Here is a 57,429-nt window from a genome sequence, read left to right on the forward strand (position 1 = left end):
GCCGATCCACGTTGTGCGACAACGCGAAAAGCTGCCGCCCCATTGCGCCGCCCACCATGGAACCGAGCATCGGCTCGCTCAACTCGGCGACATCGGCGACGGTCTCGATGCCGTGGACCCGCAGCTTGTCAGCCGTCTTGGCGCCGACACCCCAGAGCCGACGTACCGGCAGGGGATGCAGAAACGCCAACTCGCGATCGGGAGGCACCAGCAGCAGCCCGTCGGGCTTGGCTTCCTGGCTGGCGACCTTGGCGAGGAACTTCGTCCGCGCGATCCCGACCGTGATGGGCAGCCCGACCTCGTCCCGAACCCGGTCCCGCAGCCGCGCACCGATCTGCACCGGCGTCCCCGACACCCGCCGCAGGCCCGACACGTCGAGGAAGGCCTCGTCGACCGAGAGTGGCTCGACTATCGGTGTGGTGTCGCGGAACACCTCGAAAACCGCCTCGCTGGCCTGCGAATACGCCGACATGCGTGGCGGGACGACGATCGCGTGCGGGCAGAGCGCGCGGGCCTGGCGACCGCCCATCGCCGTGCGCACGCCGTAGGCCTTGGCCTCATAGCTCGCCGCCAGGACGACCCCGCCGCCGACGAGCACGGGCCTGCCCCGCAGGGACGGATCATCGCGCTGCTCGACGGATGCGTAGAACGAGTCGAGGTCAGCGTGCAGAATCGTCGCGCCGGACACGAACATATGTTCGCATCGGGCACCGACAGATCAGTGGGTTTCGCCGTAGATGCTGGTCACCCACACGTGCACGAGGTTGTCGAGGACCCGGTCGTCGGGCAGGGCCGGCTGGTGGCCGATGAACGACGACACCATGACCGCCTCGTTCATCAGGTTCAATGTCGTGGCCAGCTCACGCGCGGGGATCGTCGTCGGGGCCGCCCCGCGGGCACGCTCGGTCTCGATGACGTCGGTGATGTGGTCGATCCACCGCTGCATCGATGTCGCCCACAATTCGCGCGACTCGGTGTCGGTGGTCTTGGCCGCCGTCGCGGCCGCGCACACGGCGCGATGAGCGCCGAACGTCTCGACGAACACATTGATGCCACGCCGCCAGATCATGCGTCGGTCCTCGGGCGGGTGCGCGATCAGGTGCAACAGCGCGGCGTCGGCATCGGCGATGACCCTGCCGAGCAGGCTGTGCAGGACGGCGTCCTTCGAGGAAAAGTAGAAGTAGAAGGTCGGCCGCGAGATCCCGGCGCCCTTGGCAAGGTCGTCGACGGAGATCTCGGCCAGTGGACGCGTTTCGAGCAGCCGCTCGGCGGTCTCCAGGATGGCCAGCTCGCGGTCGTCCCCGGACGGCCGGGCCGACCGGCGTCCGCGGGTCGGTCGGGCTTGGCTCACTGAGGTCACGCCGCTGACTTTACACGGTGTTGAAACTTTCGACAGGGTGTTGACTGGTTCGACACGCTGTTGATAGCTTGACGCCATGACCGAATTTGTCGACGTTGTCATCGTCGGAGCCGGCATCTCCGGCATCAGCGCAGCCTGGCACCTCCAGCAGCAGCGCCCCGGCACGAAGTACGCGATTCTTGAGCGTCGGGACAAGCTTGGCGGTACCTGGGACCTCTTCAAGTACCCCGGTATCCGCTCGGACTCCGACATGTACACCCTCGGGTTCCACTTCAAGCCGTGGGCCACCGATCAGATGATCGCCGACGGTCCTTCGATCTGGAACTACCTGAACGAGGCCGCCAGCGAGAACGGCATCGCGCAGCACGTCCGTTACGGGCACAAGGTCGTCGCCGCGAACTGGTCCGACGAGGACCGCCGGTGGGAGCTCACGATCGAGCGCGACGGCGAAGAGATCCAGCTGAACGCCGGCTTCCTGTGGGCCTGCAGCGGTTACTACAACTACGACCAGGGATTCTCGCCCGAGTTCCCCGGCGCCGACGACTTCGCCGGCACGATCATCCACCCGCAGCACTGGCCCGAAGACCTGGACTACCAGGGCAAGAAGATCGTCGTGATCGGCAGCGGCGCCACCGCGATCACGCTCATTCCCGCGCTGATCGACAACGGCGCCGGCCATGTGACGATGCTGCAGCGCACCCCGACCTACATCGGCTCGCTGCCGGACAAGGACCCGTTCGCCGCGCGCGCCTACCGCCTGCTGCCGGAGAAGACGGCCTACACCGCGGTGCGTTGGAAGGCGATCCTGGCGGCCACCGGGCAGTATCAGCTCGCGCGGGCGCTGCCGAACGTCTTCCGAAAAGCTCTGCGCACCATGGCCGAACGGCGACTGCCCGAGGGCTTCGACTACGACAAGCACTTCGCGCCGGACTACAAGCCCTGGGATCAGCGAGTGTGCCTGGCCCCCAACGGCGACATCTTCAAGGCGATCCGCAAGGGTAAGGCCGACGTCGTCACCGACACCATCGAGCGCTTCACCACCGACGGCATCCTCCTCAGCTCGGGCGAGAAGCTCGACGCCGACATCATCGTCACGGCAACGGGTTTGAACGTCCAGTTCTTCGGCGGGGCGAAAGTGCTGCGCAACGGCGAGCCTCAGGATCTCGCCGATTCCGTGGCCTACCGGGGCATGATGCTGTCCAACGTGCCGAACATGGCGTTCACCTTCGGCTACACCAACGCGTCGTGGACCCTGAAGGCGGACTTGACATCTGAGTATGTCAGCCGGCTGCTCAACTACATGGCCGAAAACGGTTACGACACCGTTGTGCCCCGCGAACCCGGCAGCGACGTCGAGCGGCTTCCGTTCGTCGACCTCACATCGGGATACATCAAGCGAGCGCTCGACCGGCTGCCGAAGTCCGGCTCGAAGGCGCCGTGGCGGCTCAAGCAGAACTACCTCGTCGATCTCCGGGTGATCCGCAACGGAAAGATCGACGGCGACGAGCTCGCATTCACGAAGGCGCGCACGCCGGTAGCGGTGTAGCCCCGCGATTTCAGCCCGCAGCGACGACGACGATTCCGTCGTCGTCGCTGTAGGCGATGTCGCCCGGGGTGAAGACGACGCCGCCGAACTCGACGGCTTCGTCCCGAACTCCCGCACCGGTCTTGGTGCTCTTGCGCGGATTCGTGCCGAGCGCCTTGATTCCGATGTCGAGCGTCCGCAGAGTCGACGCATCACGGACCGCCCCGTTGACGATCAGGCCGGTCCATCCGTTCGAGCGGCCCAGTTCGGCGATCAGGTCGCCGACGAGGGCGGTGTGCACCGAACCGTCGCCGTCGATGACTAGGACCCCGCCGTTGCCCGGTTCGGAGAGCACCGACTTGAGCAGCGCGTTGTCCTGGAAGCACCGCACGGTGGTGATGGGTCCGGCGAACTGGGAGCGTGCGCCGTACTGTCGAAGCTGCAGATCGCAGCTCCGGACATCCGGGCCGATCTCGTCGACCAGGTCTGCGGTGGCGCGAGGCGTGACAGTCATGTGCGTCAAGGACTTTCGATCAGTTGTCGCTGTTGCGCCGAGCGGCGAGCAGGACGACCACCACCGCAAGGACGCCGGTCACGAGTGCTGCGACGAGCGGCAGACGGGACGCCTCGGGCGCGGTGATCGCCACCGGTGCCGGGGACGAGACAGCGTTGCTTGCAGTCGCCACGGTCGTCTTCGCCTGTGCCGCAGCCTCTTTCGCAGCTGACGCAAGATCGGCGTCTGCGGCAGGCGTCGGGGCCTTCTTGGCCGGGGCAGCCTTCTTGGCGGGCGCTGCCTTCTTGGCGGCAGCCTTCTTCGCAGGTGCTTTCTTGGCGGGGGTCTTCTTGGCCGGCGCCGCTTTCTTGGCGGGCGCTGCCTTCTTGGCGGCGGCCTTCTTGGCCGGCGGGGCCGGTGGCGGCACCGGTGGGGTTGCGCTGTCGGGACTTTCGTCAGGCCGATCCGGCTCGTCTGCCATGGCCACCATCATGCCAGGTCGGTGCGAGCCGACCCGGCGGTGTCAGCCGGTGACCGAAAGGGTCGCCGCGGCGGCCAGAGCGGCCGCCATGAGGGACAGTTCGGCGTAGGCACGGGTCCGCGACACGGTGGCGGTGCTGCGGTGTGCGCGTGCCGAGGGCAGCCAGATCTCCCGGTTGCGCCAGGCCAGCACGAGCAGCACCGCCGTGAGCAGGATCTTCGCCGTCAGCACCCGGCCGTAACCCGTCGTGGCGAGCTCGGCGGGCGAAGCCAGCAGCGCCACACCGCCCACGGCGCCACCGGCGAGCAATGCGGCGACCGAGGCGAGCGACAGTTGCGAGAACCTCGGCAGCACCCGCGCCCACTGCCCCCGGTGATCGACGGTGAGAACGAGCGCCGCCAGCACACCGCACCACAGTGCGGCGGCCAGGGCGTGGACGGCGATGGCGACGCCTCCGAACGGGCTGTCGGCCAGGTGTCCGGTCAGCGGATGTCCCATGACGCCGATGCCCGCGCTGCCCGCAACGATCACGGTCACCGGGCCGGACCGACCGGCCAGCGTCGCCGCCGCGCACACGACGGCGGCGGCGATGATCGTCAGAAGACCGGCCCGTCCCACCGCGGTCTGCGTGGCGAAGGCCCACGCGGTTCCCACCCCGAGGTCGGTGGCCGCGGTGCCTGCGGCCTCCGCACCGGCAAGCACCAGGCGCATGAGCTCGGCCACCAGCCACACCGCCGAGGCCGACACCAGTGGCGCCGTGGCGCGTCGGGTGAGCTCGGCCCGGTATCGCGGCCCGTCCAGCATCGGCACCACCGCCAGCCCCACCGTCACCACGGCGGCCGCGTCGGCCACGGCCCGCACCAGTGCCGGGCCCAACATGCTCGCCGGATAGGCCAGGGCCCAGGCCACTACGCACGAGGCCGCGGTGACGAGTGCACCACCCGCCACCGCCCGGCCGTGCGTCACGACCGGCGCCGAACCGCCCAGATGGCGCCCGCCGCCACGATCACCGTGACCCCGGCGACGAACGGCCACACGGGCAGCCCGTCCGCGGGGGCGTTATCGGTCGGCGCGCCAGCAGAGGTGGCCGTGGTCGTCGCCGTGGGTGCCCCTGGCGTCGCCGCCGGCTGGGGGCCCGCCGCGAGCACCTCGTAGGTCCACGCGCCGGTTACCACGTGGCCGTCGGCCGACGTGGCGCGGTAGTTCACGGTGTAGGAGCCTGCCGGTGAGCCGGGCTTCACGGCCACGCTGATGTCGGTGCCGTCGACGGCGGGTTCGCCGTCGCCCCACTGCGCGCCGTCGGGTCCGACGACGGTCATGGCCGCGAACTGCGGCTGCATCGGTTCGTTGAAGGTCGCGCTCACACGTGCCGGCTGTGTCTGCAGGGTCGCGGCATCGGCGGGATCACTGGCGACCAGGGCGGCATGGGCCCAGGCCGTGCCTGCCGCGCCGAGCGCGCCGGAGGCGAGGACGGCAGTCGCGGCCGTGAGGGAGAAAGCGCGCAGCGCGCGCTGAATCGTTGTCATTCGATGGTTGCTTTCTGGGTCGATCGGAGTGTTGGGTCAGCGGCTCTCCGCGACCGGAGGACCCCGATGCGAGATCGACGACGCCAGCACCAGTGCAGCCCGCATGGGCTGGTCCGCAGTCCGTAGCGCGGCAGTCCCGGCCGCGGACACCGGCGGGGGCGCACTCGGCGCCGACGCCCGTATCGCCTGCGACAGTGCCCGGCACAGACGGTCGCCCACACCGATCAGCGACGCGGCCGCAACCGTGGCCCCGACGTGCGCCGCGACCATCGCCCACGGGGGCGCGCCGGTGCCGTGGTGATCTCCGTGCACCGCCAGGACCGCGTGCCCCGCAACCTGTCCTGCTGCGAGAAGCGCTCCCAGGACGCGGGCGTCCCCGGCACGCGCCGACGATGACGCCAGACCCCCGACGGCGCCGGCGATGACGAGCAGTTGGATCGCGGTGACGCCCAGCGGCAGTTCGCCGCCGCCGACGCTGTGCGCCGCCAGCGTGAGCGCTGCCGTCAGCAGGCCCGCCGCCGAACCGCGCAGTCGCGCGGGGGCTTTCGACAAGGGGTCAGACCACGCCGAGACGGGCCATCAGGTCGGCGTCGATGCCGTCGAGCTGCTCGCTGATGGCTGCGTGCGCGGGCCGGCGACGGGGGGAAGGCATGTTCTCCGCCGCGGCGACGGCGGCGGCAAGATCGCTGAGCCGGTCATTCATCGCGCTGACGAACTGCTTGGTCTCGGCGTCCTTGGGCCGCTTGTCGGTCAGCAGGCGCAGCGACTGCTCGGCGCCCGAGATGCGTGCCGACAGCTCGGCGCCGTGCCCCGAGAACTGGCCCAGCTGGGTCAGCGGCACCCCGAGCCGGTCGGCGCGACGCTCGTCGATCAACCCCCGCGCCGCGATGGACGCCCGGTAGACGATCGGCACGGCGACGGGAGCCAGCAAACGGGTGATCGTGAGCACCCTGCGAACTTTCGTGGGGGAGAACAGCTTGCCCTCCCGAACGGCTTTCAGCTGCGTCTCAGCAACTCTGAGAGCGGCGCGGTCACTTTCCCGCTGGGCGCGCAGCTGGGACTTGAGCGCGCGCGTCTGGGCTTTCTGCTCGGCCTTGAACCGTCGGACCTCGTTCTTGGCCGACAGTTTGGCTTCGAGCTTGGCCTTGGCCTTGATGGCGCGAGCTTCGGCCCTGCGGGTCGCGCGGGATTTGCGTCGTTTGAACAGACCCATCCCTGCGGCCTCCCGGTTCGTCTCATCGGCACAGTCCGCCGGGTAACCGGCGGTGACGGTGTCCAACCCTATCGTTACCCGCTCACCAGGGTGGTCCCGCTCCCCGCCGGGCTGCCTGTTTGAGCTTGGCAGCAAACCGCGAACGCGGATTGTGCGAGAATCGACCGGACATCGGGGTGAGACGGCGTCAGTGCGTCGAAGGGTGGGTGACGACGTGGGTTCGCGTGCGCGCATCGCGACAGCGTCCTGCTTTGTGGCCACCGGACTGCTGGTCGGCGGCCTCGGCACCGCAACCGCCTTCGCAGATCCCGGGCCGGCCACCGGCGAAGAAAGCGCGCCGAGCGAGGGCAGGCACACCAGCAAGCGTCACCGTCCCCCACGGGCGGAGGACGCCGGCGGCGACCCCGCCCCGGCGCCGAAAGGCGACGACGATCCCCCCGGCAAGGTCGACGACCCCGTCGACGAGGCGGACGAGCCGCCGCGCCCGCCCTGCTGCGAGGAGGGCGAGGAAGACTGTGGGCCCCCGTGGCCCTGGCCGTGGCCGGAGACGCCCGAGGTGCCGCCGCCACCGGAGGACAACGACAGCGACCGACCGCCCGTAGGCGTGCCCCCGAGCATTCCGGGAGCACCGGCGGCCGGCGGGGCGGGGCGCCCGGACGTGATCGACATCGTGCCGGGGATCGAGATCGCGTCGACGGACGTGCGCGCCGCGCCGGTCAGCGTGCCCGTCTTCGTCCCCGCACCGATCGGTGCGCCACCCGTCGCGGTGCCGGCCGTCGGGCCGGGTGCCGGTCCCGCAGGCGCCGGGCCTGCGTCGGGGCTCCCCGGGGCCGCGGCCCCCGCAGCGCCGCGTCCGATCGGCGCGGCGCCCCAGCAGGCACGTGAACCGTTTCCGGCGTCGGTGGGTGGTGGCGCCACGATGCCGGCGTCGGGCAGTCGCGTCGGCTACGGCGAATACCTGCGCTCGGCGGGTATCTCTCAGATCGCTGCGCTGGCCCTGCCCGGGCTGGCGGGGATCCTGGTCCTCACCGGTGCGGGCGGACTGCTGGGATACCGCCAGGCCAAAGCCGGACATGGTGTGCGCAGCAGTGGAATTGCGCGATTCATGAACTGAGGAGAACGCTCACCCGTGACGGAAGAGCAGCGCATAGTTGTCGATATCGAGAGGGGGAAACATGCCAGCGAGCCGCAGTGTCACACGCGCGGTCAGCGAGGTGCTCGATCTGGCTCCACGACGGGGTGAGGTGTCGCTGCCCCGGCTGGTCGAAGCCGTCAGCGAAAGCCGCGGCCGGGCCATCGAGCTCGCGACTGCCGAACTACCGCCCGGGGTGTGCGGTCAGTGGCGGCAGTACGCGGACCGGGACGTCTTCCTGATCCAGCAGGGTCTGCCGGCCTGGGACCGCACGCTCGCCCACGAACTGGGCCACCTCGTCCTCGGGCACGAGGGGATCCCCGTCGTCCAGGCGGCCAGGGACAGCACCGAGCTCGCCAGCTCCGAGCTGATCGGGTACATGCTCAACCAGCGCACCGGATGCATGGGCCCCAGCGGCGAGGACGCCGAGCAGGAAGCCGAGGACTTCGCGGCGCTGCTGATCTATCGGCTGGGACGCCTGCCGTCGGACCGCTCGTCGATCGTGCAGGTTCGCCTCGGAGAGGCATTTGGTTGATCATCTGGGTGATCGCCGGTCTTCTCGGATTGGCCACCGGCCTCCGCATCGGTTGGGCCCTGGTCAACAAGCAGTCGCTGGTGAGCACCGCCATGATCCTCGCGTTGGGCAGCCTCGGCGTTGTCGCGGCCCTCAACTGGGAGCCTCTGACCCTGCTCATCGACACTCTGCTGCGCTGGCCGAACATCTCGATGGGCCTGAGTCAGGTCGCGCTGATCGCTTGTGCGGCAGGCAGTTGCGTGATGATCACGACCGTCTCCTCCATCCGCACCCCGGCTGCTGCGAGGAAGATCGCCCTCGCCCAGTACGGTGTCGCCGCGGTGATCGCCGGCATCAGCATGACGATCTTCCTGATGGCGGGTCAGCAGCCCGAGATGTCACCCGAGGAGTACCTGAGGCGCAACCTCAACTCCGGCGGTAACACGCTGCCGTGGCTGATTCCGCTTCTGTACGTGCTGATGGCGTTGAGCCTCGTCGCCTGGGCCGGCCTGCGGCACTCCAACCGGACTCGGCGCGGCCGCGCGCTGTTCGTGTTCACGGTCGGCATCGTGCTGATCGTGCTGGCGCTGGCCTTCATCCTGCTGCGGGTGGCGGGCACCAAGGGCCTCGTCGGCGTCGGGGCGGCCGCCACGCTGCTGGGGTGCGCGATGCTCGTGGTGGCGGCCGGGTCACTGTTGCCGAGCCTGGAGGACTGGTTCGGTGCGCGCAAGGAACTGCGCACCATAGCGCCGCTGCTCGAGGAGCTGGGGCGCCGGCACCCCGACGTGGGGATCGGTGTGCGCCCTCGGGGCCCGCTGGTGTTCCGCGTCGCCGAGCGGATGTCACTGATCTCCGACGCGCTGTTCCTGGAGGCCACCGCCGCCGACGGCGCCCTGCGTCCGGTCGATACCGCGGGCGCCGACGTCAGCGATCTGGACGAACTCCTCGAACGGTCCGAACTCGAAGCGCCGGACGTGTCACCGATCGAGCAGGCCGCCGCGGTGGCCGCGTGGATCCACGAGGGCCACGACGGGGTCGCCGGAGACGGACGGGACAAGTTTCCCGGCCTGGCGTGGCTGCGCCAGCCATCGACCTACTCGGACCGGGAATGGATTCTCGAGATCTCCCGCCAATACCGACAGCTCAGCGGGGTTTGACACCCGTCACCGAGCGTGCCGGCGCGGATGCGTTGCCGACCGATTCGCCGGCACCCGCACCGGGCTAATCGTCGAGGTTTTCGCGGCGACGCAGTTCATCGACCTTCTGAACGATGTCCTGCTTGGCTTCCGCCGACAACCCGACCGTGCGTGCCGCAATTCGGCGAACGCCTTCATCGCGCATTCCGGCGAGCAGCGTCAGCTCCTTGTCGAGCTTCTCGTAGTACTCGTCGTCGGTGAAGTAGGCGGGTTTGATGCGGAAGAAGTTGGCAAGCGCCGCCATCGTTGCCACGGACGGATTGGTACGGTTGCCGGAACGCAGCTGGGACAGGTACGGCGCCGACATGGTGACACCCTCCGCCTTGAGTGCTGCGATCACCTCCGCAGAGGTGTGCGGCCCACGTCCGGGCGGGTAAACGGTGTCGAACAGCCGATTGAGGCGAGCGGCAAACGTGTTGCTCATCGTTGTGACCTCCACATACAGGCGAGCGGGTTCATAGGGCGGCGTATTTGCTGATCATCGTAGCGACAGTTGTGGCCACAACCAAGTGCAAACCGCGTAAAAGTCAACCAGGATCACGTTGCAGTGCTCCGCCGTCGACTCCGGTGCAACGCATAACCGCACCTGGCACCGCCATCGTACGGTGCGGCTAAGCAAATAATAACGGCACCGTAGTAACGGTAATCACGCCTCTTTTGCAGCCGCAGTCACACAAGCCCCTCTACTTTTCTCGGGCAACTCTCAGGTCTTTGACTCCGCAAGGCTTCATGGGTTTGCTGGCAGCGCATTGTTAGCCAATGCTCAGATGATCGGCAGGGGCATTCCGTGCCACGTGAGACTGCAAACTCGAGCAAGCACGCCGAGGAGGGCAGGTGATGAAACTGTCAGTAGCCAGTGGCAGGACAGAGAGTGTCGGGCTCAGGCGGCGAGGAGCATGGCGAGTATTGCGGTGTCGGGGTGACTGATCGGGTCGACGCCGACGCGACTCACCATGGACGTCACGGTGCCGTCCGACTCGGCCTCCACCCAGGCCGCCCGGTGTTCGAGCCCCAGGTGCGGCAGCCCGGGTAGCAGAACGCATCCGGAGGCCGCCCCACTGCACTCGGGAAGCGACGGCATGGTCTCCGACGGCGGGTGCAGCATCATCAGCGCCGGAGGCTGGTGGTCGGCGAAGTGACCCGGCGGCACCGCCGTGTCGCCGACCACGGTTCCCTCGGCGAGCACCAGGCCGACCGTTCCGGGTGCCGGCTGCTCCGGCAGTTCTTCCCGGGCGCCGAAGATGGTGGTGGTCGACAACAGACCCGGCAGGGATGCGACCCGGACGGCCACCATGAGCAGCTGCGCCCACTCCTTTGTGGAGTCCGGCCACCTGCCCGACACCACGAACCCCTTGAGGGACCCCTGCGAATGAAACGGGGCGATCTCGATCGCCCGCCCGGACCCGAAATCCATGTCTCAGAATGCGACAGGGACGCGTTGGGGCGCAACAGGACACCGTTGCCGGCAGGTAACAATAGGGCCACCGTTGCCGGCAGGTAACAAATAAGCCACCGTTGCCGGCAGGTAACAATAAAGCCACCGTTGCCGGCAGGTGACAAACGAAACCCGGCTCGGTCGCGGGGACCGAGCCGGGAATGGGTTCGTACAGACGACGCGGTGCGTCAGGCGGGCGGGTAGACGCCCATCTGCTTGCCCTTGTCGGTCTGCCAGAAGATGTCGGAGATCTCGTCGATCGTCTTGAGCAGCTTCTCGGCGACGGCCGCGTCGAGCGACTTCTTCACATCGCCCGCGCCGTGGACGCCGTCCCAGAACAGCTGGTGCAGGTTCGGGAACTGCTCGAAGTGGTCTTTGGTGAAGAAATCGGCCCACAGGACCATCAGGTGGTGCTTGACCTCTTCGGCCTGACGCTCCTTGATGATGATCGCGCGGGTCTTGAAGTGCTCGTCGTCGGAATCGTGGTACTTCTGAATCGTCTTGAGGCAGGACAGCGCCTCGATCTTGGCCTGCGCGGGATCGTAGACGCCGCAGTACAGATCGCAGTGTGCGTGAGCGGGTGTGGCTTCGGAGAACACGGAGTCGAAGAGTCGATGCAGCATGTGCCCTAACTTACCCTTAGGCCATGCGGCGTAACCATGGGCCGTCCCGGTGGTTCGGCAGCGGATTGGTGCGCCGCTTCGTCGTCGTCGAGGACTCGATGCGTCCGGCCCTGCTGCCCGGTGACGGGCTGCTCGCGGTGCGGGGCGGGACCCCGAAACAAGGTCAGCTGCGGGTGTTTCCCGACCCGCTGCTCTCGACGCGCTACCTGATCAAACGTGTCGGGGGAGTGCGCGAAACCCCTTCGGGCACAACCTTCGAGGCGCTGTCCGACAACGCCGGCGCGCCGGGGGTGACGGATTCGCGGGAGTTCGGCTGGGTACCTGCGGCGGGTTCCTACCGGGTCCTCTGGACCGCGCGGAAGACGTAAGCCCGGGGTCAGTACAGGACGATGAGGGCGAGGATGCCGAGCAGGACCAGCGCGATGAGTCCGGCACGCAGGCATGCCATGAGCTGGCTGCGGGTGTAGGCGCGCGCAGAGGACTGCCATTCCGAAGGCGGAAACGCGGATCCCGACCCCATCGACGACGACGCCATCAGATGCTCCTCACCTGCACGCTCTGATACCTCCCCCGAACGGCATACGGTTCCCGCCAGTTCAGTGACATCAGTCACAGAACACTCATGTGACGGCGATCATAACGCCTCATGTTCGCTGCCGAGAAATCGGACGCGATCGCGGTGCTAAGGCACCGAAATGCTTAGACCGGCGAGCGATTTCGCTCTGAGCAGATCCGGGCTTGTTGATCGCGGCCAGGGTGTCGACGCGGTTATCCACAATGTTGACAGGTGTTCACTGCGACTGACTGCACCGCAGCGATCGTCCGCCCGGGGGCGACCTGTGGATGAATCTGTGGAAACTGTGGATAGCGGCGGGAAGTCGTCGGTATTGCTGCTGGTGCGTCGTCGCCGGGCCGTGTCAGCATGTGGTCATGGATGACACCGACGTGCCACAGGTGGCGATCGGCGACGTTCCGACGAACTTCGACGCCGGCGACGGAACCACGGTCCTTCTCGATGTCCGTGAAGACGACGAGTGGCAGCGGGGTCATGCGCCGGGCGCCCAGCACATCCCGATGGGGGATGTGCCGGCGCGGCTGGCGGAGATCGACACCGAGGCTCAGCTGTTCGTCGTCTGCCACGCGGGCGGGCGGTCGCAGCGGGTCGCGCAGTACCTGGCCCGCAACGGCTACGAGCCGGTGAACGTGACCGGCGGGATGCTCGCCTGGGCCGGAGCGGGACGTCCCGTCGTGACCGACGACGGAGGCCCCGGGACGGTCTGACCTACCCTGTTCTCGTGAGGCTGGTCCGATGATCCAAGTGTGTTCCCAGTGCGGGACGCGGTGGAACGTGCGCGACCGTCAGCGGGTGTGGTGCCCTCGCTGTCGCGGCACCCTGCTCGCGCCGTCGGGGCACGCGCCGGGGCAGGGCTGGGATCAGAGGCAGCCGCCGCCGCAACAGCAGGGTGGCGGACGTCAGGGTCCGCCGTTGCCGTCGGGATATCGATGGGTCGCCGTTCGTCCGGGTGCGCCTCCGCATCCGCGGAGAGGCCGGCGCGACCTGGGCCCGACCCCGCGCTACCAGAGCATCCCGCGATGGGGCCTGGTCGAGCATTTCGAGGGCCCGGCAGAGCAGGCGGTTGAGCGTAAGGGGCCGTCACCGAAGGGCGTTCAGACCACGGTGATGCTGACCGTGGCGGTGTTGGGCGCCGCAGCGTTCGTCCACGTGGTGCGCTACATCCTGCTGATCATCAACCGCAGTGTCCTGCTCAACCCGTGGGTGGCCGCCATCGCAACCTGGGGCGGTGTAGCGATCAGCGTCGTTGCGGTGTTCATGGTGGTGGCCAGCGCCCTCGTGCTGACCAACTGGCTGATCGCACGTCGCGCGGCGGCGTTCGCGCATCAGGGCAGACCGGACCCGAGATCGGTCTGGGAGCTGCGCGCCGGGGCGCTGACCCCGTTCGCCAACCTGCTGTTCGCCCCGGTCTACGTCATCGAGCTCGCCGACACCGAGGGCAGGGAGCGCTGGCTGCACCGGCCGATCATGGTGTGGTGGGTGGTCTGGGTGGCCAGCACCGCCGTCTCGGTGTTCTCGATCGCCACGAGCTTCACCTCCGACCCGCAAGGCATCGCCAACAACACCGTCGTGACGATCGTCGCCTACCTCTTCGCGGCCGCGGCGCTGCTTCTCGTCGCGCAGGTGTTCCTGGGCTTCGAACGTCAGCCCGTCGAACGGCCGTCGCGGCGCTGGGTGATGGTCGGAGCGGTCGACGAGAAATCCGACGAACCCGCGCGTGCAGTTGAGCCGGACGGGGAGAACCCGGCAGCATAGCCCTATGAGCTCCGGCGAGACGTTCGGCGGTCATCCCTTCGTGGTCGCCCACCGAGGTGCCTCAGCCGACCTGCCCGAGCACACGCTGGCGGCCTACGAACGGGCCCTCGAAGAGGGCGCTGACGCCGTCGAGTGCGATGTCCGGCTGACCCGCGACGGCCATCTCGTCTGCGTGCACGACCGCAGGCTGGATCGCACGTCGTCTGGAACGGGCCTGGTCAGCGAGATGACGCTGGCGCAGCTGAAGGAGCTCGATTACGGCTCCTGGCATCCGAGCTGGCGCGAGGACGGCAGCCAGGGCGACACCGGACTGCTTACGCTCGACGACCTGGTCTCGCTGGTTCTGGACTGGAACAAGCCGGTGAAGATGTTCATCGAGACCAAGCACCCGGTCCGCTATGGCGCTTTGGTGGAGAGCAAGGTGCTCGCGCTGCTGCACCGATACGGCATCGCCTCGCCGGCGTCGGCGGACCTGTCACGGGCGGTGGTGATGTCGTTCTCGGCGGCTGCCGTCTGGCGGATCCGCAGGGCCGCTCCGTTGCTGCCGACCGTGCTGCTCGGTGAGACGTCGCGGTATCTGGGCGGCAGCGCCGCGACAACGGTCGGCGCGACTGCTGTCGGGCCGTCGATCGCGACGCTGCGGGAACATCCCGAGCTGGTGGATCGTGCGGCCGCGCAGGGCCGCGCCCTGTACTGCTGGACGGTCGATCACTACGAGGACGTGCAGTACTGCAGGGACCTCGGGGTGGCCTGGATAGCGACGAATCATCCGGGCCGCACCAAGGCCTGGCTGCAGAACGGTCTGACCGGCGCGGGGCGCGACTAGTCGGTGCGCACCGTCTCCAGCCGTCTCTAGAGGGCGCCGCCTGCCGCCGTGGGGGCCGACGGGTCAGCTGAAGGCGCCGAGATCTCGCGGGCCACAAAGTCTTCGAGATGGAACAGGTCGGCGCCCGCACGCTCGGCGATCCGCACCAGCGTGGTCATCTGGGCGACCTCTTCGACCTGCTCTTTGAGGAACCACTGGATGAACTGCTCGCCCAGGTAGTCGCCCTCGTCGCGGGCGGTGGCCGCCAGGCGGCTGATCTGTTCGGTCACCGACCGCTCCAGCTCCAGCGCGAGGGCGATCGCGTCGCGGGGCGTCTCGAAGCTGTTGCGCACCGGATCCACGGCGGGGATCTCGGCGGGGACGTCGCGATCGATGAGGTAGCGCACCAGCATCATCGCGTGATTGCGCTCTTCGACCGACTGGCGATAGAAGAACGAGGCCAGCTGGGGGAGGTCCGCGCCGTCGAAGTACACCGCGATCGCGAGATACTGCTGCGATGCTCCGAGTTCGCTGCGCACCTGGTCGTTGAGCAGGCCGTGAAACTTGGTATCGGTGGAGTCGAGCGGCGATGAGATGGTCATGTACCCAGAATATGGCAGCTCAGAGGGCATTGTCATCGAAGGTGAACCTTAGCGAGGGGAGCGTACCCTTAGTAGGGAACCCAGTGTGACCCGCGCTACATCGTTTGCTGAGGCTACGGGTTGGCGGCGTCGAGGACGTCCTGGGGGATCGGTGCGTCGGAGTTCAGTGCGGTGAACAGCCGGCCCGCCGCGTCGCTGTCCCATTCGACGATCGATCCGGAGCCGTTCTCGGCGAAGTCGCCGATCGGGACCGTGATCGTGGTGAGGTCGCCCCGCAGGGCCCAGCCGAGGCGGGCCAGGTCCCAGATGTGGTCGCCTTCGTTGACCGTCAGGGTGTCCGAGGCGGCACGGGCCATCGGGTACCACCTCAGCGGGTTGAGCAGGACCGAGGGGCTGGAGGCGCGCTCCACCAGTGCCGACATGAACAGACGCTGGTTCACCATGCGGTCGAGGTCGGCGCGGGGGGTGGCGCGGGAGCGGACGAAGCCCAGGGCGTTGCGGCCGTCGAGTTCCTGGCAGCCGGCGGGCAGGTCGATACCGGCGAGCGGATCGTTGATCGGCTCGGCGGGACACATCCATACACCACCGACCGCGTCGACGAGACCGGCGAATCCGCCGAAGCCGATCTCGGCGTAGTGATCGACGCGCAGCCCGGTGGCCAGTTCCACGGTCCTGGCCAGCAGCTGCGGGCCACCGACCGAGAATGCCGCGTTGATTTTGTCGTTTCCGTACTCCGGGATCGGCACGTAGGAATCGCGCGGGATCGACACCATGGTCGCAGCGGTGCCGGATCCCAGGCCGGGTAGATGCACCAGAAGGATCGTGTCGGTGCGACTGGCGCCCAGGTCGCCGCCGGTGGTCAGTTCCGCCTGCTGCTCCGGGGTCAGGTCCTGCCGTCCGTCGGAGCCGACCAGCAGCCACGTCGTGCCGCGCCCCTGCGCGGGGCGGTCGGAGTAGTCGGTCAGCGCCGGAATGCGGGTGAGTGACGAATCGACCCAGACGCCCAGGGCCACGCCCGCGACGAACAGCATCAGCAGGCAGACCAGCGCGATGCGGAACCAGCGGCGCGCGCGCCGGGGTTTTTTCCTCGCGACAGGCGGCGGAGGTGGGGCGGGCCTACCCGGAGCCGGCCGCGGTGGGGCGGGTCGTGGTGGGGCGGGTCGCGGTGGGGCGGACCGGCGCGGCGGCGGCGCGGGTGGTGGCTGTGCGGACCGGCGCGGCGGCGGCGGTGGTGGCGCGGGCCTGCGCTGCGGCGTCGGCGGATTGGGCGGCCACTGATTCGGCGGCGGCGGCCGGTAGTTCGGGTCGCGTCGGATCACCTGCGACGGCTCGCGACGGCCCGGGTTTCCGCGCGGAGGCGGTGGCGGAACCGGCCCCGGGACAGGCGGCCGCTTGTCGGTCACCATAAGAATGTACGTGCGTCAGTGCAGCCAGCCGAGTCGCCCCGCCAGCAGCGAGTAGCCGACGAACGCCACCACGTCGATCAGTGTGTGCGCGATGATCAGCGGCCACAGCCTGCCGGTGCGCTGCCAGACGTACCCGAAGACGAGCCCCATCGCGATGTTGCCCAGCCCCGCGCCGAACCCCTGGTAGAGGTGATAGGCGCCGCGCAGCAGGCTCGAGATCACCAGTGCCGGCCATGGATTGACCTTCAGCTGGCGCAGTCGCGTCAGCAGGAAGCCGACGACGATGACCTCTTCGGCCCAGCCGTTGCCGAATGCGAGCAGCAGCAGCACCGGGATGCGCCACCAGGTGTCGTTGAGTTCGGCTGGCTCGACGGACGCGTTGACTCCGATGATCCTGGCTATCTGGTAGAGCGCGAGCCCCGGGATGCCGATCAGCATCGCCAGCCCGACACCGCCGAGAACGTCCTGGCGCCAACGGATCCGGGCGAGGCCGATGCGTTGGGGGCCGTCTCCGCCGCGCCATAGCAGGTAGACGGCGAGCAGACCCCACGCCAGCAGCTGGAACAGGCTGGCCAGGTTGAGGCCGAGGTCGATCGCGTCGAACGGCGACCGCTTCGGGTTGAGGGCGACGGTCTGTCCGGACAGGCCGAGCAGCACACCCTCGATGAGACGCAGCAGTGCGGTGTAGGCGCTCAGCCCGAACGTGAGGGCCAGGACGACGGCGATCTCGATGCGTAGGGCGCGACGCTGCGCGTCGGTCAGGTCTCCGCTCGGCAGATCTCCGTCGGTCGCGCTCACCGCAGCCACGGTAGCGGCACGCCGGTGACGCGGGTGTTCAGACGCCCCGCGCGCGCAACCCGTTGAGGAAGGGGCACCCCATCAGCACGCGGATGGCCTGGCTCAGGCCGGTCACGTCGTCGACCGGCTTTGCGAACGGAAGCCGCACGTCGTGGTCGCCGTCCTCTCCCTCGACCCGCAGTTGGACGCCGTAGCGGTCCAGGCCCAGCGGCCGTACCCGGCCGCGGCGCAGCGCCGTGGGCAGCCGTGTGGCGAGGCGCTCCACGACGTCGCGGTGCGCGGACTCCATGTGCTGCAACCAGCAGGACTCCATGGCGCAGAACGGATCCGGGCGGGCGCCCAGCAGCGCGCCGAGCGGCACGGACTCGGCGCCTGTCGAGTCGGCGACCACGACCGATTCGATCTCAAGCCGCATAAGGGCATAGCGGGTGTCCCCTTCGCCCTGGGCGGGCCCGGAGTTCACCTGCAGCAGTGCGGGATTGGGGTCGGCGACGGCGATCAGGTCGAGCAGATCGCAAACCTCGCCCGCCGGGACGTCTCGCAGCCTGCCCTGGATCCAGACCAGGGAGCGCACTGGTTCACGGAGAGGCAGCGGTGCGTAGTCGGTCATCTCCAGCACGGCCTGGATGCCGGCGTTGCCCGACGAGACCACCGCCGCAGCCAGCGCGCCGCCTTCCGGAACGGTGATGGCGAACGAACCGTCGTCGAGCAGGTGATGGACCGGAGTGGTTGCCGGATCGAGGCCCTCGACGGCCAGCATCGCGCCGCCGGCACGCGCGCACGCACTCCGGATCCGCTCCGCGGTCGTGGGTGCTGCAGTCAGTGCCGGAGATGCCATCGCGCTACCTTTCGAGTTGGTAAGGTGAGGCTAACTTAACTAGTGATCGATGGGTAGTGCAAGGCTTCCCCGCAGCGGAATGCGATTACCAGGTCAACCGATAGGGTGGTGCGGTGCCCGGCATCGCCTACCTCGGCCCCGAGGGAACGTTCACCGAGGCAGCCCTGCGCGCGCTCGATGCCAACGGCCTCATCCCCTCCGGGGGCGAGTCGATCACCCCCATTCCGACCGAGAGCACGGTCGCGGCGCTCGCCGCGGTCCGTGCGGGCGAGGCGGACTTCGCCTGCGTGCCGATCGAGAACTCCATCGACGGCTCCGTGATCCCGACGCTGGACAGCTTGGCCGACGGGGCGCCGCTGCAGGTGTACGCGGAGCTGACGCTCGACGTGGCCTTCACCATCGCCGTCCGCCCCGGGACCCGCGGCACGGACGTGACGACGATCGCGGCATTCCCGGTGGCGGCCGCCCAGGTCAAGCGGTGGCTCGCCGAGAATCTGCCCAATGCTCAACTGGTTCCTGCCAATTCGAACGCAGCCGCGGCGCAGGACGTCGCGGCCGGCCGCGCCGACGCGGCGGTCAGCACCGCACTGGCCACCGAGCGCTACGGCCTGGACACCCTTGCCGCCGACGTCGTCGACGAAGCCAACGCCCGCACGCGGTTCGTCCTGGTCGGATGCCCCGGTCCGCCGCCGAAATGCACCGGCGCCGACCGGACGTCGGTCGTCCTGCAGCTCGACAATGTCCCCGGGGCGCTCGTCGCCGCGATGACCGAACTGGCCGTCCGCGACATCGACCTGACGCGCATCGAGTCCAGGCCCACCCGGACCGGACTGGGCACGTACATGTTCTTCCTCGACTTCGTCGGGCACATCGACGACGATTCCGTGGCCGAGGCCATGCGGGCGCTGCACCGACGATGCGCCGACGTGCGGTACCTGGGGTCGTGGCCCACCGGCGACGTGGTGGGCGCCGCGCCCCCGCCCTTCGACGAGGCAGCCGCCTGGCTGGACCGCCTCCGGGAGGGGCAACCGTGAGCGGCCGACTGGTACTCGTGCGGCACGGTCAGACGCACGGCAACGTCGATCGCCGTCTCGATACCCGGCCCCCCGGCGCCGAGCTCACCGACCTCGGCCGCGAGCAGTCCACCGCGTTCGCCCGCGGTTTGTCGCGACCCCCGGGGATGATCGCCCACTCGATCGCCACCCGCGCCGTCCAGACGGCGAGCCAGATCGCGGCCGAATTCGGCCCGCCGCATGCCACGCAGGAATTCGAAGGAATCCACGAGGTCCAGGTCGGTGACCTGGAGAACCGCTCCGACGAGGCGGCCCACGACGAGTTCAACGCCGTCTACCGGCGCTGGCACGCGGGCGAACTCGACCTCGCCCTTCCCGGCGGGGAGACCGCCCAGCAGGTTCTCGATCGCTACGTCCCGGTGCTCGATCGGCTCCGGATGCGCTACCTCGACGACGCTGCGTGGCACGACGACATCGTCGTGGTGAGTCACGGCGCGGCGATCAGGCTGGTCTCGGCCGTTCTCGCCGGCGTCGATCACCACTTCGCGATCGACCACCACCTGGCCAACACCGAGTCCGTCGTCCTGGCTCCGATCACCGACGGGCGGTGGAGCTGTGTGCAGTGGGGCAAGCGACTGCCGCCGTTCGGGCCGGAGACTCCGGTGACGACCGGCGCCGACGCGACCGGGTCAGCCGACCCGATGGGTTGAGCCGACCGCCGCCTCGTCGCAGCAGCATCCCACCGCCTGGCAGTCGAGGTGCAACTCATGGTCGTTGTCGGCCACGAAGCAGTCGACCTCGGTGCATTCGACCGCAATGGCGTGAGAGAAGGAATGGTGGATCAGCGCGCCGTGGCAGTGCTCCAAGCCCAGACGGCAGGCGCGGCACTGATTGCTCATGTGCCGTTCATAGCACTGTGTGCCGACAGGTTCGGGTTGCCGCGCGGTGCAGGATCGCCTCAGCCCCAGCCGAGTTCGTGCAGCCGCTCGTCGTCGATGCCGAAGTGGTGGGCGATCTCGTGGATCACGGTGATGGCCACCTCGTCGACCACCTGATCCTCGCTGTCACACATCTCGAGGAGCGCCTCGCGGTAGATCGTGATGGTGTCCGGCAGCGCCCCGGCATACCAGGAATCGCGCTCGGTCAGAGCGACGCCCTCGTACAGCCCGAGAATGTCGGGCTCGTCGGCGTTGCGGTCCGCTACCAGGATCACGACGTTGTCGATCGCCGAAGCCAGCTGCGGCGGAATGAGATCGAGTGCGTCGCCGACCAACTCGTCGAACCGGTGCGGGCTCATCCGCACGGTCACGCGTTACGGCCCCGGCGGTAGCGGCGCGGCAGGCGGAGGCGCGACCGGCGGGGGCGCCGGAGCCGGGGGCGGCGGTGGCAGGAAAGGCGCCGGAGCCGGGGCCGGCGGTGGCGGCGGCAGCTGTTCGGCAGGCGGGGCGCCCGGCGGGGGCGGCGGGCCGTTCATGAACGTGTTGCCCTGTCCCGGAGGTACCTCCGCGGGCGGCGCCTGCTCGGACTGCGTGGGCGCCGTCGTCGGCTGCGGCCCGTGGACGGTCTGCTGCGCGCTGTCATCCGACGACGAAGACGAAGACGAAGACGACGAACTGTCCGACGAGGACGAACTCGACGACGAGCTGCTCGAGGAGCTCTCGGACGACGAATCGGGCACCGGGATCGGCGGGAGGGACAGCCGCTCCTCCGGGATGTCCGGCGGCGGAACCGGCGGCTGTCCGTTGATCATCAGCGGACCCTTGGCCGTGTTCAACAGGGTCGACCAGCCGCCGTTGCCCAGCGTGGCGCCGATGCTGCACGAGACCTGACGGCTGCCCGCCGACCAACTCGGCAGCGACACCGTGCTGTAGATCAGCGTCAAGGTGGTGTCGCGCAGCTTGATCGGCGCCAGGTACGCGTCGGTCATCTTCGTGCACTCGTCCTTGATGAACGTGTCCTGCTCCGTCTCGGGAGGAAGGACGTCAGGGAACTTCAGCGCCAGGTTGACCGCACCCGTGACCTCCATGGCGTGCGGGGCCGCGCAGTCGACGGGGATATCGGTGGGCTGGTTGGTCGCGGGATCGATGCCCAGGCAGGTACCGACGGGCCACACCTTGGACTGGTCGATCTCGGCGACCTTGCCCTCGAACGCGAGCTGCTGGTTGTTCGGACCGGGCAGCTGCAGGCCGCACAGCATGCGCCGCTCGCCCGACTGCCGCCAGGCCTTGTCGCCGGACCACAGCATGCTGACCGTGAAGCGGCTGTTGGGGTCGTAACGCTGACCGAGGTAGCGCTTGACCGCGGCCGAGCACTGTTCCTGGCTGATCTGCTGGATGCGCGCCGGCGACGGCGGTGCGGCGTCCGGGCCGTACTCGCTGCCGGGGAAGGTGCGCATGTCGACGGACTCGGCGACCTCGAACCGGTGCTCGCCCGCGCAGTCCACGATCTCGGCGGCGTCCGGTGTGCGGTCCGGCCAGCTCAGGCAGTCGCCACTCTTGGCGTGGTCGAACGTGTCGTTGCCACGGGGTCCCAGCGATATCGAGTTGGCGGTCAGGCCGCCCGCCGGGTCGGTCTTCGGCAGTGCCGTGATCACACCGGCGATGAGGAGTCCGCCCAGCGCCGTCAGCAACAGCGCACGACGGGTCGCCGAGGATTGCAGGCTCCTCCACCACGGTCCTGGGGCTTGACCCTGGGACGGTCCGGTTGTTTCAGGCATCCGGTCCATTGTGACAGGCGTGTCGGGTGCTGTGACAAGTGATGCAGTTGTAACGTTATGCAGCTGAGCCGCGCCCGGGGCGGACCCCGTAGGGTTGGCGCGTGATCGACCCCAAGGTGCTGCGAGAGAACCCCGACGCCGTGCGCGCATCGCAACGAGCCCGGGGTGAGGATCCCGGACTCGTCGACGCCCTCACCGAGGCCGATGCGGCCCGGCGCGCGGCGATCTCGGCCGCCGACAACCTGCGCGCTGAGCAGAAGGCGGCCAGCAAGCTGGTCGGCAAGGCCTCCCCCGAGGAGCGGCCCGGGCTGCTGGCCGCGGCCAAGGACCTCGCGGAGAAGGTGAAGGCCGCAGAGGCCGCCCAGAGCGATGCCGAGAGCGCGTACACCGCAGCACACACGGCCATCTCGAACGTCATCATCGACGGGGTCCCGGCCGGGGGCGAGGACGACTTCGTGGTCTTCGACACCGTCGGGACGCCGCCCGAGCTCGACGATCCCAAGGACCATCTCGAGCTCGGCGAGGCGCTGGGCCTCATCGACATGGAGCGCGGCGCCAAGGTCTCGGGGTCACGGTTCTACTTCCTGACGGGGTTCGGCGCCCTTCTTCAGCTGGGTCTGTTCCAGCTCGCGGTGCGCACCGCCACCGAGAACGGGTTCACGCTCGTCATCCCGCCGGTCCTGGTGCGGCCCGAGATCATGCGCGGCACCGGATTCCTCGGGGCGCACGCCGACGAGATCTACCACCTCGACGAGGACGACCTCTACCTCGTCGGCACGTCCGAGGTGCCGCTGGCGGGCTATCACTCCGACGAGATCCTCGATTTGTCCGCGGGACCGTTGCGTTACGCCGGCTGGTCGTCGTGCTTCCGCCGCGAAGCGGGCAGCTACGGCAAGGACACTCGCGGCATCATCCGGGTGCATCAGTTCGACAAGGTCGAGGGTTTCGTCTACTGCAGGCCCGAGGACGCCGAGGCCGAACACGAGCGGCTGCTCGGCTGGCAGCGTCAGATGCTCGCCCACATCGAGGTGCCCTACCGGGTGATCGACATCGCCGCGGGCGACCTCGGTTCCTCGGCGGCCCGCAAGTACGACTGCGAGGCGTGGGTGCCGACGCAGCAGACCTACCGCGAGCTGACCTCCACGTCGAACTGCACGACGTTCCAGGCGCGGCGGCTCGCCGTGCGCTACCGCGACGAGAACGGCAAGCCCCAGACGGCGGCGACGCTCAACGGCACGCTCGCCACCACACGCTGGCTGGTCGCGATCCTGGAGAACCATCAGCAGCCCGACGGCAGCGTGCGGATCCCCGACGCGCTGGTGCCCTACGTCGGCGTGGACGTGCTCACGCCCAAAAGCTAACGGGCGTCCAGGAATTCGTCGAGCAGCTGGACGAACTGCTCGGGATGCACCGGGGTACACGCCGGGTTGGGCGTGCTACCGATGTCGATGGTCACCAGTGTCGACTTGAGGGGGCGCCGGACGTCCAGCGGCATCCATCGGCGCGGGTCGGTGCTGCCCCACAGCCGGAAACGCTCCATCACGAGTCCGAGTGCGGTGGCCCGATACCCGCGGATGTCGCGCAACGGGATGATCTTCGACGTGCCCGACGGAAAGTGGTAGCGCCGCAACGTGAGTGCTTCCCGATCCAGTTGGATCAGTCCGTCGTCATAGTATTGCTTCGTCGGGTTCGCCATGTCACTCCACTTTGGTCGAGCGCAATTCGTGGCCCTTCGTGGTCAGGCATCTGCCGTTGTTCAGGTTCCACTGCCAGCCGTGCAGATTGCACGTCAGCGTGGAGCCCTCCACGACACCGAACTTCGACAGATCGGCCTTCAGGTGCGGGCATCGTCGCTGAATCTCCCAGCCGTCCAGCGTGATCGACGCGCTGTCGTCGTGCGCCTCGGCGAACCAGCCGTCGGCGTAGGCGATCCGCTCGTCGGTGAGGCACTTGAAGAACGTGTAGAGGTATTCGTTGTAGCCGCCGACGCGCCACGCGGTGAACCGCGTGGACAAGAAGATCGTGTTGACCCAGTCCGGCTCGTTGTCGCGCAGCACCGTGCGTACCAGCTCGGGCGCGATGCCGAAGCCATATCGGAACTTTTCGTCCGGAATCGCTTCGCGCACTGCACGTTTCGGAAAGTCGAGGACCACCGTTTCGGAGCCCAGGCGCAGTTCGACGGGATAGCCGATGCCGTCGCAGATCTGGTCCGACTGGAGCATGATCGGCTCGAACAGTTCCCGCAGCGGCTCCAGCAGCGGCTCGCCCGCAGCGGGCGCCCACGTGGCTTTCTCGGCAGCGAGAACCGGTGCCATCCGCTCGGCGAAGTCTGCGATGTAGGCGGCCTTGCCGGTCGTGAAGATGGCCTCGACATCATCGTCGGCAATTGGGTGCGTGAGGGAGTTCAGTTGCGAGCCCGCGAAATCCGCGGTCGAGCCGGGGATCATCAACAGACCCCCGTCGTGGCCATTGCGACGCATCTGATCCAGGAACACCATCTGATCGGGGAAGATGTTGGCCGGGTCGCCATGGTCGTCGTTGAGGTCGCGCAACTGCGGATCCAGAAAGCAGGGAGGTCCGGCCGACGGGACCACCCACGTCGCGCCCACCTGCGCGATGTACTGCCTGCACCGGTCCATCTGGCGCTGCCGTTTCTGGGTTCCGAACGCCTCCTTGGCGCGGGCGGGCATGTCGTAGACCATCGGGTACCAGATGGCGCCCGAGTACTGCAGCATGTGCACGTCGACCTGTCCGAAGTCGGCATGCACCATGTCGAGATCGACCGGCCGCGCATCGTTCATGTTGAAGGCGACCGTTTCTCCGTCGTCGACGACCAGACCGGAGTCGCCGATCGGGCCGTCGGCCGGGGCGCGCAGCGCGATGATCATCACGTCGAGATCGCCCTTGGGGCCGCTGACGCGATGCTTCACCGAGTCCGTGGTCTCGAAGAACGTGTGGAAGCCCAGCTTCTCCAGCTCGCGCCGCAGATCGGGCACGGGATAGTCCGGCAGCAGGACGACAGCGTCCTTGTTCACGTACTCGGTGAGGTGCTTCGGGTCGAAATGATCTTTGTGCAGGTGCGAGACGTACAGGTAGTCGACGTCGCCGAGGGCCGCCCAATCGAGCTGGGTGTTGTCCGGGAAGGGGAACCACGACGCGAAGTAGGCGGGGTTCACCCACGGGTCGCACAAGATGCTCCCGGCCTTGGTGGCGAGGTGGAAGCCGGCGTGCCCGACACTCGTGACCTGCACAGATATCCCTTCCGGACGCGACCTGGAGACTCCGCGCCCGCCGATCAGTTTAGCCGGGCGGTGACTGCTCTTCGCTCCACCGAGCGCGGCAGAACGCGATGCGATCATGCTCGGGAGCACTCATGGCGGCCCTCTGTTTCGCGCGCACTACGCTTGCGGCTGTGGAACCGGTATACGGCACGGCCATCCAGCTAGCCCGGCTGGTCTGGCGATTCCAGGGCCTCAAGTTCACCGTCACCGGGGTCGAGAACCTGCCCCGTACCGGCGGGGCGGTGATCGCGATCAATCACACCAGCTACTTCGACTTCACGTTCGCCGGCCTGCCCACCTATCAACAGCACCTGGGCCGCAAAGTCCGGTTCATGGCGAAGAAAGAAGTCTTCGACCACAAGATCATGGGCCCGCTGATGCGCGGGATGCGCCACATCCCGGTGGACCGGGCCAGCGGTGCGGCATCGTTCGACGAGGCGTGCCGGCGGCTTGCCGCGGGCGAATTCGTCGGCGTCTATCCCGAGGCCACGATCAGCCGCAGCTTCGAGATCAAGGAGTTCAAGTCCGGCGCCGCCCGCATGGCCATCGCAGCCGGTGTGCCCATCGTGCCGCACATCATCTGGGGCGCCCAGCGGGTCTGGACTAAGGGCCACCCCAGGAACATGAAGCGCCCGAAGGTGCCGATCTTCATCTCGGTGGGCCAGCCCATCGAGCCGACTCTGCCGGCGGCCGAGTTGACGACGGTGCTGCATTCACGCATGCAGCATCTCCTCGAAGAGGTGCAGGACGCCTACGGCCCGCATCCGCCGGGAGAGTTCTGGGTGCCGCACCGGATGGGCGGCGGCGCCCCGACGCTCGCCGAGGCCAACCGCATGGACGCCGAGGAGGCCCAGCAGAAGGCCGCACGCCGCGAGGCGCCGGAATAGCCGTATGGAACCGGTCTTCCGTGCGCTGGAAATCACGGCGAAGTCGTTGGTGAAAGCTACCGGGACGAAGATCACCTTCCGCGGGCTGGAGAACGTGCCGACCAGCGGCGGGGCCGTCGTCGCGATCAACCACACCGGCTACGTCGACTTCCTCCCCGCTGCGCTGGCCGCCACCAAGCGGGGACGCCGGATGCGATTCATGATCAAGGCCGAGATGCAGGACGTGCTGGTGGTCGGCTGGCTCATCAAACACACGGGGACGATTCCGGTGGACCGCACGGCAGGTGCGAGCGCATACGCCGCCGCGGTGGACTCGCTGCGGCGCGGGAATCTCGTGGGCGTGTATCCGGAGGCCACCATCAGCCGCAGTTTCGAACTCAAGGAGTTCAAGACGGGCGCGGTCCGCATGGCGCGGGAAGCCGGGGTGCCGATCGTGCCGCTCATCGTGTGGGGAGCCCATCGGCTGTGGACCAAGGACCACCCGAAAGCGCTGGGCCGCAAGAAGTTTCCGGTCACCGTCGCGGTGGGCTCGCCGATCGGTGCTGACGGTGACGCCACCGCCGCGTTGCGTGCCTCGATGACGCAGTTGCTGCACGACGCGCAGGCGGGGTACGAGCAACCGCCGGGCGAATACTGGCTGCCCCGCCGCCTCGGTGGGAGCGCCCCGACGCCCGAGGAGGCCAGAGTGATGGAGGTGGCCGAGTTGGCTGAACGTGCGCGCAGGCGGGAAGAGCGCCGATGACGCCGCTGCTCGTCGCCACCGATGTGGATGGCACGCTTCTCGATGACAACGAGACTGTCAGCCCCAGAACGCGTTCCGCGGTGCGCGCGGTCGTCGACGCGGGGGCGCAGTTCGTGCTCGCCACCGGCCGCCCACCGCGCTGGGTCCAGCCCGTGGTCGATCAGCTGGGCTTCGCGCCGATGGCGGTGTGCGCCAACGGTGCCGTGATCTACGACCCGTCGGCAGATCGGATCGTCTCGGCGCGCACGCTGTCGGCGGATGTGCTCGGGGAACTCGCCGAGATCGCGACCAGGGTGATCCCCGGTGCGGGCCTGGCCGTCGAGCGGGTGGGCCGAAGCGCCCACGACGCCGCCACCCCGCAGTTCGTCAGCTCCCCGGGCTACGAGCACGCGTGGCTGAACCCCGACAACACCGAGGTGTCCATCGAGGACCTCCTGAGCGCACCAGCGGTCAAGCTGCTGATCCGGAAGGCAGGCGCGCGCAGCGCTGACATGGCTGCCGCGTTGGCCGACCACATCGGCATCGAGGGCGACATCACCTACTCGACCAACAACGGTCTGATCGAGATCGTGCCGCTCGGCATCAGCAAGGCGACGGGCATCGACGAGCTGGCTCGGCCGCAGGGCATCGAGGCTGCCGACGTCGTGACGTTCGGGGACATGCCCAACGACGTGCCGATGCTGGGGTGGGCCGGCCTCGGCGTGGCGATGGGAAATGCGCATCCCGACGCCGTCGCCGCCGCCGACGAGGTGACGGCGACCAACGCCGAGGACGGCGTGGCTCAAGTCCTCGAACGGTGGTGGCTGTAGCACCCCTTTCTCAGCAACTTCGCAGCAATAACCCTGGCCTGACGTACTTGTAGGTTTGCTCACTGTCATGATGGTGGGCGTGGGGGGTGGGTACGGCTCCACGGCGAGGCCCGTTCCTGCCGTGGACGAATTTCTTGTCGCGATGCGGCGGCAGCCGGTCGGGCTGCTGATCGAGGGCGAAGCCGGGATCGGCAAGACGACGCTGTGGGGCAGCGTCGTCGACCGCGCCACCGGCGCCGGTGTGCAGGTGCTGTCCGCGCGCACCGCCCAGGCTGAGCACGGACCGGCGCACGCGGCGATCGCCGATCTCTTCGAGAAGGTCGATGCCCGCGTGCTCGCCGGCCTCCCGGACATGCAGCGCCTGGCCGCCGACCGGGTGATGCTGCGCGACCTGACCGCGGGCCGGCCGACGGACGAACGGGTGACCGCGGCGGCACTGCTGGGCGCGGTGCACGCGATGTGCTCGGACGCGCCGGTGCTCATCGCGATCGACGACGTCCAGTGGCTCGACCCCTCCAGCGTGGCGGTCCTGGCGTTTGTCACGCGACGCCTCAAGGGCCCCGTCGGCGTGGTGGTCACGGAACGGTCGGGCGGCGAGGTCGGAGAGTCCGCCGCATCGTGGTTGCAGGTGGGCGCCGCGGCGGTGGCCAGGGTGCGGGTCCCCCCGATGAGCCTCGGAGCCCTGCACACCATGCTGTCGGCCCGGCTGGGCAGGCGGTTCTCCCGGCCCGCGATCGTACGGATCGCGGAGGTGTCCGGCGGAAATCCGCTCTACGCGCTGGAATTGGCGCGGGTGGTCGATGATGGGCCGGGTCGCGGCCAGCGCCTTCCCGAGACCCTGGCCGAGCTGGTCAGACTGCGGGTCGACGGCTTGTCCGACGACGTGCGCGACGTGCTGCTGGTCGCGGCATCGGTCACCGACCCGACGGTCGATCTGCTGGCCTCGGTCATCGGGACCGACGCGACGCAGATCACGGCCATGCTCGAGGTCGCCGAGGTCGAGGGCATCGTCACCATCGAGGGCAACCGGGTCAGATTCACCCATCCTCTGCTGGCCGGCGGCATCTACGAGAACGCGGAGCCGAGGCGTCGCCGGGACTTTCACCGCCGGCTGGCGGAGGTCAAGACCCAACCGGAGCTGCGAGCTCGCCATCTGGCGTTGTCGACGACCGTCGCCGACGAGGCGACGCTGACGACGCTGGACGGCGCGGCCGATTCGGCGCGGTCACGCGGGGCGCCCGCGGCGGCGGCCGAACTCGTGGAGTTGGCGATTGCGCTCGGCGGTGACACGGTGTCGCGCAGGATCCGGGCGGCCGAGCATCATTACGTCGCGGGTGACATACAGCGGGCCGCGGTTCTGCTCGACGGGGTGATCGCCGAACTGCGCCCGGGCGTCCTGCGGGCGATCGCCCTGAATCTCCTTGCGGGCGTGCGCATCTTCGAGGACGACTATGCCGCGGCCGTCGACATGCTGGAGCGGGCACGCGGCGACGCCGAGGACAACGACGCGGTGATGGTCACGTCGCTGGTGGCGCTGTGCTTCGCGCAGGGGATGACGGGCAGGTTCGACGAGCAGATCGCCACGGCGCGGCGGGCTGTGGAAATCGCCGAACGAGCCGGGGTGGACGCCCTGACCAGTCAGGCGCTCGCCATCTGGGTGCATGTCAGCGCTCAGGCAGGGCTGGGGTTCGACGAGGTCGCGCTTCAGCGTGCGATCGATCTGCAAGATCCCGACGGTTACGTTCCGATTCCGTTCAGCGCCAATGCAACCCGCGCCTTGATGCTGGCTTTCACGGGCAGACTCGACGAAGCCGACGTTGCGCTGGGCGAGCTCGCCGAACGGTCCGGACAGCGGGGTGCTGAACACGGGGTGATGGCGGTCATGGGCTACCGGACCCTGGTGGCGATCTGGCGGGGACGCTACGACAAGGCCAACGCCCACGCTGTCGACATGCTGGAGCGTGCCGAACAGCTCGGTGGTTCGATGGTGATCGCGTCGAGTGTCTACGCGGCCTCGGCCGCCTATCGCGGGGAGGAGTCCCAGGCTCGCCTGTACGCGGGGCGAGCCCTCGCGCAGGGAGCCGGGTATGCGGCCCTGACGGTGTGGGCGAGCACGACACTGGTCTTCCTCGAGGTGTCGCTGCGCAACTACGACGCGGCCGCGCAGGCCGCGGCGCCGCTGATCGACCTGTACCGCTTATTCGGCGGGACCGAACTGATGTCGGCGAGCTACATGCCGGATGCGGTCGAGGCGTTGATCGCCGTGGGCCGCCACACCGACGCGGAGACACTCGTCGATGCTCTGGAGCGCAACGGCACACGCCTCGACCGGCCGTGGTTGGCCGCCGTGGGAAGCCGTTGCCGCGCCATGCTTTCAGCTGAGCGGGGCGACCTCGAAGGGGCTCTGAACGCGGCCCGACGTGCGATGGCCGAACACGATCGGCTGCCCATGCCGTTCGAACGTGCCAGGACGGAACTGGTGCTCGGCGAGCTGGAGCGGCGGCTGCGACACCGTGAAGCGGCTGTCCGACATGTGCGCCATGCGTTGCGCGAGTTCGAATCGCTCGGGGCGCCGTTGTGGGCTGAGCGGGCTCGAAAGCAGTTGTCCGGCATCGCCGCGACGAGCCGGCCCGAGACCTCGGAGCTGACGAGTTCCGAACGCCGCGTCGCCGAACTCGTGGCCTCGGGGATGAGCAACCGCGAGGTGGCCGAAGCGTTGTTCGTCAGTGTCAAGACGGTCGAGACCAACCTCACCCGCGTATACCGAAAGCTGGGTATCCGGTCGCGCGCGCAGCTGGGCAAGAGGCTCGGGCAGTCCTAGACCGGGTTGCTCGGAGGCGTGAACCGTTCGAGCTGTACCGGATTGAGGTCGGCGGGCGGAAGTTCGACAGGAACACCGTCGAAGACGCGGGTCACCGTCTCCTTCTCGCGGTCGAAGTTGAGGGTGCCGTGCTGGAAGTTCTGCACGATCCACAGTGGTGTCGAGATCTCGCCGCTGGTCGGTAGTCCCAATGCGCCGCGCTCGAACCCCAAAGCGCCCCAGGCTCGGTACAGCTCACCGGTGATGGGCTCGGCACCGCTTTCCGGTGACCAGTACACCGCGCCGTGCTCGAAGGTCACGTAGCGCGCGGAGCCCAGACCGGACGCCTCCGGGGAGGTGGGCCTGCCCAGGTAGCTCTTCTCGCCGCCGAGCGACTCCCACTTCGCGAAGATCGCACCGCCGCGCAGGGTTTCGGCGAGCTGCTCGGGTCCGGGCGGATCGTTGAATCGCGCGGCGATGTTGCGGATCTCGGGCATCAGCGCATATGCGGCGGCACCCGGGCACTCGGTGATGCCCACGTCGCGGTGCGTGAAGATCGTCGGCAGAGTCGGTGAGGCACCGAACGGGAACTTGGTGAAGGAGCCGCCCTCTGAGGGCAGCACGACCGTGCCGAGCGGATCGACGCCCGCCTGACCCAGTACCCAGCCGAGAAGCCTTCCGGTGTTCCGCAATTGGATCGGCGTGGGGGGCACGGTCTCGAAATTGCCGAGCATGGCGACACCCCAGGTGTTGTGGTTGAAGCCACCGGTGTGCGCGCCCTCGACGGGCCGGTTCATGCCGCCCGCCCGGCCCTCGAAGACCTGCCCGTACTTGTCGACCATCGCGTTGTAGGCGATGTCGCACCAGCCCAGGGTTCGCGTGTGGTACTCGTAGATCGACCTGATGATGCCGGCCGAGTCGCCGGGCGCGTACTCGTTGCTGCCCGCCGTGTGGTGTACGACGCCGGCGCGAATTCTGGTGTCGTAGCGCGGATCTCCGCAGCGCATGCCCTCGTCGGCACCCCACTCGGCGCGGTTGACGATGTGCGGCGGCTGGCCTGCCGGCGTCGCAGCGCTGGGCAGCGGCACCAGATCAGGCGGCGCCTCGGGCGGGCTGATGAGCACGGCGGTGATGTTCGCGGCGAACGGCTGCTCGACGTTGGCGGGCACGTATCCCAGCGGCGGTTTGTCGTCGGGCTTGCGTTGCGTGGCAGGCGGGGTCGCGGGCGCCCCGGGCGGCCGCGTCACCGCGATCTGCACGGTGTGGGTCCGTCCGATGAACACCGGCTCGGTCCCGCTCGGCCCCGGCAGATCGGCGCCGACGCCCTCGAGGGGCTCGGCTTCGTACCACGGACCCCACGAGCCGTCGTCTTTTCTGGCGCGCACGCGCGCGGATGTCCCGGTGAGATCGTCGGAGGTCAGGGCGACCAGGGAGAAGGGCGTGTCCTGGTGGAGTTCGCGGACCGTCTCCCCGGTGCCGAGGTCGGTCAGCGGCTGCTGGACGAGTTGCGGTGCTTCGGCGGTCGCGTCCTCGGCGTCGCCAGGGACGCCAGAGATCGCCCACGGAAGCAGCACCACTGTCGCCGCAAGCGCGGTGAACAGTATCGACGGTGCGGGGCGACGATACAGCACGGACTGATGTTACGTATGTGCCAATTGATACCCGTGGTGCGACACGCGCTCGACGACGTACTCGACCACAACGGCACCGCAGAGCGTGTCAGCGCTTCTGCGGTGCCGTTCGGTGGCAGGACCCTCGTGCTCCGGCTCGTTACGCGCCGGGCTCGATCGCGGCTTCGGCGGCGCCGAGGCCCGCTTCGACCGGTGCGGCGGCGGCGTCGCCGGCCGCCGTCGCCACGGGTGCCGCGGGCACCGGCGGCACCGGCGGCTTGACCGCGGACATGATCGCAGGCATCAGGACACCCTTGAGGAGATCGATCGCCTCGCCGGCGCCCAGTGAGTTGGCGGCGCTCGACAGGTCGCCGAGCAGCCCGCCGCTGCTGGATGCCACCGGCTGGGTGGCGGCCAATGTCGGATCGCCGAGCACCGGGTAGGAACCCAGCGCGGGGTCCAGGCCGATCGGTGCGGAGATCGGGATCTCACCGGTGGCGGGTAGTCCGGACGTCGAGATCGGCAGGGCTCCCAGCGCCGGGTCCGTCAGCGCCGGCGGCGTCGTGAGGCCGGGGCTGGTGAGGGCCGGAGATGTGAGGCCGGGGTCGGTCAACGACGGGGTGGTCAGGCCGGGCGAGGCCAGCGCCGGATCGGTGAGGCCGGGCGTGGTGAGACCCGGTGCGGTCAGGCCCGGCGTGGTGAGGCCGGCCGGACTCGTCAGAGCCGGGTTGGCCAGGGCGGGATCGGTCAGCGACGGGGCCGCGGACAACCCCGGCATCAGGCCGGGGGTGCCCAAGCCGGGGCTGGTGAGCGTGGTCGGGGCGGTAGCTCCCGACCCGGTCAGCAGGCCGGTCGGCATTGGCGGCAGGTTGATCCCGAACTGTGAAAGACCCTGCGAGAGCGCGGTTATCAATTCGCCGGGCAGATCGGTGATGGTGGCAGCCTGGACGAACTCGCGGTGCTGGGGCGCACCTTGGGTCCCGGACTGCGCGGAAAGCTCTGAAACAGCAATAACGGCAACTGGACTCGCGACTGCCAGAGCGGCGACTGTGCTCAGGGCTGTCGAGAGCCGGCGGCGACGTCGGTTCGGCACGGAAGTCTCCTCAATAAAAGGGGATGTAGAAATCTGATGCTTCGTACGCGATTGATGTTACTGATGTGACTGGTGAGACTAGAGTGATGAGACTGAATCGTGAGCGAATCGCGACCTCTGTTCTTTCCCGTCGCTTCGCTCGCCCCGGCCGCGGCCCCGCTAACTCGGGTCCGACCGCCTTGGTCCGATACCCTTGCTGCCGATGAACTCTGGATTCGATCTCTTCGTCGTGGGCTCCGGGTTCTTCGGCCTCACGATTGCCGAGCGCGCGGCGACGCAGCTGAACAAGCGCGTCCTCGTCGTCGACCGCCGCCCGCACATCGGCGGTAACGCCTACTCGGAAGCGGAGCCGCAGACCGGCATCGAGGTCCACAAGTACGGTGCGCACCTGTTCCACACGAGTAATCAGCGGGTCTGGGACTACGTGCGGCAGTTCACCGAGTTCACTGGCTACCAGCACCGTGTGTTCGCGCTGCATGACGGGCAGGCCTACCAGTTCCCGATGGGTCTGGGTCTGGTCAGCCAGTTCTTCGGCCGCTACTTCACCCCGGACGAGGCCAGGGCGCTGATCAAGGAGCAGGCGGCCGAGATCGAGACCGCGGACGCGCAGAACCTGGAAGAAAAGGCCATCTCGCTGATCGGGCGGCCCCTCTACGAGGCGTTCGTCAAGCACTACACCGCCAAGCAGTGGCAGACCGACCCCAAGCAGCTGCCCGCGTCGAACATCACGCGGCTGCCGGTCCGGTACACGTTCGACAACCGCTACTTCAACGACACCTACGAGGGCCTGCCCGTCGACGGTTACACCGCGTGGCTGGAGAACATGGCGGCCGACGAGCGCATCGAGGTGCGGCTGGACACCGACTGGTTCGACGTCCGCGATCAGCTGCGCGCCGACAGCCCGGGCGCCCCGGTCGTGTACACCGGCCCGCTCGACCGCTACTTCGACTACTCCGAGGGCCGCCTGGGGTGGCGCACCCTGGACTTCGAGCTCGAAGTGCTCGAGACCGGCGACTTTCAGGGCACCCCCGTCATGAATTACAACGACGCCGACGTGCCCTACACGCGTATCCACGAGTTCCGGCACTTCCACCCGGAGCGGGCCTACCCGACCGACAGGACGGTGATCATGCGGGAGTTCTCGCGGTTCGCCGAGAACGACGACGAGCCCTACTATCCGATCAACACCGACGCCGACCGCTCGGTGCTCGCCGCCTACCGGGCGCGGGCCAAGGCGGAGACGGCGTCATCGAAGGTCCTGTTCGGCGGCCGACTCGGCACCTACCAGTACCTGGACATGCACATGGCGATCGCCAGCGCGCTGAATATGTACGACAACACCCTCGCGCCCCATCTTCGTGACGGTGCGCCGCTGGCCGAGCCCGACACAGAAAGCAACCGAGCATGAGTGACATCCCGTCCGGCGCGCTCCAGACCGGGCAGTCGCGGGCGGTCAGCCCCCTGGCCCGCATCATCCTGCCCAGGCCCGGTGAACCGCTCGACGTCCGCAAGCTCTATATAGAGGAATCGGACACCAACGCGCGGCGCGCGCACGCGCCGACCCGCACCTCGCTGGAGATCGGCGCCGAGTCCGAGGTGTCCTTCGCCACGTACTTCAACGCGTTTCCCGCCAGCTACTGGCGGCGCTGGTCGATCCTAGAGTCGGTGGTGCTGCGCGTGGAGCTCACCGGAAGCGCGCGCGTCGACGTCTACCGGTCCAAGGCCACCGGCGCCCGCATCACGGTCGGCGGCGCCCCGGTCCACAGCGCGACCGAAGGCGAACCGGCCGTCGCGGAATTCGAGATCGAGCTGACCCCGTTCGAGGACGGCGGCTGGATCTGGTTCGACATCACCACCGACGCGAAGTCCACGCTGCACAACGCGGCCTGGTATGCGCCGATCCCGGCGCCGGGGCGGGCCAACGTCGCCGTCGGCATCCCGACGTTCAACCGCCCGTCGGACTGCGTCAACGCTCTGGCGGCACTGACCTCGGATCCGCTGGTCGACGAAGTGATCAGCGCGGTGATCGTCTCTGATCAGGGCACCAAGAAGGCCAAGGACCACCCTGGGTTCACCGAGGCGGCGGCCGCGCTGGGGAACCGCCTGTCCATCCACAATCAGCCCAACCTCGGCGGCTCGGGCGGCTACAGCCGCGTCATGTACGAGGCACTGAAGAACACCGACTGCGAACAGATCCTGTTCATGGACGACGACATCCGCGTCGAGCCCGACTCGATCCTGCGCGCGCTCGCGCTCAACCGGTTCGCGAAGGTCCCGACGCTCGTCGGCGGTCAGATGCTCAACCTGCAGGAGCCCTCGCACCTGCATGTGATGGGCGAGATGGTCGACTCCGAGAACTTCATGTGGACCGGAGCGGTCAACACCGAGTACGACCACAACTTCGCGAAGTATCCCCTCAACGACGAGGAGGAGTACCGCAGCCGGCTGCTGCACCGTCGTATCGACGTCGACTACAACGGCTGGTGGATGTGCATGATCCCGCGCCAGGTCGCCGAGGAGCTGGGGCAGCCGCTGCCGCTGTTCATCAAGTGGGACGACGCGGATTACGGTCTGCGCGCCGGTGAGCACGGCTATCCGACGGTGACGCTGCCCGGGGCGGCGATCTGGCACATGGCGTGGAGCGACAAGGACGACGCCATCGACTGGCAGGCCTACTTCCACCTGCGTAACCGGCTCGTCGTCGCGGCGCTGCACTGGGACGGCAAGATCAGCGGGCTGCTGGCCAGCCACATGAAGGCGACGCTGAAACACCTGCTGTGCCTTGAATATTCGACTGTGGCCATCCAGAACAAGGCGATGGACGACTTCCTGGCCGGACCCGAGCACATCTTCTCGATCCTGGAGTCCGCGCTTCCAGAGGTGCGCGCCATGCGCCAGCAGTACCCGGACGCCGTCGTGCTGGAGAGCGCCACCACGCTGCCTGCGCCGTCGGACAAGCGGTGGCGCAAGAAGGTCAACATCCCGACCAACCCGCTGGCGATCTCGGCGCGTCTGGGCCGAGGTGTCCTGCACCAGATGAAGCCGCACGATCCGGTGCATCACCAGCGCCCGCAGATCAACGTCGCGACGCAGGACGCGCGGTGGTTCTCGCTGTGCAACGTCGACGGGGTCACCGTGACGACCGCCGACGGCAGGGGCGTGGTCTACCGCCAGCGCGACCGGGAAAAAATGTTCGAGCTGCTGCGGGAATCGGTGAAGCGCCAGGCACAGCTGGCCCGCAAGTTCAACCGCATGCGCAAGGTGTACCGGGCGGCGCTGCCGACGCTGACCAGCACGCACAGGTGGGAAGCCGTTCTCAATTCAGAAGCCGGCAATGGCTGAGAACCCGCGCGGCGAGGACGCCGTGCTGGTGGCCGTGCAGTCCGCCCTGGCGCAACGCCCGGGGGTCCTGCCCGCCGCACGCGGGCTCTCGCATTTCGGTGAGCACAGCCTGGGATGGCTGGCGTTGGCCGCGCTCGGTGCGCTGCTCTCGCCGGCCAGGCGGCGGGACTACCTCGCCGCGGGTGCCGGTGCATTCCTGGCCCACGCCGCCGCCGTGGTGATCAAGCGGGTCGTGCGACGCGAGCGTCCGCACCACCCCGACATCGCGGTCAACGTCGGAACCCCGAGTCGGTTGAGTTTCCCATCCGCGCACGCCACCTCGACGACGGCGGCCGCGGTGCTGCTTGCGCGGCCGACAGGTCTGCCGTTGCCCGCGCTGCTGGTGCCGCCGATGGTGTTGTCCCGCCTGGTGGTCGGCGTGCACTACCCGACCGATGTGCTCGCAGGCGTTGCGGTCGGGACGGCTGTTGCGAAGGCCGTCGATGGAGTCGCGATGAGCGCTTGCGCGAAGAGCAGAGGATGACGATGAGCGCTTGCGCGAAGAGCAGAGGAGTGACCCGATGAGCACCTCTGAAGTCGCATCCGAGACCAATTCGGCAGCGGGCCCGCCGAAGAACGTCGTCACCGGGGTCATCAAGGCGATCCGCCCCAAGCAGTGGGTCAAGAACCTGTTGGTGCTCGCGGCGCCGATCGCGGCACTGGGCGCCGAGGTGCCCTACGACTACGACGAGATGGCGATCAACATCCTGATCGCATTCGTCTCGTTCTCGTTGGCCGCGTCGTGCATCTACCTGGTCAACGACTCGCGCGACGTCGAGGCAGACCGCGCACACCCGACCAAGCGGTTCCGGCCGATCGCCGCGGGCGTGGTGCCCGAGTGGCTGGCCTACACGCTGGCGGTGGTCCTCGGGCTGGGTGCGCTCGGCGTCTCGCTGCTGGCGTCGGTGAACCTCACGATCGTCATCGCCGTCTACATCGCGATGCAGCTGGCCTACTGCTTCGGCCTCAAACATCAAGCGGTCCTGGACATCTGCATCGTCTCGTCGGCCTATCTGATCCGCGCGATCGCCGGCGGCGCGGCCGCGGGCATTCCGCTCTCGCAGTGGTTCCTGCTGGTGATGACGTTCGGCTCCCTGTTCATGGTGGCCGGAAAGCGTTACGCCGAACTGCAACTTGCCGAACGCACGGGCGCCAAGATCCGCAAGTCGTTGGAGAGCTACACCGCGTCCTATCTGCGGTTCGTATGGACGGTCGCCGCGACGGCGATGGTGGTCTGCTACAGCCTGTGGGCCTTCGAACGCGACGGGGCCAACGCGTCCTGGTATGCGGTCACCATCATTCCCATCACCATCGCCATCCTGCGCTACGCCGTCGATGTCGACGGGGGACTGGCCGGTGAGCCCGAGGAGATCGCGCTGAAGGACCGTGTCCTGCAACTCCTGCTGCTGACGTGGATCGGGACCATCGGTGCAGCAGTCTTCCTCGGTTGAGACCCTTTCTCCGGCGGCGGCAATAGGGAGCCGGCTCACGCGTGGGCCCGTTTTCCCGTACGGCGTCTGGGTGCGCATCAGCCTCTGGCTGAGCGTCACCGTGGTGGCGGTGCTGTTCGGCTGGGGTGCCTGGCAGCGCCGCTGGATCGCCGACGACGGCCTGATCGTGCTGCGCACGACACGGAACCTGTTGGCGGGCAACGGCCCCGTGTTCAACGCCGGGGAGCGGGTCGAGGCGAACACCTCCACGGCGTGGTCCTACCTGATGTATCTGGGTGGGTTGATCTCCGGCTCGGCGCGCCTGGAGTATGTGGCGCTGACCTTCGCGCTGCTGCTCAGCGTCGCAGGCGTCGTTCTCGTCATGCTGGGCACCGCCCGGCTGTATGCGCCCACTCTGCGGGGTCGTGAGGCGCTGCTGCTGCCCGCGGGTGCGCTCGTCTACATCGCGTTGCCGCCGGCCCGCGATTTCGCCACCTCTGGTCTCGAAAACGGTTTGGTGCTGGCCTATCTCGGCCTGCTGTGGTGGATGATGGTGGTCTGGTCGCAGTCCCTGCGAGGTGAACGCACCTCCGGCGCTTTCGATCTGACCCTCGCCGTCGTCGCGGGCTTCAGCGTGCTCGTCCGGCCGGAGCTCGCACTCATCGGCGGGCTGGCACTGGTGATGATGCTCGTCGCCGCCACGGGCTGGCGTCGGCGCGCGGTGATCGTCCTCGCCGGCGGGCTGCTGCCGGTGGCGTACCAGATCTTCCGGATGGGCTATTACGGACTGCTGTTCCCCGGCACGGCGCTGGCCAAGGACGCCTCGGGTGCCAAGTGGGAACAGGGGTTCGTCTACCTCGCGAATTTCAATCAGCCCTACCTGCTGTGGGCTCCCGCAGTGCTGTTGGTCGGCCTGGCGCTGATGGTCATGCTGTTGTGCGGGCGGCCGGCGTGGGTGAACCGCAAGGCGCCCGCCGATTCCGGCCGGCTCGCGCGAATGGTCCAAAGCCCTTCTGCGGTGGTCGCTTTCATGCTCGTCAGCGGCGTCCTGCAGGCGGTGTACTGGATCCGTCAGGGCGGCGACTTCATGCACGGGCGCGTGCTGTTGACACCGCTGTTCTGCCTCATCGCGCCGGTCGCGGTGATCCCGCTGATGCTGCCCGACGGCCGCCGGATGGCCAGGGGAGCAAGCTATCTGTATGCGGGCGCCACGGCCCTGCTGTGGTTCGCGGTCGCGGGCTGGGCACTGTGGGCGGCCAACTCGCCCGGCATGGGGTCCGACGCCACCCGCGTCACCTACACGGGCATCGTCGACGAGCGCCGCTTCTACGCCCAGGCCACCGGCCACGCGCATCCGCTCACCGCGGCGGACTACCTGGACTATCCGCGGATGCGTGCGGTGGTGGAGGCCATCGAGAACACCCCCGACGGGGCGCTGCTGCTTCCGGCGGGCCATTACGACCTGTGGGACGTGGTGCCCGCGTATCCGCCGCCGCCGGACGCCCCGAGGGACTACATCGGCCCGCACACCGTCTTCTTCACCAACCTGGGGATGCTCGGGATGAATGTGGGCCTCGACGTGAGGGTGATCGACCAGATCGGTCTGGCGAACCCGTTGGCGGCGCACACCGCCCGCATCGAGGACGGCCGCATCGGCCACGACAAGAACCTCTTCCCGGACTGGGCGGTCGCCGAAGGGCCTTTCTTCAAGGAGGAGCCCTACATTCCGGACTATCTGGACGAGGACTGGATCCGGCAGGCGGAGGCGGCGCTGAAATGCCCCGACACCGAGGCGGTGCTCAACGCGATCCGCGCCCCGATGAGCCCGAGACGGTTCCTCTCGAACCTGATCCACGCCGCCGAATACACCCGCTACCGCATCGACCGGGTGCCGCTCTACGAGCTCGCGCGGTGTGGTCTGCCGCTGCCGGAACCGGTGAATCCGCCCTATGCCGGGATGCCCGCGCAAGGTCCCTGACCGGGCCGCACACTAGGCGATTTGCTGGCAGCAAGGGTTTTCTGCTTTCGTAACGCTGCAGCCATGTCGGTCAGATAAGGCATGTGACGGTGAACGCGAGCAGCACTTGAGCGGCGTTACGGAGAAGAGAGATCGCCACAACGATGTGGTTGACTACAGGGCAATTGGGCCGGACTCGGGGATCGCTTCCGATGAAGCTTGCTCCACACACGGAGCGACGGCCTGCTGCCGTTTGACGACAGATGGGAAGAACTCAAGCATGAAGCTCGTTGGGAAGCTGCGCGTGGCGGCCCGCCGGCTCACGGTGGTCGCGCTCGCGGCGGTCGTGCTGCCGGGCCTTGTCAGCGCGGTGGGAGGTTCGGCGACTGCGGGCGCGTTCTCGCGTCCGGGTCTGCCGGTCGAATATCTGATGGTTCCGTCCGCGGGGATGGGACGCGACATCAAGGTCCAGTTCCAGAGCGGTGGCCCGAACGCACCGGGCGTGTACCTGCTCGACGGTCTGCGGGCGCAGGACGACTTCAACGGCTGGGACATCAACACCCAGGCGTTCGAGTGGTACCTCGATTCCGGCCTCGCCGTGATCATGCCGGTCGGCGGACAGTCCAGCTTCTACAGCGACTGGTACAGCCCGGCGTGCGGCAAGGCCGGCTGCAGCACCTACAAGTGGGAGACGTTCCTGACGCAGGAGCTGCCCGCCTACCTCGCGGCGAACAAGGGTGTGAACCCCAACCGCAACGCCGCCGTCGGTCTGTCGATGGCCGGTTCCGCGGCGCTGACGCTGGCGATCTACTACCCGCAGCAGTTCCAGTACGCCGGTTCGATGTCGGGCTTCCTGAACCTGTCCGAGGGTTGGTGGCCGGCCCTGGTCAACATCTCGATGGGTGACGCAGGCGGCTACGACGCCAACGACATGTGGGGCCGCACCGAGGATCCGAACAGCGCCTGGAAGCGCAACGACCCGATGGTCAACATCGGCAAGCTGGTCGCCAACAACACCCGCATCTGGGTCTACTGCGGTGACGGCAAGCCGGCCGAGGTCAACGGAAACGTCGCGGGCAACAACCTGCCCGCCAAGTTCCTGGAGGGCCTGACCATCCGCACCAACCGGACGTTCCAGGACGAGTACATCGCCGCGGGCGGCAAGAACGGTGTGTTCAACTTCCCGTCCAACGGCACGCACGACTGGCCCTACTGGGGTCAGCAGCTTCAGCAGATGAAGCCTGACATCCAGCGTGTGCTCGGCGCGGTTCCGCAGCCGTCGGCCCCGGCGGCTCCGGCCGACGCGCCGGCTGCGGTCGCGGGCGGCTAAGCCTCGCAGCAGCTGAAATTGACGGCGGTGATCCCCGATCGGGGTCACCGCCGTCAATCGTTTTTAGCCTCCGGCCCGTCGCGGTGATGTGGTTCACTACTGCTGGGTTCGGGGACCAGATGGCGAGAAGAGGGTGGCGAATGCGCGGGTTGATTCGAGCGGTGGCAGCCGCGGTACTGGTCGCAGCAGGGCTGTCGGTCGCGCCGGTTCCCGCGCAGGCACAGGGCGTCGAGATGCTCATGGTGCCGTCGGCGGCGATGGGTCGTGCCATCCCCGTCGCGTTCCAGGGCGGCGGGCCGCACGCGGTCGTCCTGCTCGACGCGTTCAACGCCGCCCCTGACGTCAGCAACTGGGTGACGGCGGGCAACGCCATGAACACACTGTCCGGGCTCGGCATCTCGGTGGCGGCGCCCGCAGGCGGCGCCTGGAGCATGTACACCAACTGGGAGGCCGACGGCAGCAAGCAGTGGGAGACCTTCCTGGCCGACGAGCTGCCCAACTGGTTGGCCGCCAACAAGGGCCTGGCTCCCGGCGGGCACGGCATCGTCGGCGCCGCGCAGGGCGGCACCGGCGCGTTGACCCTCGCGACGTTCCACCCCGATCGCTACCGGTACGCGGGCTCGCTGTCGGGTTTCCTGACGCCGTCGGCGACGACGATGAACGGCGCGATCACCGACGGGCTGGCGCGCTTCGGAGGCGCCGACATCCGCAACATGTGGGGATTGCCACAGCTGGGCCGCTGGAAGTGGCACGACCCCGACGTGCACTCGCAACTGCTCGTGAACAACAACACACGGCTGTGGATCTACAGCCCGGCGACCACCACCTGCACCGACGTGCCCGCCATGATCGGCTACTGCGACCAGGCGCAGGGCAGCAACCGGGCGTTCTACCAGCACTACCGGGGGCTCGGCGGCGGCAACGCCCACTTCGACTTCCCGACCTCGGGCAATCACGACTGGGGTTCCTGGAGTGCGCAGCTGGCCGCGATGACCGGCGAACTCGTCGCGACGATTCGCTGACGGGCCACGGTTCGCCGGACCGGTACCTTGGAGTCGTGCAAAACGGCTCACGATCGTCGATCGCTGGGATGGCAGGGCTGGCAGGGCTGCTCGCGATCCCCGCGACCTGGCTCACCGGCTGTTCGCTGGGCGACGACATGATCGCGGGCATGGGCTCGGAGGTCGAGACGGCGCCCCCGCACGGAATGTCCACCGCGCAGCTGCCCGGACCCGACGATCACCACTCCAAGTCCAACGCGCTCGTCGTCACCCCGCACCAGCAGTCCTATCTCAACGCGCTGCACGCCGCGGGCGTGGCGCCGTCCAGCGACCTCTCGGCGCTGAGCATCGGCTCCTACGTGTGCCAGGCACGCGCGGCCAAACAGACCGACCAGGCGGTGTGGGACTTCATCGCGCCGCTGGTGCGTAACGACGTCGAGGATTCCGACGACACCGATGGTGCACGCGCGCAGACGCCGTCGGCGGGCGACGTCCACTCCGCGACAGCCGACTACATTCGGATCGCAACCGAACGACTTTGTTAGCAGGAGTTCTACACACCGATGGCGAAGACCAACAGGCGGAAACGCCACCGCATCCTGGCGCTGTTCGCGGCCGGGGCGGTGGGCCTTGTCGTGGTGCTGATCGTGGCGATCGTGGTCGTGGTGCTACGCAGGCCCGACTCGCCACCGACCGCGGTGCCGCCCTCGGCGCTCCCACCGACCGCGGGTGTTCCGCCCACGTCGAAGCCGCGTCCGGAGTTCCAGGACGCCAGCTGCCCTGACGTCCAGTTGATCTCGATCCCGGGCACCTGGGAGTCCTCGGTGCAGATGGACCCGTTCAACCCGGTCCAGTTCCCGGCGGCGCTGCTGCTCAACGTCACCAACCCGATCCGCGCCCAGTTCGACAACGAGCGGCTCGAGGTGTTCACCGTCCCGTACACCGCGCAGTTCCACAATCCGCTCTCGGCCGATCGGCAGATGTCCTACAACGACAGCCGCGCCGAGGGCACCCGCGCCGCGGTCAAGGCGATGACCGACATGAACAACCGGTGCCCGCTCACCAGCTACGTCCTGATCGGGTTCTCGCAGGGCGCGGTGATCGCCGGTGACATCGCCTCCGACATCGGCAACGGGCGCGGCCCCGTGGACCAGGACCTCGTGCTCGGCGTGACGCTCATCGCCGACGGCCGCCGCCAGGACGGCGTCGGCCAGGACGTCGGCCCCAATCCACCGGGCCAGGGCGCCGAGATCACGTTGCACGAGGTGCCGACGCTGTCGGCGCTGGGACTGAGCATGACGGGCCCGCGTCCCGGCGGGTTCGGACTGCTCAACGACCGCACCAACGAGATCTGCGCCCGCGGCGATCTGATCTGCGCCGCCCCCGAGTCGGCGTTCAACATCACCCAGTTGCCGCAGACGCTGCAGGTGCTCTCCGGCGGTGCGGGCCAGCCCGTTCATGCGATGTACGCCACGCCCGACTTCTGGAATCTCGATGGTCTCCCAGCAACAGGGTGGACACTGAACTGGGCGCAGGGTTTGGTGAGCAACGCGCCGCAACCGAAACACGGTTGAGATTTGGCGCGACCGCGCAGGTCGCCTAGCATTGCGGTAGTTTAAGGAAATTTTAAGAGCGGTCGCCGGCGGCAGATGGGTGGGGGGCTGCTCCTCGGTAGGACCCTCCGGGCTTTGGGATGTATTGGAGTTGAGAGATGGCCTTCCACAACCCGTTCATCAAGGACGGATTGATCAAGTTCCCTGACAACGGAAACTTGGTCCGTCACGTCGAGCGATGGGCGAAGGTGCGTGGCGACAAGGTCGCTTACCGGTTCATCGACTTCTCCACCGAGCGCGACGGCGTGCAGCGCGACCTGAACTGGGCCGACTTCGGCGCCCGCAACAAGGCCGTCGGCGCGCGCCTGCAGCAGGTGACCCAACCCGGCGACCGGGTCGCCATCCTGTGCCCCCAGAACCTCGAGTACCTCGTCGCATTCTTCGGCACCCTCTACTCCGGCCGCATCGCGGTTCCGCTCTTCGATCCGAACGAGCCGGGCCACGTCGGGCGACTGCACGCAGTCCTCGACGACTGCACGCCGTCGGCGATCCTGACGACGACGGCCGCCGCCGAAGGCGTCCGCAAGTTCTTCCGCACCCGCCCGGCCAACCAGCGTCCGCGCGTCATCGCCGTGGATGCGGTGCCCGACGAGGTGGGCACCACCTGGGAACCCGTCGACGTCCAGCACGACACGATCGCCTACTTGCAGTACACGTCCGGGTCCACCCGCATCCCGACCGGCGTCCAGATCACCCACCTGAACCTCGCCACCAACGTCGTCCAGGTCATCGAGGCGCTCGACGGCCAGGAGGGCGACCGGGGCGTCTCGTGGCTGCCGTTCTTCCACGACATGGGTCTGATCACGGTGCTGCTGTCCCCGATGCTCGGGCACTACATCACCTTCATGACTCCCGCCGCATTCGTCCGCCGCCCCGGCCGCTGGATCCGTGAGATGGCGCGCAAACCCGACGACACCGGGGGCACCATCTCGGTGGCACCGAACTTCGCCTTCGACCACGCCGCGGCCCGCGGTGTGCCCAAGGACGGCGAAGAGCCCCTGGACCTGTCCAACATCAAGTGCATTCTCAACGGCAGCGAGCCGATCTCGGCGGCGACGGTGCGCCGTTTCAACGAGGCCTTCGGCCCGTACGGCTTCAAGCCGGAGGCGATCAAGCCGTCCTACGGCCTGGCCGAGGCGACGCTGTTCGTGTCGACCACGCCGATCCACGAGTCACCCCGGATCATCGCGGTGGATCGCGACGAGCTGAACAACAACCGGTTCGTCGAAGTGCCCGACGACTCGCCCAAGGCTGTCGCGCAGGCAGGCGCGGGCAAGATCGGTCTGGCCGAGTGGGCCGTCATCGTCGACCACGAGACCGCCACCGAACTTCCCGACGGTCAGATCGGCGAGATCTGGATCAGCGGTCAGAACATGGGAACCGGGTACTGGGGTAAGCCGGACGCCACTCGCGAGACCTTTCAGAACATCCTCAAGTCCCGCACGACCCCCTCGCATGCCGAAGGTGCCGCGGACGACGCCACGTGGGTGCGCACCGGCGATCTGGGCGCTTACCACGACGGGGAGCTCTACATCACCGGCCGCGTCAAGGATCTGGTGATCGTCGATGGCCGCAACCATTACCCGCAGGACTTGGAGTACTCCGCGCAGGAGGCCAGCAAGGCGCTGCGCACCGGTTTCGTGGCGGCGTTCTCGGTGCCGGCCAACCAGCTTCCCGACGAGGTGTTCGACAACGCCCACGCCGGGCTCAAGCGCGACCCCGACGACACCTCCGAGCAGTTGGTCATCGTCGGTGAGCGCGCGCCCGGTGCGCACAAACTCGAGATGGGTCCGATCGTCGACGACATCCGCGCGGCGATCGCCGTGCGGCACGGGGTGACGGTGCGCGACGTGCTTCTGACGGCCGCCGGCGCGATCCCCCGTACGTCCAGCGGCAAGATCGGCCGCCGCGCCTGCCGGTCGGCGTACCTCGACGGCAGCCTGCGCAGCGGCAAGGTGGCCAACGCCTTCCCTGATGAAACGGACTGAAGCTCAAATTTCGGCGGCCGTGCCGGTCGCTCCGCGATCGTGAGGTTGAGTGAACATGGCTGAAGCACAAGACGATTCGGTGTCCCCTGCGGCCCCCAAGAACGGCCCGGACATGACCGTCCAGGAAATGCGCGAATGGCTGCGCAACTGGGTCGGCAACGCGACGGGACAGTCGCCGGATTCGGTCAACGAGACCGCGCCCCTGGTCGAACTGGGTCTGTCATCGCGTGATGCGGTCGCGATGGCCAGCGACATCGAGGACCTGACCGGTGTGACGCTGACCGCGACCGTCGCGTTCCGTCACCCCACGATCGAGGCGCTGGCGACCGTCATCATCGAAGGTGAACCCGAGGAGGATACTGCGGCACTGGATGCCGAGGACTGGTCCCGAGAGGTCGACGAGGGTGTCGCCAACATCGCGATCGTCGGTGTGGGCACCCGCTTTCCGGGTGACATCAACACCCCCGCCGAGATGTGGTCTGCGCTGCTCGAGGGGCGCGATGCGATCACCGATCTCCCCGAGGGGCGCTGGGCAGAGTTCCTGTCCGAGCCGCGCGTCGCCGAACGGGTGGCCAAGGCGCGCACCCGCGGTGGCTATCTGAAGGACATCAAGGGCTTCGACGCCGAGTTCTTCGCGCTGTCGAAGATGGAGGCCGACAACATCGACCCCCAGCAGCGGATGGCGCTGGAGCTGACCTGGGAAGCGTTGGAGCACGCCAGGATTCCCGCTTCCAGTCTGCGCGGCGAGGGCGTCGGCGTGTACATCGGCAGCTCGGTCAACGACTACATGTTCATGTCGGTCGCCGATCCCGCGGTCGCGCACCCCTATGCGATCACCGGTAACTCGAGCGCCGTCATCGCCAACCGGGTGTCGTACTTCTACGACTTCCGCGGGCCCTCGATGGCCATCGACACCGCGTGCTCCTCGGCACTGGTGGCGGTCCACGAAGGGGTCAAGGCGCTACGCGCCGGTGACGCCGACGTGGTGCTCGCCGGTGGTGTGAACGCGCTCGTGACCCCTTTGGTCACAGTCGGTTTCGACGAGGTCGGTGGCGTGCTGGCCCCCGACGGCCGGATCAAGTCCTTCTCGAAGGACGCCGACGGTTACGCGCGTTCGGAGGGCGGCGGCATGCTGGTGCTCAAGCGCCTCGCCGACGCCCGCCGCGACGGCGACCAGATCCTCGCCGTCATCGCGGGCGGCGCGGTCAATCATGACGGCAGGTCCAACGGCATGCTGGCGCCGAACCCCGACGCGCAGGAAGCTGTGTTGCGCAAGGCGTACAAGGACGCAGGCATCGACCCCCGCACCGTCGACTACGTCGAGGCGCACGGAACCGGCACCATCCTCGGCGATCCGATCGAGGCCGACGCGCTCGGCCGGGTGATCGGACGCGGTCGCGCGGACGACAGGCCCGCGCTGCTGGGTGCGGTGAAATCCAATGTGGGACACCTGGAGTCGGCGGCCGGCGTCGCGAGCCTCGCGAAGGTCGCGCTGTCACTGCACCACAACAAGATCCCACCGTCGATCAACTACACGGGGCCCAATCCCTACATCGATTTCGACAGGGAGCACCTCAGGGTCGCCGACACCGCCACCGACTGGCCCCGCTACAGCGGCCACGCCATCGCCGGTGTGTCCGGCTTCGGCTTCGGCGGCGCAAACGCCCATCTCGTGGTGCGTGAGCTCTTGCCCACCGATCTCGTCGAACCCGCACCGGAACCGGATGTGGCGGTGGTGACTCCGGCCGGTGAGGCCAAGCCCGCCGTCTACGTCGGGGGCATGCTCGTCGAGGACGACGACGAGGACGAGCTGGGCGACCAGGAGCGCGACCCGGAGTTCTACGGGGTCATCGCCGAAGGTGAGCCGGAGCTGCCCGGCCTGACCGACGAGGCGTTGCGCCTGTTGGAGGCTGCGCGCGAGAAGCTGGCGGCCGAGGAGGCCGCCAATCCGACGGCAAAGCTTGTCCCGCTTGCGGTCTCGGGTTTCCTGACCTCGAGGAAGAAGGCGACTGCCGCCGAACTGGCCGACTGGGTCGACAGCCCCGAGGGCAGGGCGTCGTCCCTGGAGTCGATCGGACGCTCGCTGTCGCGGCGCAACCACGGGCGCTCCCGTGCCGTGGTGCTCGCCCACGATCACGACGAGGCGGTCAAGGGACTGCGCGCGATCGCCGACGGCAAACCGAACCCGATCGTCATCAGCTCCGACGGGCCCGTCACCAACGGACCGGTGTGGGTCCTCGCAGGATTCGGTGCGCAGCACCGCAAGATGGCCAAGAGCCTGTACCTGCGCGACGAGATCTTCGCCGAGTGGATCAACAAGGTCGACAGCCTGATCCAGGACGAGCGCGGGCATTCGATCCTCGAGCTGATCCTCGACGACGCGATCGACTACTCCGACGAGACCACCGAGCTCCCGATAGAGAAGGTGCAGCTGGTCATCTTCGCGATCCAGATCGCGCTCGGTGAGCTGCTGAAGGCGCACGGTGCGAAACCCGGTGCGCTGGTCGGGCAGTCGCTCGGCGAGGCGGCCGCGGCATACTTCGCCGGCGGCCTGTCGCTGGAGGACGCGACCCGCACCATCTGCTCGCGCGCCCATCTGATGGGCGAGGGGGAGGCGATGCTGTTCGGCGAGTACATCCGCCTGATGGCGCTCGTCGAGTACTCGGCCGACGAGATCGAGACCGTGTTCTCGGATTTCAAGAACCTCGAGGTGTGCGTGTACGCCGCACCGACGCAGACCGTCATCGGCGGCCCGCCGGATGAGGTGGACGCGATCATCGCTCGCGCGGAATCGGAGGGCAAGTTCGCCCGCAAGTTCCAGACCAAGGGTGCCAGCCATACCTCGCAGATGGATCCGCTGCTCGGTGAGCTCGCCGCGGAACTGCAAGGCATCGAAGCGCTTCCGCTGCAGGTGCCCTACTACTCGACCGTGCACGAGGGCAGCCTGATCCGGGCCGGCTCCGACTCCATCCACGACGTGGACTACTGGAAAAAGGGTCTGCGTCACAGCGTGTACTTCACGCACGGCATCCGCAACGCCGTCGACAACGGACACACGACATTCCTCGAGCTGGCGCCGAACCCGGTGGCGCTCATGCAGGTTGGGCTCACGACGGCCGATGCGGGTCTCCACGACGCACAGCTGATCCCGACGCTGGCGCGCAAGCAGGACGAGGTCGACTCGATGACCACGGCCATGGCGCACCTGTTCGTGCACGGCCACGATCTCGATTTCCGGACGCTGTTCCCCCGGCGCTCGCAGGGGCTGGCCGGCGCGCTGGACTTCGCCGACATCCCGCCGACCCGCTTCAGGCGCAAGCCGCACTGGCTGGACGTCAACTTCGGCGGTGGCAATTCGACGGTGATGCCGGGCAGCCACGTCGCGACGCCCGACGGCAGGCATGTGTGGGAGTACGGCGCCCGCGGCGCCGTGGATCTGGCGGCGCTCGTGAAAGCGGCTGCGGCGGAAGTGCTTCCGGATGCCAAGCTGACGGCCTCCGAGCAGCGTGCGGTCCCCGCCGAGGGCTCCAAGCTGGTGACCACGCTGACCCGTCACCCCGGCGGCGCCAGCGTGCAGGTGCATGCGCGCATCGACGAGTCGTTCACGCTCGTCTACGACGCCATCGTGACCCGCGCGGGCCAGCAGGCCGCACTGCCCGCGGCCGTCGGTGCGGGCACGGTCGCCGAGATCGCCAGTGCGCCCGCGGAAGACGAGGCGGTGGAAACGCCGGCGTTCGAAGCGGACAACCTGACCGCAGGTGCCAATCTCGGTGCGAACTTCGCCAAGTGGTCGCCCGAATCCGGTGAGACCATCGGCGAGCGGCTGGGCACGATCGTCGGCGCGGCCATGGGCTACGAGCCCGAGGATCTGCCGTGGGAGGTGCCGCTGATCGAACTCGGTCTGGATTCGCTAATGGCGGTGCGGATCAAGAACCGCGTCGAGTACGACTTCGACCTGCCCCCGATCCAGCTGACCGCCGTGCGCGACGCCAACCTCTACGCCGTCGAGAAGCTGATCGCGTATGCGGTCGAGAACCGCGACCAGGTCGGCGAACTGGCCGAAGCGCAGAAGGGCAAGACGGCCGAGGAGATCGCGGCCGCTCAGGCCGAGCTGATGGGCGGTGCCAGCACGGTCGCCGAGCTCGAAGCCAAGCTCGCCGAAGCCGGCCATCCGATCGCGTCGCAGCCGTCGGACGGGGAGACCGGGGCGCCTGAGGAGACCGACGAGACCGCAGTCGCCGCCGGATCCGAGGCCCCCGCGGTCGCCGAGCCGGGGAGCGTTCCGCCGCCCCCGACGGACCCGTCCGGTCCCTCGGGCCCGAAGCCCAGCGCAGCCGGCCTCGCGGCCCAGGTCCTCACCCAGGAGGCGGTCACCGAGGCGCTCGGCGCCGACGTGCCGCCGCGCGATGCGGCCGAGCGTGTCACCTTCGCCACGTGGGCGATCGTGACCGGTAAGTCGCCGGGCGGCATCTTCAACGAGCTGCCGTCGATCGCCGACGACGTCGCCGAGAAGATGGCGCAGCGCCTGTCCGAGCGCGCCGACGGCACGATCACCGCCGACCAGGTGAAGGCGGCCCGCACGATCCAGGACCTGTCGGTCGCCGTGCGTGACGAGATGGACGCCGGTGAGCTCGACGGGTTCGTCCGCACCATCCGGGCCAGGCCCGAGGGGTCGAACCGCGTCCCGGTGTTCGTGTTCCATCCCGCGGGTGGGTCGACCGTCGTCTACGAGCCCCTGCTGAAGCGGTTGCCGCCGGACACCCCGATGTACGGCTTCGAGCGGGTCGAGGGCTCGGTCGAGGAACGCGCCGCCGAGTACCTGCCCAAGCTGCGGGAGATCCAGGGCGATGGCCCCTACATCCTGGTCGGATGGTCGCTGGGTGGCGCGCTCGCCTACGCCTGCGCGATCGGTCTCAAGCGCGAAGGCGCCGACGTCCGATTCGTCGGGTTGATCGACATGGTGCGCCCCGGCGAGGAGATCCCGCAGACCCAGGAGGAGACGCGGGCCCGCTGGGATCGCTACGCGCTGTTCGCCCAGCGCACCTTCAACGTCGAGGTGCCGCCGATCCCCTACGAGGAGCTCGAAGCTCTCGACGACGGCGGCCAGGTGCAGTTCATCCTCGACGCGGTCAAGGAGAGCGGGGTCGACATCCCCGGCGGCATCATCGAGCACCAGCGCACGTCCTACCTGGACAATCGCCTGCTCGAGACCGCCGAGATCCAGCCCTACGACGGTCACGTCACCCTGTACATGGCCGATCGCTATCACGACGACGCGATCTTCTTCGAGCCGCGCTACGCCATCCGTCAGCCCGACGGCGGCTGGGGCGAGTTCGTCGAGGATCTGGAGGTCGTGCCGATCGGGGGCGAGCACATTCAGGCCATCGACGAGCCGTACATTGCGAAGGTCGGCGCCCACCTGAGCGAGGCCATCAATGCCGTGGAGAGTGAGAGCAAGTGACTGAACGCACCACCGCTGAACTCCTGGCAGAACTCCGCGAGAAGCTGGAGCTGGCCAAGGAACCCGGCGGCGAGAAGGCAGTCGCGAAACGCGCGAAGAAGGGGATCCCGAGCGCGCGCGAGCGCATCTACGCCCTACTCGACCCGGGCAGCTTCCTGGAGATCGGTGCGCTCGCCAAGACCCCGGGCGATCCGGAGGCGCTCTACGGCGATGGGGTGGTGACCGGTCACGGCAGCATCAACGGCCGTCCGGTGGGCGTGTTCAGCCACGACCAGACGGTGTTCCAGGGCTCGGTCGGCGAGATGTTCGGCCGCAAGGTCGCCCGTCTGATGGAGTGGGTGGCCATGGTCGGCTGCCCGATCATCGGCATCAACGACTCCGCGGGCGCCCGTATCCAGGACACCGCGACGTCGCTGGCCTGGTACGCCGAACTCGGCCGCCGCCACGAGCTGCTGCGCGGCCTGGTGCCCGAGATCTCGCTGATCTTCGGCAAGTGCGCAGGCGGTGCCGTCTATTCGCCGATCCAGACCGACCTCGTCATCGCGGTGCGCGATCAGGGCTACATGTTCGTCACTGGCCCCGACGTCATCAAGGACGTCACCGGTGAGGACGTCACGCTCGACGAGCTCGGCGGCGCGGACGCCCAAGCCCGCTACGGCAACATCCATCAGGTCGTCGAGTCCGAGGCCGCGGCGTTCCAGTACGTGCGCGACTATCTGAGTTTCCTTCCGGGCAATACGTTCGACGACCCGCCGATCGTCAACCCGGGCCTGGAGCCTGAGGTGACCCCGCACGACCTCGAGCTCGACGCGATCGTGCCGGATGCCGACAACCAGGCCTACGACATGATGGAGATCCTGCTGCGGATCTTCGACGACGGCGACGTCTTCCAGGTCGGCGAGCAGTCCGGCCCGGCGATCATCACCGCGTTCGCCCGCGTGGACGGCCGCCCGGTCGGCATCATCGCCAACCAGCCGATGTACATGTCGGGCGCGATCGACAACGAGGCCTCCGACAAGGCGGCCCGCTTCGTCCGCTTCTGCGACTCGTTCAACACCCCGCTGGTGTTCGTCGTCGACACACCCGGCTTCATGCCCGGTGTGGAGCAGGAGAAGGGCGGCATCATCAAGCGCGGCGGCCGGTTCCTCAACGCCGTCGTCGAGGCCGACATCCCCAAGGTGACGATCACGATCCGCAAGTCCTACGGCGGCGCGTACGCCGTGATGGGTTCCAAGCAGCTGACGTCGGACTTCAACTTCGCGTGGCCGACGGCCCGCATCGCGGTGATCGGCGCCGAAGGTGCGGCCCAGCTGCTGGTCAAGCGGTTCCCTGATCCCACTGCGCCGGAGGTGCAGAAGATCCGCGCGGACTTCATCGAGGGCTACAACACGACCCTGGCCACACCGTGGATCGCCGCCGAGCGCGGTTTCATCGACGGTGTGATCGAGCCGCACCAAACCCGGTTGCTGCTGCGCAACTGCATGAGGCTGTTGCGTGACAAGCAGATCAACCGCGTGCAGCGCAAGCACGGCCTGACTCCCATCTAGAGCGCAGTGCACCCAGAAGCCGTCTTTAGGATTGAATACAGCTGTGTCGACTGACTTCACGGGGCTGAGGCGGGATGCCCCGCTCGGCGATTCGCGTCTGGATCTGTGCGATCTCTTCGTCTTCGAGTCGCCGAACGATCCCGCGCGGACCGCATTGATCCTGACGGCGAATCCGAAGGCCGACGCGTTGTATCCCGGTGCGGTCTACCGCATCGGCATCGACAACGACGGCGATCTGCGCAACGACATCACCTTTAACTTCGTGTTCTCCGAGGTGGTGGACGGCAAGCAGCGGGTCGACGTGCGGTTGGGTCTGCAGGCCGAGGCGCGGGTCGACTCCGCGTCGGGGTCGGAGATCTTCGGCGGCGTCGAGGTGTCGTTCGACGACGAACCACACGTCTGGCGTTCCCGTGGCGGCGCGTTCGTGTTCTTCGCCGGCGCGCGCAGCGATCCGTCGTTCTCGGATTCGAATGTCATCGCAATGGCTGTGGAGTTGCCCACTACCTACCTCGGCGCCGAACCCGACGTCCGGATCTGGGCTCGCTGCAGTCTGGTCGACGACGGCAAGTGGGTGCACGCCGACCGCGTCGCCCACCCGTGGATCAGCGGGTTCTTCAGCACCGACGACGAATTGGCCGAGTTCAGCTCCGGTGAGCCGAACCGCGACCAGGCCCACTGGATCGGCCACCTCATCGACCTGATGGCCGAGACGGGCGGCTACACCAGGAACGAGGCCATCGACGCGATCGAGTCCGAGGGCACGCTGCCCGACGTGTTGACCTACAACCCGTCCAAGCCCGCGCGATACCCCAACGGACGCGCGCTGACCGACGACGTCGCCGACTTCCGGTCGAAGTTCCTGACCAACGGGAAGAAGGGGCTTCCCGGCCTGCACACCCCCACCGGTCTGCTCTCCGAGTTCCCCTACCTGGCTCCGCCGCGTTGACATGCCGCTGAGCGAGGGCGAGGTGATCGCGGGCTACACGATCTCGCGGATGCTGGGCTCCGGCGGTATGGGCGAGGTCTATCTGGCCAAGCACCCGAGACTGCCACGCTACGACGCTGTGAAGGTGCTGTCGGCGTCGGTGTCCACGGACAGCGAATACCGCGAGAGGTTCAACCGGGAGGCCGACATCGCGGCCACGCTGTGGCACCCACACATCGTCCAGGTGCACGACCGCGGCGAATTCGAAGGCCGGCTGTGGATCTCGATGGATCATGTCGAGGGCACCGACGCGGCGCGCCTGCTCGCCGACAGGTATCCGAACGGCATGCCGCCGGCGCTGGTCATCCGGCTGGTCGCCGCAGTCGGGGAGGCGCTGGACTACGCCCATCAGCGCGGCCTGCTGCACCGCGACGTCAAGCCCGCGAACATCCTGATCGCCGATCCGGAGACGGAGAACGAGCGGATCATGTTGGCCGACTTCGGGATTGCCCGCAGGGTCGGCGAGGTCAGCGCGCTCACCGGCACCAACATGACGGTGGGCACCGTGGCGTACTCGGCCCCCGAGCAGCTGACCGCCGACGAGGCCATCGACGGCCGCGCCGACCAGTACGCGTTGGCCGCCACCGCGTTTCAGCTCCTGACCGGAACCCCGCCGTTCCAGCATTCCAATCCGGCGATCGTCATCAGCCAGCACCTCACCGCGCAGCCGCCGTCGATCGCGGTGCACCGGCCCGAATTGTCCGGTCTGGGTGAGGCTTTCGAGAAGGCACTGGCCAAGTCGCCGGCTGAGCGCTTCGACAGATGCGTGGATTTCGCGCGCGCGCTGTCCAACCGCAGTGCAGCGATCGAGCCTGGTGTGCTGACCGACCCGGATGCGACGAGGCATGCAGGTGCCTCGGCCGGTCCGCGGCACGCCAGACCCTCGGCCGGGCCCGCACCCGCTGACGGCAGGACGCGGAATCGGATTCTGGTCGCCGCCGCGCTCGTCCTGGCGCTGGTGGCCGTGGTCGCCATCGTTCTGCTCGCGGTGTTCGAGAAGGACGAGATCCGTTCGGAGGCAGGGCAACCCGCGTCCAGTGTGGCGCCGTCGGGGGGCGTCACCCTGCCCGTCGTCGTGGTCGGGGCAGACTGCGCGACGCTCGGCGGGGCGGGTGTCACCGAGACCGGAGAACCGGCTTACTGTGCCCGGTTGACGTCCTCCGGGGAACCGCTGTGGTCGTTGTACCCGGGCGAGATCCCCCATCCGAGCAACACTCCGGCGCCGGCGGAAGGCTCTGCGCCCGCGGACACGCCGGTGCTGGTGTGCATGGAACAGACGGGGCAGAACCAGGCAGACTGCCACGACGACATCCTGCGGGAGAATGCCGATCCCGGCGCGAACGACGATCAGCAGCCGACGGGTTAGCTCACGGCTGGAAACGCATCTCGCCCGGTGAGTAGAGCCCGGAGTGGGTGGACTCGCCGAGTTCGATCCGCGCCGGCTGCGCATCGACGATCGTGTCGAAGCGGCGCAGCGAACCCCAGTCCTGGCCCCAGTCGTTGGACAGGTACGTCGACATGACCGATGCGCGCAACAACAGGTCGGTGATCCCGAGTAGGCCGCCGTTGAGGCCGTCCTGCCAGGTGTCGGTGCTCTGGAGTTTGGCGAAATAGTCCGGGGAGATGCGGAACTTCGGGATCTCGGTGACGCCGTTGGCGTGCAGCATCGGCTGCTGGCACGGGAAAGCCAACCCGACCGCCCAGTCCATCAGCACGGGCTCGGTCGAGCCGACGTACTCCTGCACAGACCGCACTTCCGGAACCCGCGGAGGTGTCACCGCAACCCAATCCCCTTGCCCCAGTGAGAGATCCTCGGCGATCACCCGCACCGCGACGGCGTCGGTGGGGATCTGCGAGCGCGGATACCGCAGGTTGCGCCACGACGGTGTGGGGCCGATGTCGAACGGGGCGACGCGGCCCGCAGGCACGGGAGTCCCGTCGGCGCCGCGGGTGGCGTATTCGAGCTCGACGGTCTGCCCGGTCGTGACATTGTTCGCGACGCTGGTGCCGGTGATCGTGCCTGCCGCGGTGATCGTGACGAGTGGGTGTGCGTCGTCGGCGGGCGGCAGCTCGTACCAGGCCGACGCCAGCCGGCTCTCCTGTTGCGCCTCGGTGGAATACGTGCCGGCCACCGGAACGCGGGCGGGATCGAGACCGTAGGGCAGCGGCACCGTCGAGCCGTTGATACCGGGCCGCGGGAGCTTGATCGGCCGGTTCCAGTCGTAGTCGGTGCCCGGCTGCGGGTTGTTCAGCCGGATCGCCTCGGCGATGATCCGGTCGGGAACCCCGTTGGGGGAGAAGCCCGTCGGATCGGTGCCGCCCAGAGGTCCGAGCGGGCCATACCGTCCGGGCGCGGGCGTGAGGAACCCGTCGTTGGAGTCGGGTTCGACGAGGACGTCGTCGGCGAGGCCGCACCCGCCCGCGAAAGCGCGGATGTTGGCCCAGCCGTTGGAGTAGGTGGGGTACTGGCGCACCACGCCGATGGCCATGGACGCGATCATGAACAGCACCATGAGTCCGGCGGCGACGGGAATAGGGGCCGCGGTGAGCACGTCGACGACGCGGGACTGCGCCTTGTTGCGCAGGTGCAGCCAGAACGCCCACAGCGCAGTGATCCCGCACAACACGAAGAACACCGCGCTGAGGGTGACCCCACCCAGCTGCGGCACCGAGTTGTTGTACGGCGCACCGAAGTTCGAGACATACCACCAGCCGTTGGTGGAGGCGAAGCACATCGCCAGGATGAACATCACCCCGGACAGGAACGCCATGCGGTTGCGTGCCGACCGCAGTACGAGCGGAGACACCAGGACGGTGGCCAGCGCCGCCATCGCGCCACCAACCGCCGCGAAGAGGCCGAAGTGGTGGATCCACTTGGTGGGCGTGAACATCAGGAAGAAGATCGTGGCGAAGATGACGCCCATCAGCCGCCACGCGGGCCCGCGGGCCACGCCGGGAACGCGCTTGCGCCGCAACATGATGAACAGCGACGAGAACAGGCACAGCGCGGTGAACATGAATGCGACCCGGCGCGCGATCGCGCCGTCGGTGGTCGGCAGGATGAGGTAGTAGTAGCGCAGGTTCTCCGTCCACCACTCCTGGCTGGGCCCGATCGCGGTGCGGATCTTGGTCGCTTCCAACACGGTTGCCAGGGTCTGGTCGGCCAGCACCACGGCCAGCACCACGGTGCCCGCGGCCAGCAGCGGGGCCAGCAGCGGCCACAACCCGACGACCTGGCGGCGGCGCATCACGATCCGCAGGATCGGGCGGCCGCCGGCCAGCAGCGCGGCCACGGCGATCAGTCCGGTCGGCTGGATGCCGAGGGTGAAGGCCGCGGTGGTGATGGCGAGCGCGGCGGGCGTGAGCCGGCCCGAGGTCACCGCCCGCTCGATCAGCACGTAGGTGACGAGCGCGCCGGTGGCGATCTGGCCTTCGGGTCGCAGCCCGTTGTTGAACGGCATCCAGGCGCCCAGCAGCACCAGGCCGGCCGCCCACAGAGCGGGGCGGCT

53 protein-coding genes (2 of these 53 only partly in view) are annotated in these 57,429 nt (G+C 68.2%); 29 read left to right on the forward strand and 24 right to left on the reverse strand.

Annotation, left to right across the window (positions count from 1 at the left end; all coding sequences use genetic code 11):
• On the reverse strand, positions 1-694 hold the 5' portion of the coding sequence (dinB, locus tag ACAG24_RS01680; protein ID WP_370470967.1) for a DNA polymerase IV. It extends 515 nt beyond the left edge of the window; only the first 694 of its 1,209 coding nucleotides appear in the window; it begins with the start codon at positions 692-694; the stop codon falls past the left edge of the window.
• 24 nt (positions 695-718) lie between these two features.
• The gene (locus ACAG24_RS01685; protein ID WP_370470968.1) at positions 719-1,360 is read right to left on the reverse strand and encodes a TetR/AcrR family transcriptional regulator; all 642 of its coding nucleotides are present in this window, start codon (positions 1,358-1,360) and stop codon (positions 719-721) included.
• 76 nt (positions 1,361-1,436) lie between these two features.
• On the opposite strand from ACAG24_RS01685, the gene ACAG24_RS01690 reads away from it, so the two are divergent.
• Complete coding sequence (locus tag ACAG24_RS01690; RefSeq protein WP_370470969.1) at positions 1,437-2,906, forward strand: flavin-containing monooxygenase; 1,470 nt, start codon at positions 1,437-1,439, stop codon at positions 2,904-2,906.
• Positions 2,907-2,916: 10 nt separating this feature from the next.
• Here ACAG24_RS01690 and rraA read toward each other — a convergent pair whose 3' ends face one another.
• Genes rraA through ACAG24_RS01720 form a run of 6 tightly spaced genes read right to left on the reverse strand, consistent with a single transcriptional unit; the run spans position 2,917 to position 6,598 of the window.
• A complete protein-coding gene (rraA, locus tag ACAG24_RS01695; RefSeq protein ID WP_370470970.1) occupies positions 2,917-3,399 on the reverse strand; it encodes a ribonuclease E activity regulator RraA in 483 nt (160 codons plus the stop codon).
• A gap of 19 nt (positions 3,400-3,418) precedes the next feature.
• Positions 3,419-3,859, reverse strand: a complete 441-nt coding sequence (locus ACAG24_RS01700) for an Rv3852 family protein (RefSeq protein ID WP_370470971.1) — start codon at positions 3,857-3,859, stop codon at positions 3,419-3,421.
• A 42-nt stretch (positions 3,860-3,901) separates the two neighbouring features.
• Entirely contained in the window at positions 3,902-4,825 is a 924-nt protein-coding gene (locus tag ACAG24_RS01705) for a CopD family protein (RefSeq protein ID WP_370470972.1), read from the reverse strand.
• Positions 4,822-5,385, reverse strand: a complete 564-nt coding sequence (locus tag ACAG24_RS01710; protein ID WP_370470973.1) for a copper resistance CopC family protein — start codon at positions 5,383-5,385, stop codon at positions 4,822-4,824. Before ACAG24_RS01710 ends, ACAG24_RS01705 begins: the two co-directional genes overlap by 4 nt.
• Positions 5,386-5,421: 36 nt before the next feature.
• Positions 5,422-5,937: a hypothetical protein gene (locus ACAG24_RS01715; protein WP_370470974.1), complete on the reverse strand. Its 516-nt coding sequence runs from the start codon at positions 5,935-5,937 to the stop codon at positions 5,422-5,424.
• Positions 5,938-5,941: 4 nt separating this feature from the next.
• A complete protein-coding gene (locus ACAG24_RS01720) occupies positions 5,942-6,598 on the reverse strand; it encodes a DUF6474 family protein (RefSeq protein WP_370471750.1) in 657 nt (218 codons plus the stop codon).
• A gap of 214 nt (positions 6,599-6,812) precedes the next feature.
• On the opposite strand from ACAG24_RS01720, the gene ACAG24_RS01725 reads away from it, so the two are divergent.
• The 3 genes from ACAG24_RS01725 (at position 6,813) to ACAG24_RS01735 (ending at position 9,401) form a co-directional block, all read left to right on the forward strand.
• A complete protein-coding gene (locus ACAG24_RS01725) occupies positions 6,813-7,712 on the forward strand; it encodes a hypothetical protein (RefSeq protein WP_370470975.1) in 900 nt (299 codons plus the stop codon).
• Positions 7,713-7,773: 61 nt separating this feature from the next.
• Entirely contained in the window at positions 7,774-8,265 is a 492-nt protein-coding gene (locus tag ACAG24_RS01730) for an ImmA/IrrE family metallo-endopeptidase (protein ID WP_370470976.1), read from the forward strand.
• On the forward strand, positions 8,262-9,401 hold the full coding sequence (locus ACAG24_RS01735) for a hypothetical protein (protein ID WP_370470977.1): 1,140 nt from the start codon (positions 8,262-8,264) through the stop codon (positions 9,399-9,401). The genes ACAG24_RS01730 and ACAG24_RS01735 overlap by 4 nt, the downstream gene beginning before the upstream one ends.
• A 64-nt stretch (positions 9,402-9,465) precedes the next feature.
• On the opposite strand, the gene ACAG24_RS01740 is transcribed toward ACAG24_RS01735, so the two are convergent.
• From ACAG24_RS01740 to sodN, 3 genes are all read right to left on the reverse strand, one after another.
• The gene (locus ACAG24_RS01740) at positions 9,466-9,864 is read right to left on the reverse strand and encodes a helix-turn-helix domain-containing protein (RefSeq protein ID WP_011782790.1); all 399 of its coding nucleotides are present in this window, start codon (positions 9,862-9,864) and stop codon (positions 9,466-9,468) included.
• Positions 9,865-10,320: 456 nt separating this feature from the next.
• The gene (locus ACAG24_RS01745; RefSeq protein WP_370470978.1) at positions 10,321-10,854 is read right to left on the reverse strand and encodes a peptidase; all 534 of its coding nucleotides are present in this window, start codon (positions 10,852-10,854) and stop codon (positions 10,321-10,323) included.
• 209 nt (positions 10,855-11,063) lie between these two features.
• A complete protein-coding gene (sodN, locus tag ACAG24_RS01750) occupies positions 11,064-11,498 on the reverse strand; it encodes a superoxide dismutase, Ni (RefSeq protein WP_370470979.1) in 435 nt (144 codons plus the stop codon).
• Positions 11,499-11,521: 23 nt separating this feature from the next.
• On the opposite strand from sodN, the gene ACAG24_RS01755 reads away from it, so the two are divergent.
• Positions 11,522-11,866 (forward strand): S26 family signal peptidase, encoded by a 345-nt coding sequence (locus ACAG24_RS01755; protein ID WP_370470980.1) that lies wholly within the window; start codon positions 11,522-11,524, stop codon positions 11,864-11,866.
• An 8-nt stretch (positions 11,867-11,874) separates the two neighbouring features.
• On the opposite strand, the gene ACAG24_RS01760 is transcribed toward ACAG24_RS01755, so the two are convergent.
• Positions 11,875-12,111 carry a hypothetical protein gene (locus tag ACAG24_RS01760; protein ID WP_370471809.1) on the reverse strand — a complete coding sequence of 79 codons (237 nt, stop codon included), beginning with the start codon at positions 12,109-12,111 and terminating at the stop codon, positions 11,875-11,877.
• A 317-nt stretch (positions 12,112-12,428) separates the two neighbouring features.
• Between ACAG24_RS01760 and ACAG24_RS01765 the strand changes: the two genes are divergently transcribed.
• The 3 genes from ACAG24_RS01765 to ACAG24_RS01775 are packed head-to-tail and all read left to right on the forward strand — an operon-like array spanning position 12,429 to position 14,653.
• Positions 12,429-12,779, forward strand: a complete 351-nt coding sequence (locus ACAG24_RS01765) for a rhodanese-like domain-containing protein (RefSeq protein ID WP_370470981.1) — start codon at positions 12,429-12,431, stop codon at positions 12,777-12,779.
• Positions 12,780-12,807: 28 nt separating this feature from the next.
• On the forward strand, positions 12,808-13,827 hold the full coding sequence (locus tag ACAG24_RS01770) for a DUF4328 domain-containing protein (protein ID WP_370470982.1): 1,020 nt from the start codon (positions 12,808-12,810) through the stop codon (positions 13,825-13,827).
• 4 nt (positions 13,828-13,831) lie between these two features.
• On the forward strand, positions 13,832-14,653 hold the full coding sequence (locus tag ACAG24_RS01775; RefSeq protein ID WP_370470983.1) for a glycerophosphodiester phosphodiesterase: 822 nt from the start codon (positions 13,832-13,834) through the stop codon (positions 14,651-14,653).
• A gap of 26 nt (positions 14,654-14,679) precedes the next feature.
• Here the strand turns inward: ACAG24_RS01775 and ACAG24_RS01780 are convergent, their stop codons facing one another.
• The 4 genes from ACAG24_RS01780 to ACAG24_RS01795 form a co-directional block, all read right to left on the reverse strand.
• Positions 14,680-15,234 (reverse strand): ferritin, encoded by a 555-nt coding sequence (locus ACAG24_RS01780; protein WP_370470984.1) that lies wholly within the window; start codon positions 15,232-15,234, stop codon positions 14,680-14,682.
• A gap of 113 nt (positions 15,235-15,347) precedes the next feature.
• A complete protein-coding gene (locus ACAG24_RS01785) occupies positions 15,348-16,640 on the reverse strand; it encodes an LCP family protein (protein ID WP_370470985.1) in 1,293 nt (430 codons plus the stop codon).
• Positions 16,641-16,655: 15 nt separating this feature from the next.
• Positions 16,656-17,447: a CPBP family intramembrane glutamic endopeptidase gene (locus ACAG24_RS01790; protein ID WP_370470986.1), complete on the reverse strand. Its 792-nt coding sequence runs from the start codon at positions 17,445-17,447 to the stop codon at positions 16,656-16,658.
• A 28-nt stretch (positions 17,448-17,475) separates the two neighbouring features.
• Complete coding sequence (locus ACAG24_RS01795) at positions 17,476-18,276, reverse strand: DUF2470 domain-containing protein (protein ID WP_370470987.1); 801 nt, start codon at positions 18,274-18,276, stop codon at positions 17,476-17,478.
• A 113-nt stretch (positions 18,277-18,389) separates the two neighbouring features.
• Between ACAG24_RS01795 and pheA the strand changes: the two genes are divergently transcribed.
• On the forward strand, positions 18,390-19,310 hold the full coding sequence (gene pheA / locus ACAG24_RS01800; RefSeq protein WP_370470988.1) for a prephenate dehydratase: 921 nt from the start codon (positions 18,390-18,392) through the stop codon (positions 19,308-19,310).
• Positions 19,307-19,999 carry a histidine phosphatase family protein gene (locus ACAG24_RS01805; RefSeq protein WP_370470989.1) on the forward strand — a complete coding sequence of 231 codons (693 nt, stop codon included), beginning with the start codon at positions 19,307-19,309 and terminating at the stop codon, positions 19,997-19,999. The genes pheA and ACAG24_RS01805 overlap by 4 nt, the downstream gene beginning before the upstream one ends.
• Here the strand turns inward: ACAG24_RS01805 and ACAG24_RS01810 are convergent.
• The 3 genes from ACAG24_RS01810 to ACAG24_RS01820 are packed head-to-tail and all read right to left on the reverse strand — an operon-like array spanning position 19,979 to position 22,014.
• Positions 19,979-20,188, reverse strand: coding sequence for a hypothetical protein (locus tag ACAG24_RS01810; RefSeq protein WP_370470990.1), 210 nt, complete (start codon positions 20,186-20,188; stop codon positions 19,979-19,981). The genes ACAG24_RS01805 and ACAG24_RS01810 overlap by 21 nt on opposite strands.
• A gap of 59 nt (positions 20,189-20,247) precedes the next feature.
• Entirely contained in the window at positions 20,248-20,586 is a 339-nt protein-coding gene (locus tag ACAG24_RS01815) for a metallopeptidase family protein (protein WP_445206154.1), read from the reverse strand.
• Positions 20,587-20,601: 15 nt separating this feature from the next.
• Positions 20,602-22,014: a septum formation family protein gene (locus tag ACAG24_RS01820; protein WP_370470992.1), complete on the reverse strand. Its 1,413-nt coding sequence runs from the start codon at positions 22,012-22,014 to the stop codon at positions 20,602-20,604.
• Between the two features lie 92 nt (positions 22,015-22,106).
• Between ACAG24_RS01820 and serS the strand changes: the two genes are divergently transcribed.
• Positions 22,107-23,366 (forward strand): serine--tRNA ligase, encoded by a 1,260-nt coding sequence (serS, locus tag ACAG24_RS01825; protein WP_370470993.1) that lies wholly within the window; start codon positions 22,107-22,109, stop codon positions 23,364-23,366.
• Here the strand turns inward: serS and ACAG24_RS01830 are convergent.
• Together ACAG24_RS01830 and ACAG24_RS01835 are read right to left on the reverse strand one after the other, a co-directional pair.
• The gene (locus ACAG24_RS01830) at positions 23,363-23,701 is read right to left on the reverse strand and encodes a hypothetical protein (RefSeq protein WP_370470994.1); all 339 of its coding nucleotides are present in this window, start codon (positions 23,699-23,701) and stop codon (positions 23,363-23,365) included. The genes serS and ACAG24_RS01830 overlap by 4 nt on opposite strands.
• Position 23,702: 1 nt before the next feature.
• Positions 23,703-25,256, reverse strand: a complete 1,554-nt coding sequence (locus tag ACAG24_RS01835) for a Rieske 2Fe-2S domain-containing protein (protein WP_370470995.1) — start codon at positions 25,254-25,256, stop codon at positions 23,703-23,705.
• A 161-nt stretch (positions 25,257-25,417) separates the two neighbouring features.
• Here ACAG24_RS01835 and ACAG24_RS01840 point away from each other — a divergent pair, with 161 nt between their 5' ends.
• The 4 genes from ACAG24_RS01840 to ACAG24_RS01855 all read left to right on the forward strand — a co-directional run bounded on the left by ACAG24_RS01840 (position 25,418) and on the right by ACAG24_RS01855 (position 30,545).
• Complete coding sequence (locus ACAG24_RS01840; RefSeq protein WP_370470996.1) at positions 25,418-26,173, forward strand: lysophospholipid acyltransferase family protein; 756 nt, start codon at positions 25,418-25,420, stop codon at positions 26,171-26,173.
• A 4-nt stretch (positions 26,174-26,177) separates the two neighbouring features.
• A complete protein-coding gene (locus ACAG24_RS01845) occupies positions 26,178-26,915 on the forward strand; it encodes a lysophospholipid acyltransferase family protein (protein WP_370470997.1) in 738 nt (245 codons plus the stop codon).
• Complete coding sequence (locus tag ACAG24_RS01850) at positions 26,912-27,724, forward strand: HAD family hydrolase (protein ID WP_370470998.1); 813 nt, start codon at positions 26,912-26,914, stop codon at positions 27,722-27,724. The genes ACAG24_RS01845 and ACAG24_RS01850 overlap by 4 nt, the downstream gene beginning before the upstream one ends.
• 67 nt (positions 27,725-27,791) lie before the next feature.
• The gene (locus ACAG24_RS01855; protein WP_370470999.1) at positions 27,792-30,545 is read left to right on the forward strand and encodes a helix-turn-helix transcriptional regulator; all 2,754 of its coding nucleotides are present in this window, start codon (positions 27,792-27,794) and stop codon (positions 30,543-30,545) included.
• On the opposite strand, the gene ACAG24_RS01860 is transcribed toward ACAG24_RS01855, so the two are convergent.
• Positions 30,542-32,155 (reverse strand): N-acetylmuramoyl-L-alanine amidase, encoded by a 1,614-nt coding sequence (locus ACAG24_RS01860; protein ID WP_370471000.1) that lies wholly within the window; start codon positions 32,153-32,155, stop codon positions 30,542-30,544. The genes ACAG24_RS01855 and ACAG24_RS01860 overlap by 4 nt on opposite strands.
• 139 nt (positions 32,156-32,294) lie before the next feature.
• The gene (locus ACAG24_RS01865) at positions 32,295-33,227 is read right to left on the reverse strand and encodes a hypothetical protein (protein WP_370471001.1); all 933 of its coding nucleotides are present in this window, start codon (positions 33,225-33,227) and stop codon (positions 32,295-32,297) included.
• A 202-nt stretch (positions 33,228-33,429) separates the two neighbouring features.
• Here ACAG24_RS01865 and glf point away from each other — a divergent pair, with 202 nt between their 5' ends.
• The 14 genes from glf (at position 33,430) to ACAG24_RS01935 (ending at position 55,286) form a co-directional block, all read left to right on the forward strand.
• Positions 33,430-34,635, forward strand: coding sequence for a UDP-galactopyranose mutase (glf, locus tag ACAG24_RS01870; protein ID WP_370471002.1), 1,206 nt, complete (start codon positions 33,430-33,432; stop codon positions 34,633-34,635).
• The gene (locus ACAG24_RS01875; RefSeq protein WP_370471003.1) at positions 34,632-36,569 is read left to right on the forward strand and encodes a glycosyltransferase; all 1,938 of its coding nucleotides are present in this window, start codon (positions 34,632-34,634) and stop codon (positions 36,567-36,569) included. The genes glf and ACAG24_RS01875 overlap by 4 nt, the downstream gene beginning before the upstream one ends.
• Entirely contained in the window at positions 36,562-37,092 is a 531-nt protein-coding gene (locus ACAG24_RS01880) for a phosphatase PAP2 family protein (protein WP_370471004.1), read from the forward strand. Before ACAG24_RS01875 ends, ACAG24_RS01880 begins: the two co-directional genes overlap by 8 nt.
• 37 nt (positions 37,093-37,129) lie before the next feature.
• Positions 37,130-38,059, forward strand: a complete 930-nt coding sequence (locus ACAG24_RS01885; RefSeq protein ID WP_370471005.1) for a decaprenyl-phosphate phosphoribosyltransferase — start codon at positions 37,130-37,132, stop codon at positions 38,057-38,059.
• Positions 38,037-40,016, forward strand: a complete 1,980-nt coding sequence (aftB, locus tag ACAG24_RS01890; protein WP_370471006.1) for a terminal beta-(1->2)-arabinofuranosyltransferase — start codon at positions 38,037-38,039, stop codon at positions 40,014-40,016. Before ACAG24_RS01885 ends, aftB begins: the two co-directional genes overlap by 23 nt.
• A gap of 259 nt (positions 40,017-40,275) precedes the next feature.
• Positions 40,276-41,325, forward strand: a complete 1,050-nt coding sequence (locus tag ACAG24_RS01895; RefSeq protein ID WP_370471007.1) for an esterase family protein — start codon at positions 40,276-40,278, stop codon at positions 41,323-41,325.
• A gap of 140 nt (positions 41,326-41,465) precedes the next feature.
• Positions 41,466-42,347 (forward strand): alpha/beta hydrolase-fold protein, encoded by an 882-nt coding sequence (locus ACAG24_RS01900; protein ID WP_370471008.1) that lies wholly within the window; start codon positions 41,466-41,468, stop codon positions 42,345-42,347.
• A gap of 68 nt (positions 42,348-42,415) precedes the next feature.
• Complete coding sequence (locus ACAG24_RS01905) at positions 42,416-42,871, forward strand: DUF732 domain-containing protein (RefSeq protein ID WP_370471009.1); 456 nt, start codon at positions 42,416-42,418, stop codon at positions 42,869-42,871.
• An 18-nt stretch (positions 42,872-42,889) separates the two neighbouring features.
• Entirely contained in the window at positions 42,890-43,900 is a 1,011-nt protein-coding gene (gene culp6 / locus ACAG24_RS01910) for a carboxylesterase Culp6 (RefSeq protein ID WP_370471010.1), read from the forward strand.
• A 137-nt stretch (positions 43,901-44,037) separates the two neighbouring features.
• The gene (gene fadD32, locus ACAG24_RS01915) at positions 44,038-45,927 is read left to right on the forward strand and encodes a long-chain-fatty-acid--AMP ligase FadD32 (RefSeq protein WP_370471011.1); all 1,890 of its coding nucleotides are present in this window, start codon (positions 44,038-44,040) and stop codon (positions 45,925-45,927) included.
• A 55-nt stretch (positions 45,928-45,982) separates the two neighbouring features.
• The gene (pks13, locus tag ACAG24_RS01920) at positions 45,983-51,388 is read left to right on the forward strand and encodes a polyketide synthase Pks13 (protein WP_370471012.1); all 5,406 of its coding nucleotides are present in this window, start codon (positions 45,983-45,985) and stop codon (positions 51,386-51,388) included.
• Positions 51,385-52,935, forward strand: coding sequence for an acyl-CoA carboxylase subunit beta (locus ACAG24_RS01925; protein WP_370471013.1), 1,551 nt, complete (start codon positions 51,385-51,387; stop codon positions 52,933-52,935). Before pks13 ends, ACAG24_RS01925 begins: the two co-directional genes overlap by 4 nt.
• Positions 52,936-52,978: 43 nt before the next feature.
• Positions 52,979-53,881: a DUF4331 family protein gene (locus ACAG24_RS01930; RefSeq protein ID WP_370471014.1), complete on the forward strand. Its 903-nt coding sequence runs from the start codon at positions 52,979-52,981 to the stop codon at positions 53,879-53,881.
• Between the two features lies 1 nt (position 53,882).
• Positions 53,883-55,286: a serine/threonine-protein kinase gene (locus tag ACAG24_RS01935; protein ID WP_370471015.1), complete on the forward strand. Its 1,404-nt coding sequence runs from the start codon at positions 53,883-53,885 to the stop codon at positions 55,284-55,286.
• Position 55,287: 1 nt separating this feature from the next.
• Here the strand turns inward: ACAG24_RS01935 and ACAG24_RS01940 are convergent, their stop codons facing one another.
• Positions 55,288-57,429: the 3' portion of an arabinosyltransferase domain-containing protein gene (locus ACAG24_RS01940; protein ID WP_370471751.1), read on the reverse strand. It continues 987 nt past the right edge of the window; 2,142 of the gene's 3,129 nt are visible here — the last part of the coding sequence; its start codon lies off the right edge, out of view; it ends in the stop codon at positions 55,288-55,290.

It is taken from the genome of Mycobacterium bulgaricum, from assembly GCF_041287165.2.
Classification (GTDB): Bacteria; Actinomycetota; Actinomycetes; order Mycobacteriales; family Mycobacteriaceae; genus Mycobacterium; species Mycobacterium bulgaricum.

Excerpts from the sequence above, each read along its gene's own strand:
- ACAG24_RS01690 (WP_370470969.1), top strand. The coding sequence starts at position 1,437 with ATGACCGAATTTGTCGACGTTGTCATCGTCGGAGCCGGCATCTCCGGC.
- rraA (WP_370470970.1), bottom strand. The coding sequence starts at position 3,399 with ATGACTGTCACGCCTCGCGCCACCGCAGACCTGGTCGACGAGATCGGC.
- ACAG24_RS01700 (WP_370470971.1), bottom strand. The coding sequence starts at position 3,859 with ATGGCAGACGAGCCGGATCGGCCTGACGAAAGTCCCGACAGCGCAACC.
- ACAG24_RS01710 (WP_370470973.1), bottom strand. The coding sequence starts at position 5,385 with ATGACAACGATTCAGCGCGCGCTGCGCGCTTTCTCCCTCACGGCCGCG.
- ACAG24_RS01720 (WP_370471750.1), bottom strand. The coding sequence starts at position 6,598 with ATGGGTCTGTTCAAACGACGCAAATCCCGCGCGACCCGCAGGGCCGAA.
- ACAG24_RS01730 (WP_370470976.1), top strand. The coding sequence starts at position 7,774 with ATGCCAGCGAGCCGCAGTGTCACACGCGCGGTCAGCGAGGTGCTCGAT.
- ACAG24_RS01740 (WP_011782790.1), bottom strand. The coding sequence starts at position 9,864 with ATGAGCAACACGTTTGCCGCTCGCCTCAATCGGCTGTTCGACACCGTT.
- ACAG24_RS01745 (WP_370470978.1), bottom strand. The coding sequence starts at position 10,854 with ATGGATTTCGGGTCCGGGCGGGCGATCGAGATCGCCCCGTTTCATTCG.
- sodN (WP_370470979.1), bottom strand. The coding sequence starts at position 11,498 with ATGCTGCATCGACTCTTCGACTCCGTGTTCTCCGAAGCCACACCCGCT.
- ACAG24_RS01755 (WP_370470980.1), top strand. The coding sequence starts at position 11,522 with ATGCGGCGTAACCATGGGCCGTCCCGGTGGTTCGGCAGCGGATTGGTG.
- ACAG24_RS01765 (WP_370470981.1), top strand. The coding sequence starts at position 12,429 with ATGGATGACACCGACGTGCCACAGGTGGCGATCGGCGACGTTCCGACG.
- ACAG24_RS01770 (WP_370470982.1), top strand. The coding sequence starts at position 12,808 with ATGATCCAAGTGTGTTCCCAGTGCGGGACGCGGTGGAACGTGCGCGAC.
- ACAG24_RS01775 (WP_370470983.1), top strand. The coding sequence starts at position 13,832 with ATGAGCTCCGGCGAGACGTTCGGCGGTCATCCCTTCGTGGTCGCCCAC.
- ACAG24_RS01780 (WP_370470984.1), bottom strand. The coding sequence starts at position 15,234 with ATGACCATCTCATCGCCGCTCGACTCCACCGATACCAAGTTTCACGGC.
- ACAG24_RS01785 (WP_370470985.1), bottom strand. The coding sequence starts at position 16,640 with ATGGTGACCGACAAGCGGCCGCCTGTCCCGGGGCCGGTTCCGCCACCG.
- ACAG24_RS01795 (WP_370470987.1), bottom strand. The coding sequence starts at position 18,276 with ATGGCATCTCCGGCACTGACTGCAGCACCCACGACCGCGGAGCGGATC.
- ACAG24_RS01810 (WP_370470990.1), bottom strand. The coding sequence starts at position 20,188 with ATGAGCAATCAGTGCCGCGCCTGCCGTCTGGGCTTGGAGCACTGCCAC.
- ACAG24_RS01815 (WP_445206154.1), bottom strand. The coding sequence starts at position 20,586 with ATGAGCCCGCACCGGTTCGACGAGTTGGTCGGCGACGCACTCGATCTC.
- ACAG24_RS01820 (WP_370470992.1), bottom strand. The coding sequence starts at position 22,014 with ATGGACCGGATGCCTGAAACAACCGGACCGTCCCAGGGTCAAGCCCCA.
- ACAG24_RS01830 (WP_370470994.1), bottom strand. The coding sequence starts at position 23,701 with ATGGCGAACCCGACGAAGCAATACTATGACGACGGACTGATCCAACTG.
- ACAG24_RS01845 (WP_370470997.1), top strand. The coding sequence starts at position 26,178 with ATGGAACCGGTCTTCCGTGCGCTGGAAATCACGGCGAAGTCGTTGGTG.
- ACAG24_RS01850 (WP_370470998.1), top strand. The coding sequence starts at position 26,912 with ATGACGCCGCTGCTCGTCGCCACCGATGTGGATGGCACGCTTCTCGAT.
- ACAG24_RS01855 (WP_370470999.1), top strand. The coding sequence starts at position 27,792 with ATGATGGTGGGCGTGGGGGGTGGGTACGGCTCCACGGCGAGGCCCGTT.
- glf (WP_370471002.1), top strand. The coding sequence starts at position 33,430 with ATGAACTCTGGATTCGATCTCTTCGTCGTGGGCTCCGGGTTCTTCGGC.
- ACAG24_RS01875 (WP_370471003.1), top strand. The coding sequence starts at position 34,632 with ATGAGTGACATCCCGTCCGGCGCGCTCCAGACCGGGCAGTCGCGGGCG.
- ACAG24_RS01880 (WP_370471004.1), top strand. The coding sequence starts at position 36,562 with ATGGCTGAGAACCCGCGCGGCGAGGACGCCGTGCTGGTGGCCGTGCAG.
- ACAG24_RS01885 (WP_370471005.1), top strand. The coding sequence starts at position 37,130 with ATGAGCACCTCTGAAGTCGCATCCGAGACCAATTCGGCAGCGGGCCCG.
- ACAG24_RS01895 (WP_370471007.1), top strand. The coding sequence starts at position 40,276 with ATGAAGCTCGTTGGGAAGCTGCGCGTGGCGGCCCGCCGGCTCACGGTG.
- ACAG24_RS01900 (WP_370471008.1), top strand. The coding sequence starts at position 41,466 with ATGCGCGGGTTGATTCGAGCGGTGGCAGCCGCGGTACTGGTCGCAGCA.
- ACAG24_RS01905 (WP_370471009.1), top strand. The coding sequence starts at position 42,416 with ATGGCAGGGCTGGCAGGGCTGCTCGCGATCCCCGCGACCTGGCTCACC.
- culp6 (WP_370471010.1), top strand. The coding sequence starts at position 42,890 with ATGGCGAAGACCAACAGGCGGAAACGCCACCGCATCCTGGCGCTGTTC.
- fadD32 (WP_370471011.1), top strand. The coding sequence starts at position 44,038 with ATGGCCTTCCACAACCCGTTCATCAAGGACGGATTGATCAAGTTCCCT.
- pks13 (WP_370471012.1), top strand. The coding sequence starts at position 45,983 with ATGGCTGAAGCACAAGACGATTCGGTGTCCCCTGCGGCCCCCAAGAAC.
- ACAG24_RS01935 (WP_370471015.1), top strand. The coding sequence starts at position 53,883 with ATGCCGCTGAGCGAGGGCGAGGTGATCGCGGGCTACACGATCTCGCGG.